General features: G+C 49.5%; 54 protein-coding genes and 1 riboswitch (2 of these 55 running past the window's edge). Of the genes, 27 read left to right on the top strand and 27 right to left on the bottom strand.

The features are described from left to right. Both cpdA and NO559_RS06700 read right to left on the bottom strand, forming a co-directional pair. Positions 1 to 749, bottom strand: the 5' portion of a protein-coding gene (gene cpdA / locus NO559_RS06695) for a 3',5'-cyclic-AMP phosphodiesterase (RefSeq protein WP_258331034.1). Its footprint begins 55 nt before the window's first position; only the first 749 of its 804 coding nucleotides appear in the window; the start codon lies at positions 747 to 749; its stop codon lies beyond the left edge, outside the window. A gap of 145 nt (positions 750 to 894) precedes the next feature. Further along, complete coding sequence (locus NO559_RS06700; protein ID WP_258331035.1) at positions 895 to 1350, bottom strand: DUF1249 domain-containing protein; 456 nt, start codon at positions 1348 to 1350, stop codon at positions 895 to 897. A 161-nt stretch (positions 1351 to 1511) separates the two neighbouring features. Between NO559_RS06700 and NO559_RS06705 the strand changes: the two genes are divergently transcribed. Then, on the top strand, positions 1512 to 2948 hold the full coding sequence (locus NO559_RS06705) for a TolC family outer membrane protein (RefSeq protein ID WP_258331036.1): 1437 nt from the start codon (positions 1512 to 1514) through the stop codon (positions 2946 to 2948). Here NO559_RS06705 and waaA read toward each other — a convergent pair. Continuing rightward, complete coding sequence (waaA, locus tag NO559_RS06710) at positions 2945 to 4213, bottom strand: lipid IV(A) 3-deoxy-D-manno-octulosonic acid transferase (RefSeq protein ID WP_258331037.1); 1269 nt, start codon at positions 4211 to 4213, stop codon at positions 2945 to 2947. The two genes, NO559_RS06705 and waaA, sit on opposite strands and share 4 nt — an antisense overlap. A gap of 142 nt (positions 4214 to 4355) precedes the next feature. Between waaA and NO559_RS06715 the strand changes: the two genes are divergently transcribed. After that, positions 4356 to 5579 (top strand): FAD-dependent oxidoreductase, encoded by a 1224-nt coding sequence (locus NO559_RS06715; protein WP_258331038.1) that lies wholly within the window; start codon positions 4356 to 4358, stop codon positions 5577 to 5579. A gap of 8 nt (positions 5580 to 5587) precedes the next feature. After that, positions 5588 to 6373: an aldo/keto reductase gene (locus NO559_RS06720; protein WP_258331039.1), complete on the top strand. Its 786-nt coding sequence runs from the start codon at positions 5588 to 5590 to the stop codon at positions 6371 to 6373. Between the two features lie 39 nt (positions 6374 to 6412). Here NO559_RS06720 and NO559_RS06725 read toward each other — a convergent pair whose 3' ends face one another. Then, positions 6413 to 7561: a PilT/PilU family type 4a pilus ATPase gene (locus tag NO559_RS06725; RefSeq protein ID WP_258331040.1), complete on the bottom strand. Its 1149-nt coding sequence runs from the start codon at positions 7559 to 7561 to the stop codon at positions 6413 to 6415. 60 nt (positions 7562 to 7621) lie between these two features. Continuing rightward, the gene (locus tag NO559_RS06730) at positions 7622 to 8656 is read right to left on the bottom strand and encodes a type IV pilus twitching motility protein PilT (RefSeq protein ID WP_258331041.1); all 1035 of its coding nucleotides are present in this window, start codon (positions 8654 to 8656) and stop codon (positions 7622 to 7624) included. A gap of 146 nt (positions 8657 to 8802) precedes the next feature. Between NO559_RS06730 and NO559_RS06735 the strand changes: the two genes are divergently transcribed. The 3 genes from NO559_RS06735 to NO559_RS06745 all read left to right on the top strand — a co-directional run bounded on the left by NO559_RS06735 (position 8803) and on the right by NO559_RS06745 (position 11123). Continuing rightward, a complete protein-coding gene (locus tag NO559_RS06735) occupies positions 8803 to 9501 on the top strand; it encodes a YggS family pyridoxal phosphate-dependent enzyme (RefSeq protein WP_258331042.1) in 699 nt (232 codons plus the stop codon). A gap of 73 nt (positions 9502 to 9574) precedes the next feature. Beyond that, complete coding sequence (gene proC, locus NO559_RS06740) at positions 9575 to 10399, top strand: pyrroline-5-carboxylate reductase (RefSeq protein WP_258331043.1); 825 nt, start codon at positions 9575 to 9577, stop codon at positions 10397 to 10399. A 136-nt stretch (positions 10400 to 10535) separates the two neighbouring features. Next, positions 10536 to 11123, top strand: coding sequence for a YggT family protein (locus tag NO559_RS06745; protein ID WP_258331044.1), 588 nt, complete (start codon positions 10536 to 10538; stop codon positions 11121 to 11123). Between the two features lie 85 nt (positions 11124 to 11208). On the opposite strand, the gene NO559_RS06750 is transcribed toward NO559_RS06745, so the two are convergent. Further along, positions 11209 to 12012, bottom strand: a complete 804-nt coding sequence (locus NO559_RS06750) for a tetratricopeptide repeat protein (protein ID WP_258331045.1) — start codon at positions 12010 to 12012, stop codon at positions 11209 to 11211. Positions 12013 to 12513: 501 nt separating this feature from the next. Here NO559_RS06750 and NO559_RS06755 point away from each other — a divergent pair. The 5 genes from NO559_RS06755 (at position 12514) to NO559_RS06775 (ending at position 18260) form a co-directional block, all read left to right on the top strand. Continuing rightward, a complete protein-coding gene (locus NO559_RS06755) occupies positions 12514 to 13863 on the top strand; it encodes a KamA family radical SAM protein (protein ID WP_258331046.1) in 1350 nt (449 codons plus the stop codon). After that, complete coding sequence (locus NO559_RS06760; protein WP_258331047.1) at positions 13848 to 14873, top strand: D-alanine--D-alanine ligase; 1026 nt, start codon at positions 13848 to 13850, stop codon at positions 14871 to 14873. The genes NO559_RS06755 and NO559_RS06760 overlap by 16 nt, the downstream gene beginning before the upstream one ends. After that, entirely contained in the window at positions 14873 to 15889 is a 1017-nt protein-coding gene (locus tag NO559_RS06765) for a hypothetical protein (protein ID WP_258331048.1), read from the top strand. Before NO559_RS06760 ends, NO559_RS06765 begins: the two co-directional genes overlap by 1 nt. 2 nt (positions 15890 to 15891) lie before the next feature. After that, positions 15892 to 17625 carry a histone deacetylase family protein gene (locus NO559_RS06770; RefSeq protein ID WP_258331049.1) on the top strand — a complete coding sequence of 578 codons (1734 nt, stop codon included), beginning with the start codon at positions 15892 to 15894 and terminating at the stop codon, positions 17623 to 17625. A 77-nt stretch (positions 17626 to 17702) separates the two neighbouring features. Further along, on the top strand, positions 17703 to 18260 hold the full coding sequence (locus tag NO559_RS06775) for an N-acetyltransferase (protein ID WP_258331050.1): 558 nt from the start codon (positions 17703 to 17705) through the stop codon (positions 18258 to 18260). On the opposite strand, the gene NO559_RS06780 is transcribed toward NO559_RS06775, so the two are convergent. After that, on the bottom strand, positions 18201 to 19133 hold the full coding sequence (locus NO559_RS06780; RefSeq protein WP_258331051.1) for a LysR substrate-binding domain-containing protein: 933 nt from the start codon (positions 19131 to 19133) through the stop codon (positions 18201 to 18203). The two genes, NO559_RS06775 and NO559_RS06780, sit on opposite strands and share 60 nt — an antisense overlap. A gap of 182 nt (positions 19134 to 19315) precedes the next feature. Between NO559_RS06780 and NO559_RS06785 the strand changes: the two genes are divergently transcribed. The 9 genes from NO559_RS06785 (at position 19316) to NO559_RS06825 (ending at position 28616) form a co-directional block, all read left to right on the top strand. After that, positions 19316 to 20737 carry an aspartate aminotransferase family protein gene (locus NO559_RS06785; protein WP_258331052.1) on the top strand — a complete coding sequence of 474 codons (1422 nt, stop codon included), beginning with the start codon at positions 19316 to 19318 and terminating at the stop codon, positions 20735 to 20737. Positions 20738 to 20930: 193 nt separating this feature from the next. Continuing rightward, a complete protein-coding gene (locus NO559_RS06790; RefSeq protein WP_258331053.1) occupies positions 20931 to 21788 on the top strand; it encodes a hypothetical protein in 858 nt (285 codons plus the stop codon). 192 nt (positions 21789 to 21980) lie between these two features. Further along, positions 21981 to 23129 (top strand): homoserine O-acetyltransferase, encoded by a 1149-nt coding sequence (locus NO559_RS06795; protein ID WP_258331054.1) that lies wholly within the window; start codon positions 21981 to 21983, stop codon positions 23127 to 23129. Next, positions 23120 to 23710, top strand: a complete 591-nt coding sequence (gene metW / locus NO559_RS06800) for a methionine biosynthesis protein MetW (RefSeq protein WP_258331055.1) — start codon at positions 23120 to 23122, stop codon at positions 23708 to 23710. The genes NO559_RS06795 and metW overlap by 10 nt, the downstream gene beginning before the upstream one ends. Positions 23711 to 23725: 15 nt before the next feature. Then, complete coding sequence (locus NO559_RS06805) at positions 23726 to 24169, top strand: DUF4426 domain-containing protein (RefSeq protein ID WP_258331056.1); 444 nt, start codon at positions 23726 to 23728, stop codon at positions 24167 to 24169. A gap of 504 nt (positions 24170 to 24673) precedes the next feature. After that, positions 24674 to 25279: an RdgB/HAM1 family non-canonical purine NTP pyrophosphatase gene (gene rdgB, locus NO559_RS06810; protein WP_258331057.1), complete on the top strand. Its 606-nt coding sequence runs from the start codon at positions 24674 to 24676 to the stop codon at positions 25277 to 25279. 84 nt (positions 25280 to 25363) lie between these two features. After that, positions 25364 to 25870 carry a TIGR03546 family protein gene (locus NO559_RS06815; protein ID WP_258331058.1) on the top strand — a complete coding sequence of 169 codons (507 nt, stop codon included), beginning with the start codon at positions 25364 to 25366 and terminating at the stop codon, positions 25868 to 25870. 9 nt (positions 25871 to 25879) lie between these two features. Further along, positions 25880 to 27547 carry a TIGR03545 family protein gene (locus tag NO559_RS06820; RefSeq protein ID WP_258331059.1) on the top strand — a complete coding sequence of 556 codons (1668 nt, stop codon included), beginning with the start codon at positions 25880 to 25882 and terminating at the stop codon, positions 27545 to 27547. A 127-nt stretch (positions 27548 to 27674) separates the two neighbouring features. Further along, complete coding sequence (locus NO559_RS06825; protein WP_258331060.1) at positions 27675 to 28616, top strand: GGDEF domain-containing protein; 942 nt, start codon at positions 27675 to 27677, stop codon at positions 28614 to 28616. 8 nt (positions 28617 to 28624) lie between these two features. On the opposite strand, the gene NO559_RS06830 is transcribed toward NO559_RS06825, so the two are convergent. The 8 genes from NO559_RS06830 to NO559_RS06865 all read right to left on the bottom strand — a co-directional run bounded on the left by NO559_RS06830 (position 28625) and on the right by NO559_RS06865 (position 37158). Then, complete coding sequence (locus NO559_RS06830; protein ID WP_258331061.1) at positions 28625 to 29620, bottom strand: phospholipase A; 996 nt, start codon at positions 29618 to 29620, stop codon at positions 28625 to 28627. Positions 29621 to 29656: 36 nt separating this feature from the next. After that, complete coding sequence (locus tag NO559_RS06835) at positions 29657 to 30922, bottom strand: flavohemoglobin expression-modulating QEGLA motif protein (protein WP_258331062.1); 1266 nt, start codon at positions 30920 to 30922, stop codon at positions 29657 to 29659. A gap of 25 nt (positions 30923 to 30947) precedes the next feature. Continuing rightward, on the bottom strand, positions 30948 to 32189 hold the full coding sequence (locus NO559_RS06840; protein WP_258331063.1) for a heme biosynthesis HemY N-terminal domain-containing protein: 1242 nt from the start codon (positions 32187 to 32189) through the stop codon (positions 30948 to 30950). Continuing rightward, positions 32186 to 33487: a uroporphyrinogen-III C-methyltransferase gene (locus NO559_RS06845; protein ID WP_258331064.1), complete on the bottom strand. Its 1302-nt coding sequence runs from the start codon at positions 33485 to 33487 to the stop codon at positions 32186 to 32188. Before NO559_RS06845 ends, NO559_RS06840 begins: the two co-directional genes overlap by 4 nt. Positions 33488 to 33504: 17 nt before the next feature. Further along, positions 33505 to 34302 (bottom strand): uroporphyrinogen-III synthase, encoded by a 798-nt coding sequence (locus NO559_RS06850; RefSeq protein WP_258331065.1) that lies wholly within the window; start codon positions 34300 to 34302, stop codon positions 33505 to 33507. Further along, positions 34302 to 35240 (bottom strand): hydroxymethylbilane synthase, encoded by a 939-nt coding sequence (gene hemC, locus NO559_RS06855; protein WP_258331066.1) that lies wholly within the window; start codon positions 35238 to 35240, stop codon positions 34302 to 34304. Before hemC ends, NO559_RS06850 begins: the two co-directional genes overlap by 1 nt. A 95-nt stretch (positions 35241 to 35335) precedes the next feature. After that, a complete protein-coding gene (locus tag NO559_RS06860; RefSeq protein ID WP_258331067.1) occupies positions 35336 to 36085 on the bottom strand; it encodes a LytTR family DNA-binding domain-containing protein in 750 nt (249 codons plus the stop codon). After that, a complete protein-coding gene (locus NO559_RS06865; RefSeq protein ID WP_258331068.1) occupies positions 36082 to 37158 on the bottom strand; it encodes a sensor histidine kinase in 1077 nt (358 codons plus the stop codon). The genes NO559_RS06860 and NO559_RS06865 overlap by 4 nt, the downstream gene beginning before the upstream one ends. A gap of 126 nt (positions 37159 to 37284) precedes the next feature. Between NO559_RS06865 and argH the strand changes: the two genes are divergently transcribed. The 5 genes from argH to NO559_RS06890 all read left to right on the top strand — a co-directional run bounded on the left by argH (position 37285) and on the right by NO559_RS06890 (position 42154). Beyond that, on the top strand, positions 37285 to 38682 hold the full coding sequence (gene argH, locus NO559_RS06870) for an argininosuccinate lyase (RefSeq protein WP_258331069.1): 1398 nt from the start codon (positions 37285 to 37287) through the stop codon (positions 38680 to 38682). A gap of 497 nt (positions 38683 to 39179) precedes the next feature. Further along, entirely contained in the window at positions 39180 to 39695 is a 516-nt protein-coding gene (gene cobU, locus NO559_RS06875; protein ID WP_258331070.1) for a bifunctional adenosylcobinamide kinase/adenosylcobinamide-phosphate guanylyltransferase, read from the top strand. Positions 39696 to 39720: 25 nt separating this feature from the next. After that, positions 39721 to 40755: a nicotinate-nucleotide--dimethylbenzimidazole phosphoribosyltransferase gene (cobT, locus tag NO559_RS06880; RefSeq protein ID WP_258331071.1), complete on the top strand. Its 1035-nt coding sequence runs from the start codon at positions 39721 to 39723 to the stop codon at positions 40753 to 40755. Between the two features lie 2 nt (positions 40756 to 40757). Next, entirely contained in the window at positions 40758 to 41399 is a 642-nt protein-coding gene (locus tag NO559_RS06885; protein WP_258331072.1) for a histidine phosphatase family protein, read from the top strand. Positions 41400 to 41407: 8 nt separating this feature from the next. Next, positions 41408 to 42154, top strand: a complete 747-nt coding sequence (locus NO559_RS06890) for an adenosylcobinamide-GDP ribazoletransferase (protein WP_258331073.1) — start codon at positions 41408 to 41410, stop codon at positions 42152 to 42154. On the opposite strand, the gene NO559_RS06895 is transcribed toward NO559_RS06890, so the two are convergent. The 12 genes from NO559_RS06895 to NO559_RS06950 all read right to left on the bottom strand — a co-directional run bounded on the left by NO559_RS06895 (position 42147) and on the right by NO559_RS06950 (position 54234). Continuing rightward, entirely contained in the window at positions 42147 to 43013 is an 867-nt protein-coding gene (locus tag NO559_RS06895; RefSeq protein WP_258331074.1) for a universal stress protein, read from the bottom strand. The two genes, NO559_RS06890 and NO559_RS06895, sit on opposite strands and share 8 nt — an antisense overlap. A gap of 109 nt (positions 43014 to 43122) precedes the next feature. Continuing rightward, complete coding sequence (locus NO559_RS06900; RefSeq protein WP_258331075.1) at positions 43123 to 44442, bottom strand: cobyrinate a,c-diamide synthase; 1320 nt, start codon at positions 44440 to 44442, stop codon at positions 43123 to 43125. Positions 44443 to 44449: 7 nt separating this feature from the next. Further along, entirely contained in the window at positions 44450 to 45058 is a 609-nt protein-coding gene (gene cobO / locus NO559_RS06905) for a cob(I)yrinic acid a,c-diamide adenosyltransferase (RefSeq protein ID WP_258331076.1), read from the bottom strand. 124 nt (positions 45059 to 45182) lie between these two features. Next, entirely contained in the window at positions 45183 to 45476 is a 294-nt protein-coding gene (locus NO559_RS06910; RefSeq protein WP_258331077.1) for a GIY-YIG nuclease family protein, read from the bottom strand. A 131-nt stretch (positions 45477 to 45607) separates the two neighbouring features. After that, positions 45608 to 47077, bottom strand: a complete 1470-nt coding sequence (locus tag NO559_RS06915; RefSeq protein WP_258331078.1) for a cobyric acid synthase — start codon at positions 47075 to 47077, stop codon at positions 45608 to 45610. Continuing rightward, complete coding sequence (gene bluB / locus NO559_RS06920; RefSeq protein WP_258331079.1) at positions 47064 to 47759, bottom strand: 5,6-dimethylbenzimidazole synthase; 696 nt, start codon at positions 47757 to 47759, stop codon at positions 47064 to 47066. Before bluB ends, NO559_RS06915 begins: the two co-directional genes overlap by 14 nt. 1 nt (position 47760) lies before the next feature. After that, on the bottom strand, positions 47761 to 48633 hold the full coding sequence (locus tag NO559_RS06925) for a cobalamin-binding protein (protein WP_258331080.1): 873 nt from the start codon (positions 48631 to 48633) through the stop codon (positions 47761 to 47763). Next, entirely contained in the window at positions 48630 to 49622 is a 993-nt protein-coding gene (gene cobD, locus NO559_RS06930; protein WP_258331081.1) for a threonine-phosphate decarboxylase CobD, read from the bottom strand. Before cobD ends, NO559_RS06925 begins: the two co-directional genes overlap by 4 nt. Continuing rightward, on the bottom strand, positions 49615 to 50541 hold the full coding sequence (gene cbiB / locus NO559_RS06935) for an adenosylcobinamide-phosphate synthase CbiB (RefSeq protein WP_258331082.1): 927 nt from the start codon (positions 50539 to 50541) through the stop codon (positions 49615 to 49617). Before cbiB ends, cobD begins: the two co-directional genes overlap by 8 nt. Beyond that, on the bottom strand, positions 50541 to 51299 hold the full coding sequence (locus NO559_RS06940; RefSeq protein ID WP_258331083.1) for a heme ABC transporter ATP-binding protein: 759 nt from the start codon (positions 51297 to 51299) through the stop codon (positions 50541 to 50543). The genes cbiB and NO559_RS06940 overlap by 1 nt, the downstream gene beginning before the upstream one ends. Before the next feature lie 2 nt (positions 51300 to 51301). Next, complete coding sequence (locus tag NO559_RS06945; RefSeq protein ID WP_258331084.1) at positions 51302 to 52312, bottom strand: iron ABC transporter permease; 1011 nt, start codon at positions 52310 to 52312, stop codon at positions 51302 to 51304. Between the two features lie 83 nt (positions 52313 to 52395). Continuing rightward, positions 52396 to 54234 (bottom strand): TonB-dependent receptor domain-containing protein, encoded by a 1839-nt coding sequence (locus NO559_RS06950; RefSeq protein ID WP_258331085.1) that lies wholly within the window; start codon positions 54232 to 54234, stop codon positions 52396 to 52398. Between the two features lie 131 nt (positions 54235 to 54365). Further along, a riboswitch (cobalamin riboswitch) is annotated at positions 54366 to 54520 on the bottom strand. Positions 54521 to 54656: 136 nt separating this feature from the next. Between NO559_RS06950 and NO559_RS06955 the strand changes: the two genes are divergently transcribed. Both NO559_RS06955 and NO559_RS06960 read left to right on the top strand, forming a co-directional pair. Then, on the top strand, positions 54657 to 54992 hold the full coding sequence (locus tag NO559_RS06955) for a multidrug efflux SMR transporter (RefSeq protein ID WP_258331086.1): 336 nt from the start codon (positions 54657 to 54659) through the stop codon (positions 54990 to 54992). A gap of 277 nt (positions 54993 to 55269) precedes the next feature. Then, positions 55270 to 57671 carry the 5' portion of a class I adenylate cyclase gene (locus NO559_RS06960; RefSeq protein WP_258331087.1) on the top strand. The gene runs 511 nt beyond the window's last position, so only the first 2402 of its 2913 coding nucleotides appear in the window; its start codon is at positions 55270 to 55272; its stop codon lies beyond the right edge, outside the window.

Raw genomic sequence — 57671 nt, forward strand, 5'->3', positions numbered from 1 at the left:
ATACCAGTGCTGATGCGGCCATCGGCGTGTAAATCCAACCAGCGATAACCGGGGTTTAAGCGATCTAACTTAAAACGCTCGCTGGCGGGGGCAAACTGTACGCAGCTAGAAGGCGTGGACATTAATTGTACACCCTTGCGCTGAGTATCTAATTGCTGGTGCACATGGCCCCAGACTATACCGCGCACCTGTGGGCAACCATCTACTAGCTTAAAAAAATCCGCCGCATTACTTACTCGCTGCTCGTCCAGCCAGGCGCAGCCTATGTCCACTGGGTGGTGGTGCAGGCAAATTAACACGTGATGATCAGCAGCCTCGTTTAGCTGCTGCTGCAAGTAGCTCAGCTCTTGCTCAGTAAAGCTCCCGCCTACCTGACCTCTGGCGGTGGAGTCCAGCATAATAATCAACCAGTTGCCGAATGTAGCCGACTTCACCAAAGGCTGCCCCAAGGCCTGCGCCATTAATTCTGGGTCATCGTGGTTACCGGGCAGCCACAGAGTTTCAGGGGCGATATACTGAGTGAGTTTTTGAAAACGCTGGTAGGCCGCAACACTGGCGTGGTTGGCAATATCACCGGTAGCCAGTAATAGGTCACAACCACTTTGCTCCTGGGCAATAAGATCTATCACCGCCGCCAGACTTTGATCGGTATCTAGGTTAAGCAGGCGCTCGCCGGCCTGTTCGCCTAAATGGCTGTCGGTAATTTGTAGCACGCGTAAAGCTGCTGCTGAGTGAGTCGTCGCTGCCAAACTAGCCTTGCCTTATAAGTGGATTGTTTAATAGCTTACCAATTGAGTGGTTGCTATCAATCGTTTAGTTAATAGCCACTTAACTTTATCCCCTGAGCAGGAAGTTCGTCTAGTAACTATTTTACAAAAACGCTGTTTTTTAAAATTAAACACAGCCCACCGGCTGGTCTACATGGCCAAAATCTAAACAATGCCTTAACCACTGGCCCAATAATTGGTTGAGCTGCGCTTTTTCATCGCGCTGGTACATGGCTTTATTGGGATAGTTGTAATGGGAGCGCAACCTATGGTTACCATGAAAAGCTGATACCTCCGCCATGCGCGCATCGTGGTAGACCCGCAGGGTAAAATGCGGTGCCGGCGCCCAGTCTAACTGGCCAGTAAAATTACTGCCGATTTGGCTGAACTCCATAATCGTGGTGTAGGCGCAACGCTCCAGCACCTTTAAACGAAAGCGCACACTTTGCTCGCCGGGCAGCTGCACCCAAAACTGGCGCTGGTTCTCATCAGCCATTTCGGGCATTAATTTCATCACCCGCGCGTAATTAGCCTCACATTCGGCCATTTGCCCCGCTAAATCAGTTGTTTGTTTTTTTAGCATGTTTACATCTATACCACTTTCTAGGAATATGCTCTTTACGTGAGTTTAGCAGCTCTGGCTATGCAATTCTTATAATCGCAGCTAGTGTTTTTATCTGGGCAAAACTGCCACTAAACTCCAGCTTCACTATTCTCTTTTTCATGCTAAACACAGGACAGTTTATGAAAGCCTATACGCGGCCGCTCACCTCCATCGTTATCGCCCTTAGCGGCATAACGGCCAGCTATGCCGACACCCTGCAAGATGTGTATGAACTAGCGCTTAATAATGACGCCAAACTCAAAGCCGCCGAGGCTAACTACCGCGCCAATATAGAAACCGAAGAGCAGGCTTTTTCACAACTGCTGCCCCAAATAGTTGGCAGCGCCAGCTATACCAAAACCGATAATGATGTACTTAACAAGGGTGCCAACCTAAACCCCGGCGTGCCCAATGCCTTTTTCACGGTTACCGATACCCAAACCGACAGCGAGGATGAAAACTACAGCATTAGCCTGCAGCAAAAAGTCTTTGATTTACCCACCTGGTTTACCTTTAAAGGCGGCAAAGCCATTACCAAACAGGCTGAGGCGCAACTCGCTGCCGACCAACAAGCTTTAATAGTACGTACGGTAGAAGCCTATTTTAATGTGCTGCGTGCCAAAGATAATTTAGAAGCCGCCAAAGCCGAAGAGCAGGCCACCAAGCGCCAGCTGGAGCAAACCCAGCAACGCTATGATGTGGGCCTAATTGCCATTACCGATGTACACGAAGCCCGCGCCGTATACGACAACACCATGGTGCAAAGGCTGAGCTTTGAAGATGAGCTGGGCACCGCCTATGAGGCCATCAGCGTGTTAACCGGCCACAACCACAATAACTTATGGGAGCTGCGGGAAGACTACGCCATTACCGCGCCAGTGCCCGCCGAGCGCGATGAGTGGGTAGAGTTTGCCCTTAACAACAATCATCAACTGGCCGCCGCCCGTGCCGCTACCGAAGCCTCGCACCTTAGCGCTAAATCTAAAAAAATGGAGCATATGCCCAAGGTCACCGCCAGCTACAGCTATAACGACAATAGCCGCGATGGCGACAGCCACAGCCGCACCTATGATGCTGATGATTTTTTTTACAACGATACCGAAGGCAGCACCTGGGGCGTGACCCTCACCATACCTATATACTCAGGTGGCGGTGTTAGCTCGCAGCGCCGTGAAGCCTATGAACGCTATAACGCCACCTTACAAAACGAGATTGATACCCGCCGCACCATTATTCAATCCACCCGCTCGCTGCACTTAAACGTGATGACAGATGTACAAAGGGTGAAAGCACGCGCCAGAAGTATCACCTCTACCCGCAGTGCTCTGGAAGCCACCGAAGCCGGCTATGAAGTAGGCACCCGTAATATTGTTGACGTATTACAAGCCAGACGCAGCCTGTATGCCGCTATACGCGACTACGCTAACTCACGTTACGACTATGTGTTGAATATGCTAAAGCTTAAGCAGCAAGCAGGCACCTTAAGCCCACAGGATGTAATTAACCTCAATAAAGCCTTAGTGACCGCCAGCGACCCTACCGCTAACAGCATTAGCTTTAGCGCATACCAACCCTAAGCAATAAACTTAGCCAATAAAGCTAGCAGCCGAGCCAAGGCACCTTGGTTGGCGGCTAGCATTTGCTGCGCCGCCTGCCCTTGGCATAGCCGCTCACTAGGCTGCTGTAAGCGCAGTAATTCAGCAGCCAAGCCTTCTGCATGCTCTATTTTAGTTAGCGCCTGCGCCTGCATTAAGGCCTGGCTAATCGCTAAAAAATTAAAATCACTGGGCCCGGTTAATACGGGTAAGCCCCAAGCGGCAGGCTCCAACATATTATGGCCACCACTGGCCACTAAGCTGCCGCCCACAAAGGCGATATCTGCTGCCCCTAACAGCAACATCATCTCCCCCATAGTATCGCCCACATAGACCTGCACCGAAGCATTCGGCAGCTCGCCACTGGAGCGCCGCAAACTGCTAAAGCCCTGTGCCTGCACTAACTGCGCTACCGCATTAAAACGCTCAGGGTGGCGCGGCACCAAAATCAGCAGGGCATCGGGACACTCAGCCAATAACTGCCTATGGGCCGCCAACATAATTTCGTCTTCGCCCTTATGGGTGCTGGCCGCTATCCACACCAAGCGCTGGCCCTGCTGGCTGCACTGCGCTTTTAGCTGCTGCGCCTGCTGCTGTAACGCGGGCTCTATGCTGATATCAAACTTAATGCTGCCGGTTACCGCTACTTTATCTGCCGCCATGCCCAGCGCTACAAATCTGGCGGCATCGGCCTCGGTTTGTGCCGCCACTAGGCTGAGGTTTTGCAACATGGGCTTGCTCAGGGCGGCAAAGCGTTGATAACCCGCCGCTGACTTTTGCGACAGCCGCGCATTCACCAAGACCGTGGCTATGCCGCGGCGCTGGCAGGCGGCCAGGGTGTTAGGCCACAACTCGGTTTCCATAATCACCAGCAAGCTGGGTTTAAGCCTCCGTAAAAATCGCTGCAGGCAGCAGGGCAAATCATAGGGTGCGTAAACATGAAATACGCTATCACCCAATAAGGCTTTAACCCGCTCCGAGCCGGTGGGGGTCATGGTGGTCATCACTATGGCTTTGCCGGGGTAGCGCTGCTGTAATTGTTTCACCAAGGGCACCGCGGCTATGGTCTCGCCCATAGACACGGTATGCATCCAAATACAGCCCTCAAGCTCAGGGCTGCTAAAAAAACCAAAGCGCTCTGCTATGCGCTGCCTATAGGCTGGCGCTTTAATGCTGCGCAATAATAGCCGCAGCACTATAAACGGCGAGATCAAATAATAAAAAGCGGTGTATAAAGCCAGGGCCATAATTGAGTTCCAGGTATAGCGCCATAGGGGACTAATGATTTTGGGCTGCAAGCATAACAGCCAGCCGCGCCTCACGGCAAAATACGATATACTGCCCCCCTTTATATACGCCCCCTCTTTTCATCGCAGGACTTAAGCATTAATGAGCCAACATAGCATTGAAGTCGACATAGCTATTATCGGCGGCGGCATAGCCGGCCTGTGGCTATTAAATCGTTTATGCCAGCAAGGCTATAACGCCATTTTATTTGAGCAAGGTGACTTGGGCGGCGCCCAGACCATAGCCTCACAGGGCATGATACACGGCGGTATTAAATACGCATTAAGCGGTGCGCTCAGTGGTTCCTCCGAAGCCATAGCCGATATGCCCGATCACTGGCGGCGCTGTTTAAAGGGCGAAGGCGATGTTGATTTACGCAAGGCCAAAGTGCTTAGCGAGCATTTTTATTTATGGTCTACCGCGTCTATAGCCTCTAAGTTCACTTCTTTTTTTGCCAGCAAACTCACCCGCGGCCGAGTTGATAAAGTCAGCCGCAACGATTACCCCGCCGCCTTTGCCAACCCCAAATTTAAAGGCCGCGTTTATCGGCTAGTCGATTTAGTGTTAGACGTGCCTTCACTATTAAGCACCTTGGCCAATAATTGCGCGGGCCGAATCTTTGCAATAAACAATGAGCACTGCCAATGGCATAGCAACGGCCAAAATATAGAATCACTCAGCCTGCAACAGGGCGAGCAGCACTATCACATAAAAGCCCAGCGCTTTATTTTTAGCGCCGGTAAAGGCAATGGCGATTTAATGCAGCAATTAAATATACAACAACCCGCCATGCAGCTGCGCCCTTTGCAACAGGTGTTAGTAAAACATAGCCACCACCTGCCGCTGTACGCTCACTGCATGGGCAACAACCCTTCACCGCGCCTGACGATTTCTTCCCATCAAACCGAAGACGGCAACACGGTATGGTATTTAGGCGGCGACTTAGCCACCGAACATGCCAACAGCGATAGCGCGGTAGTCATAGCCAAGGCTAAACAAGAGCTGGCTGAGCTGTTCCCCTGGCTAGATTTTAGCGCGGCCCAATGGGCAACTCTGCGCATAGACAGAGCCGAGCCCAAACAAAAAGGGCTAATCAAACCCGATCAGGCTTTTGCTGCAAAAGCGGGCAATCTCGCCAATGCCATTATTGCCTGGCCCACTAAGCTTACCCTCAGCCCTAACTTAGGTGATCAAGTTGATGCCTTACTCAGGGCGGATAATATTGCACCGCAACACAGCGAGCTGCACCCCGCCCTTAAGCAGCTAGCAACACCGCAAGTTGCCCGCCCCTGCTGGGAAACGCTGTTTAACCAAGCCCCCTTATAGAGCAGATTATGCAAACACGATTATTTGGCAGTACCGATATAGCCGTGAGCCCACTGGGGCTAGGCACGGTAAAACTGGGCCGCGACCAAGGGGTAAAATACCCGCAGGCCTTTACCATACCCGACGACCACGCAGCCTCAGAGTTAATTAACCTGGCGAAAGATTTAGGCATTAATCTTATAGACACCGCCCCCGCTTACGGTAATAGCGAGCAACGTTTAGGGCCGCTATTAAAAGGCCAACGCAATGACTGGGTGATTTGTTCAAAAGTAGGTGAGGAATTTGACAACGGAGAATCGCGTTTTGATTTTAGTAGCAAGCACACCCGCTACAGCATAGAGCGCAGCCTCAAACGTTTAAATACCGATTGGATAGATATAGTCTTAGTTCACTCCGACGGCAACGATGAAGATATTATTCAGCACTGCGATGCCCTAGCCGAATTAGAAAAGTTAAAAGACCAAGGCCTGATACGCGCCTTTGGGGTGTCCACCAAAACAGTAAAAGGTGGCTTACTCGCGGCACAAAAAACCGATGCGGTGATGGCCACCTACAATTTAAGCTATCAAGATGAACAACCGGTAATCGATTACTGCCATAGTCAACAAAAAGGCTTATTGATTAAAAAAGCTTTTGCCAGTGGCCATATTTGCAAAGAGGGCGAGGACCCGGTGCAGAAATCTATGGATTTTATTTTTTCGCAGCCGGGGGTAAGCAGTGCCATAGTGGGAACCATTAACCCGCAACATCTAATCGCCAATGTCGCGGCAGTTAACAAGGTGTTAGGTGACTAAAACCTTGTTAACTTAGCAGCTTAAAATTTACAATAACACTCAGCGTTTAAAGCCGCCAAAATCATCCGCACCGTCTTCTTCCAAACTTAACCCGCCGGCTATACTTTCCAGTTTTTCCGGTGAGGCATCATCACCCAGTTTTATCATTAGGCGTAAATCATTGGCCGAGTCAGCATGCGCCAGCGCATCTTCGTAGGTAATTTCACCGGTTTTATACAACTCGTACAAAGCTTGGTCGAAGGTTTGCATGCCCTGCTCGTTAGATTTAGACATCAGCGATTTTAATTCATGCACCTCACCCTTGCGTATCATGTCTTGCGCCAGCGGTGAGTTGATTAACACTTCTACACAGGCGCGGCGGCCTTTGCCATCGGGGGTGGGTATTAATTGCTGCGCCACTATAGCGCGCAGGTTTAGCGATAAGTCCATCCACATTTGCCCGTGCCTGTCGGCGGGGAAAAAGTGCAGTATTCTATCCAAGGCCTGGTTGGCGTTGTTGGCGTGCAAAGTACATAAACACAGGTGACCCGTTTCGGCGAAGGCTATGGCGTGTTCCATGGTTTCGCGGGTACGCACCTCGCCTATCATAATGACATCGGGAGCCTGCCGCAGCATGTTTTTAAGGCCTACTTCAAAGCTGTCGGTGTCTATGCCCACCTCCCGCTGGGTGACTATGCAGCCCTGATGCTGGTGTATATATTCAATGGGATCTTCCACCGAAATAATATGACCCTTAGAATTTTTATTGCGGTGACCTATCATCGCCGCCAGTGAGGTAGATTTACCCGAGCCAGTAGCGCCCACAAAAATAACCAATCCGCGCTTGGTCATGGATAAATCTTTAATCACATCGGGCAAGCCCAAATCATCCACTTTGGGGATATTGGTTTCTATGCGACGCAACACCATACCGGCCAAGTTGCGCTGGTAAAAAGCACTGACCCGAAAACGGCCTATGCCGCGGGCGCTAATGGCAAAGTTACACTCTTTTTCACGCACAAAGTCGCGGCGCTGAGTTTCGTTCATAATGCCCATTACCGTTTCACGGGTTTTCTCTGGGCTTAGTGGAGAAGTAGTAACGGGTACTACTTTGCCATGCACTTTAATTGATGGCGGCACACCGGCAGTAATAAATAAATCCGACGCGCCCTTCTCAACCATAATGGTTAGTAACTTATCAATCTCCACACCACTCTCCTACATAAATCACTAAATCATTGTGAGTGATTTACTTTTGTGTTTTTGCTGTTAAAAATTTTCAGGGAAACGCGCTTTCTCACGCGCCACATCGCGGCTGATTAAACGCTTATCAATTAAGTCAGCCAAGCACTGATCGATAGTCTGCATACCTATGCTGCCGCCGGTTTGTATGGCCGAGTACATTTGCGCCACTTTATCTTCACGGATTAAGTTACGTATGGCCGGTGTGCCTATCATAATTTCGTGTGCGGCTACGCGGCCACCGCCATTCTTTTTCAATAAGGTTTGTGAAATAACCGACTGTAAGGATTCTGACAGCATGGAACGTATCATGGATTTTTCTTCGCCGGGGAATACGTCGATAATACGGTCTATGGTTTTAGCCGCCGAGGTGGTGTGCAAGGTGCCGAATACTAAGTGACCGGTTTCTGCCGCCGTCATCGCTAGGCGTATGGTTTCTAAGTCACGCAATTCGCCCACCAAAATAATATCCGGGTCTTCACGCAGTGCCGAGCGCAGTGCCTCGTTAAAGCCGTGAGTATCTCTGTGTACCTCACGCTGGTTAACTAAGCATTTTTTAGATTCGTGCACAAATTCTATAGGGTCTTCTATGGTTAAAATATGTTCGTACTTATTGTCGTTGATGTAATCCATCATCGCCGCCAAGGTAGTAGACTTACCCGAACCGGTAGGCCCCGTTACCAACACCAAGCCACGCGGCACCATGGCCAAGTCTCTAAATACCTGCCCCATGCCCAGCTCTTCCATAGTTAGCACCTTAGAGGGGATGGTACGAAATACCGCACCGCAACCACGGTTTTGGTTAAAGGCATTTACACGAAAGCGCGCCACACCGGGTACTTCAAACGAGAAATCGGTTTCTAAAAACTCTTCAAAGTCTTTGCGCTGTTTATCATTCATAATTTCATAGATTAAATTATGAACTTCTTTATGCTCCATGGGTGGCAAGTTAATACGGCGCACATCACCATCTACCCGTATCATGGGCGGCAAGCCTGCTGAAAGATGTAAGTCAGACGCGCCCTGTTTGGCACTAAATGCGAGAAGCTCGGTAATATCCATGGACACCCTCAAATATTGTTAATCATATCTACCGCGTGAATTACAACGTGTATACCGTAGATATTGCGTATAATGTTTTTGTTATCGTTTGCGATGACGCCTTTATAACACAGCTACTTGATAAATCAGCACTTTATGGACTCATCATGGCAACCACAATAGCGCAGAATATAGCAAAGCTACAGCAACGTATTAGTGTAGCAGAACAAAAATACCAACGTGATCACGATTCTGTAAAACTCATGGCGGTAAGCAAAACCAAACCCGCCGCCTTAATCCGTGAAGCGGCCGCTGCCGGTGCCTACCATATAGGCGAAAACTACCTGCAAGAAGCGCTGGAAAAAATCATCGAGCTGAAAGATTTAGATCTGTGCTGGCATTTTATAGGCCCCATACAGTCCAATAAAACTCGCCCCATAGCCGAGCACTTTGACTGGGTACACGGGGTAGACCGCCTAAAAATAGCCCGCCGCCTGAGCGAGCAACGCCCGCCCTCGCTGCCCGCGCTCAACATCTGCCTGCAGGTCAACGTCAACGATGAGAGCAGCAAAAGCGGGGTGAGCTTAGCCGAGCTGCCCGAATTGGCGCTGGCGGTAGCCGAATTGCCACAGCTGCAGCTACGCGGGCTAATGGCCATACCCAAGGCCAGCACCGACCAGCAAGAACAACGCCACAACTTCGCCCAAGTCGCCAACGCCTTTAAAGCCCTACAAAGCCAGTTGCCGCAGCTAGATACTTTATCCATGGGCATGTCGGGTGATATGGACGCCGCCATCGCCGAAGGCAGCACCATAGTGCGCATAGGCACCGATATATTTGGTGCCAGAGCCACACCGCCTGCCTAAGGCTAGCTTGATATTGCTATACTCGCCCCCACATAGAATCATTGACGTAGACACTCACTAGGGAGTACTAAACTTGGCCGACCCCATTATCGCCTTTATAGGCGCTGGCAATATGTCATCCACCATTATTGGCGGCTTAGTGGCCAAGGGTTACCCCGCCGCGAACATCATCGCCACCGCCACCCGCCAGGCCAGCTTAGATAAGCTAACCGCCATCGCCCCTGTAACTACCACCTTAGACAACCAAGCCGCCATCGCCCAAGCCGATGTAGTGGTCTTAGGGGTCAAACCCCAGGTAATGAAAAGTGTGTGCCTAACACTGGCCCCAGCCATACAAGCAAAAAAACCTTTAGTAATATCACTGGCCGCAGGCCTCACTTTAAACAGCTTTAGCGAGTGGTTAGGTGAGGGCCTGGCCCTGGTGCGCTGCATGCCTAACACCCCATCATTAGTACAATGCGGTGCCAGCGGTTTATACGGCAATGCCGCCGTTAGCCCAGCGCAACGCGACATGGCCGACAGCATGATGAAAGCGGTAGGCATTAGCCTATGGGTAGAGCAAGAAAGCGATATAGACGCCGTAACCGCGGTATCGGGCAGCGGCCCGGCCTATTATTTTTTAGTGATGGAGGCTATGCAGGCCGCAGGCGTACAACTGGGCTTAAGCCCAGAAGTAGCTAGGCAATTAACCTTGCAAACCGCTTTAGGCGCCGCCACTATGGCCAGCCAAAGCAGTGACGAGGCTGCCGAGCTAAGACGCAAAGTTACCTCGCCCGGCGGTACCACCGAGCAGGCCATACTCAGCCTGCAAGCCGATGGCCTGGAAGCCATGTTTGCCAAAGCCATGACCGCCTGCCGTGATCGCGCCATTGTTATGGCTAAAGAAATGGCCGGTTAATAGCCAAGCGGTGCTTGGCTAGCGGCAAGCTTTAAGCTACTAGCCGTAAGATAAAAACACTGACTTTAATACACTTGCCGCTTACAGCTTGCGGCTTACAACTGGCCGCCACCGGCGGCCTTTACATGGAGCATACATGGGCGCGCTAACCGAAATTGGCAACCTACTGATACACACCGTTTTTAATTTATTTTTAATCGCCGTACTGCTGCGCCTATTACTGCAATTTGCCCGCGCCGATTTTTACAACCCGGTGTCGCAGTTTTTAGTCAAAGTGACCAAGCCTTTTTTACAACCGCTGCGTCGCGTCATCCCCGGCTTTTTGGGCATAGACATGGCCGCAGTCGTGCTGGCTGTACTCGCCCAAATGCTAGCCATCACTTTATTACTGCTTATGCTCGGCTACGGCTTTGCCAACCCGCTGTATTTATTTATGTGGTCCGTGCTGGGCTGCTTGGGCATAGTGCTGAATATTTATTTTTTCGCCATCCTGGCTGTCATTATTTTAAGCTGGGTTAGCCCCGGTAGTTACAACCCCTTTGTGCTGTTGCTCAACCAACTCACCGAACCGGTAATGACCCCCTTTCGAAAAATGCTACCCTCATTGGGCGGCCTAGACCTATCACCCATATTGGTGTTTTTAAGCATCAATGTACTGACGATAATTTTAAAGCACTTAGCTGCCGCGGCGATGATGCCTATGGGAGTGGTAATAGGGATTTAGCTTTTGGGATTTATGCGCGGCTTGGCAGCAAGCTAGTGGCTTGCGAGGCACGCGCGTAACCAAAGTACTTATGGGGCATCCTACCTCAATTAATTGTTTGGGCATGTGTTTTCACCCAATCCTCAGCCTTAGCTTTCATTTCATTTCTTGATGCTTTTGATATGCGCAATTCCATTTCTATCATTCTCATTGACCATTCGTTAACACCAAGCATCTTTGCAACTTGGTACCAAAAATAAGCCTTTTTTGAATCAACGTTATAGAGGCCGGGGTTGGAGTAGATAAACCCTAGATTACCAATGGCATAAATATTTAATTTTTCTGCTGATTTTGTATGCCAAAAAATCGCTTGGTCAAGATCTAAGTCCGAATCTAATTTTGCACCCGGCTCAACACCAGTTTGATACATTAAGCCTAAGTACATCATGGCATTTGAGTTACCTAATGACTTTGCTTGCAGTAAGTAGTCCATTCCAAGCTTACTATCTATCACCTTATCAACAGGGTTTAAGCCAAGATAATAAGCCCCCAATGATGCTTGTGCCTCTGAAACACCCAAGGCTGCCGCTTGCTTTAGTAGATTAATACCTTCTGAAATATCACGATTGTAGCCTCCGCCCGCTAGCTTTCTTTGACCAAGCTCTAAAACAGCTAGGGGATAAACCTGGTCGGCAGATTTCTGTAACCAACGCCTAGCTATTTTTTCATTTTTTGGAACACCCCATGCATTCCAGTATGCATATGACATGTATAGCTGAGCGTGCGGATCACCAGCTTTAGCTGCATCCAAATAATATGTTGCCGCTTGGCTAAGCTCTTCCTCTGTAGGGTTAGTGCTGAAGCTGGGCATTGAAAATATAAGAGCAAAAATCAGAAATACTGTTTTCATCGTCACCTCCTAGTGACCATAACGTTTAGAACAAGTTACGGAGCCTTGTTTGTTACAGATGATAAATCAAGGTAGCTCAACAAATCGTAAAGGGCTAAATGCAGCACACAAGACCTGACTACTTTAGTGTTAGCTCACTAATATTAAAACCCTCTACTACGCGCGATCTCCAAGGCGGCAAGGTGGCTGCTCACTAGACTGTAGTCGGCAAGGACCCAGCGCGTAGCCTAGAGCCAGCCCCACGGATACCACAAATACTTTGGGTACAAGAATGTACTTACGGCGTGCCTAGCAAGCAGCTACCTTTCTATCCCCCAGCTACACCCCCAACAATCCCCCCCTTGCCCCCAATAATTATTTACCCCAACACACAAATAAAGTTTGACAAAGATTTAAGTGAGGAATATATAGTCGCTTCATTACAGGCATACTGTAATACGCCTCGAAGGGCCGAGACGTTTTAGCTTGTGCAGGTCGCCCATCTGCTATTAAAGAGTTGAAATGGACAATATCATCCGCGACGAGGAGCCTCCTAGCCTGGCCACAGCCATGCTAAGCACGCCCTCAGCTATTTCTGTAGTTGACCTTAAACCCAAGGCTTTCCCGCCAGCCACTGTACAACCCATACGCGTTATTCATAACCGCCGCCGCAACAGGTTTCGTTTATCCAAAGCCTCGGCTGAGTTTTTGCGCCGTTTTTACCCGCAGGCTACTGCAGATGACTGGAACGATTGGCGCTGGCAAAACCGCCACCGTGTACGCACGCTGGAAGACTTAGAGCGCATAGTCACTTTATCCGAAGATGAACGCGCCGCTATAGTGCGTCACCAAGGTGCCCTACCCGTAGGCATCACCCCTTACTACGCCTCACTAATAGACAGCGAAAACACCAGCCAAGGTTTGCGCCGCACCGTTATACCTGTGCTCAGCGAATATGAAACCAGCGCCGGTGAAAACGAAGACCCTTTAGGTGAAGACCATCACAGCCCTGTGCCCGGTTTAGTACATCGCTACCCCGACCGCGTTTTATTATTGGTTACCAACTTTTGTTCGGTGTATTGCCGCTACTGTACCCGTGCCCGCATGGTGGGTTCAGCCGGTGAGCGCAGTGTGAAAAAATCCGATATAGAAGCCGCTTTCGATTACATCAGGCAGCATACCGAAATTCGCGACGTGCTGATTTCTGGTGGCGATCCACTGAGCCTGGATGATGAAAAACTGGATTATGTATTACGCAATCTGCGCGCAATACCTCATGTCGAATTTATTCGCATTGGCAGCAAGCAGCCCGTGGTACAACCCATGCGTATTACCAGCGAATTAACCCGCATGCTAAAACGCTACCACCCTTTATGGATGAGTTTGCACTTCACCCACGCCGACGAACTTACCCCCGAGGTGGTCGCCGCCTGTGGTCGCTTGGCAGATGCCGGTATACCACTGGGCAGCCAAACCGTATTGCTAAAAGGTGTTAACGATGATGTAAACACCATGACTACGCTTATGCACGGTTTGTTAAAAGCGCGGGTAAAACCTTATTACCTGTATCAGTGCGATCCTATTTCAGGCTCGGCGCATTTCCGCACCCCGGTCTCTACCGGCGTGGAATTAATTCGCGCCATGCGTGGCCACACCACCGGTTATGCCATACCCACCTTTGTGGTGGATGCGCCCAACGGCGGCGGTAAAATTCCCATCGCTCCCGACTATGTGCAAGGCTACGACGACAATGGCGAGCTGTTATTAAAAAGCTATGACGGTGGCGTTTATCGCTACCCCGATAGCGGTGCCAGGCTGCCTATAGCGCAAGCCAGCAAGCAAGAGGAGGTTATCTCATGGGAGCATCTGTAACACCGCTGCGCCTGGGTTTAACCTACGACCTGCGCGACGATTACCTAGCCATGGGCTATAGCGAAATAGCAACCGCCGAGCTGGATCAAGCCAGCACTATAGAAAGTTTAATCAGCACACTCAGCCAACTGGGTTATGCGGTAGACCCTATAGGCCATGTTAAGCAATTAGCTGCGCGCTTAGTGGCGGGTGAACGCTGGGACTTGGTCTTTAATATCTGCGAAGGCATGCACGGCATAGGCCGCGAGGCACAAGTGCCTGCCTTATTAGACGCCTATCAGATTCCCTATGTGTTTTCTGACACCTTGGTGTGCGCGCTTACTTTGCACAAAGGCATGACCAAAGACGTAGTGCGCGCCGCTGGCGTGCCCACCCCTGACTATGCCGTGGTACACAACTTGGCAGACCTGCAAAACATTACCCTGGCTTACCCGCTGTTTGCCAAACCCATAGCCGAAGGTACGGGCAAAGGCGTTAGCGCCGACTCAAAAATTACTAACGCCAAGCAATTGCAGCGCGTCTGTAAAAAACTATTGCGTGAATTTCAGCAGCCGGTATTAGTCGAACGCTTTTTACCCGGCCGTGAATTTACCGTGGGCATAGTGGGCACCGGTAACGCGGCAGTAGCGGTAGGTGCCATGGAAATTCAATTACAAGCCGGTGCCGATAACGAAGTGTACTCTTTTCACAATAAGGAAAACTGGGAGCAATTGGTGCGCTATCAATTGCTAGAGCCCAGCCCCCTGCGCGAACAAGCCGAAGCCGTTGCCTTAGGAGCTTGGCGGGCGCTGGGTTGCCGCGATGGTGGCCGCATAGATGTGCGCGCCGATCATCTTGGCCAGGTTAATTTTATTGAGGTAAATCCCTTAGCGGGCATACACCCTACTTATTCCGACCTGCCCATTATGAATGCCTTAGCGGGTAATAGTTACCAGCACTTGCTGGGCCGCATTATGCAATCGGCCCTACAACGCTTGCCTAAACCCTCTGCTAAAGCCGTTGCGGCCTAATGAAAACACAGCCCTTATCACTGCTGCTATTGCATCAAGCCATAGCAGCAGATGCCCGCAGTGATGAATTAGACACCCTCAAGCAAGCGGAGCAAATTGCCGCCGCTATCAGCCAACTAGGCTGGCAGCTGCAAATGCTAAGCACCAATTTAAATTTGGAAAATACTGCCGCCCAAATAAAAAAGCAGCAGCCCGACTGCGTGTTTAATTTGGTAGAGTCGCTGGCAGGCCAAGGCAAACTGATACACAGCATACCGGCGCTGCTCAGCCAATTGGCTATACCCTATACCGGGGTTAGTGCCGATGCCATGTATTTAAGCTCACATAAGCGCCTAGCCAAAAAAGTGATGCAATACCATCACATAGACAGCGCCGAAAGCTTTGACTTACACGGCCCCCTACCCGCAAGCAAAGGGCCGTGGATAGTAAAATCACTATGGGAACACGCCTCCTTTGGTATGGACGATGGCTGCGTGGTGAATAACAGTGCCGAAGCTCTGCAACGCATACGCGATAGTCAACAGCGCCTAGGCGGCGAGTGGTTTGCCGAGCGCTATCTCAGCGGCCGGGAATTTAATGTCTCGGTATTAGAGCTTAATGGCCAACCGCAGGTATTACCTATCGCGGAAATGTGTTTTATCGACTACCCGCAAGGTAAACCCAAAATAGTGAGCTATGCCGCAAAATGGGATGAAGACAGCGCAGACTATCACGCCACCCAGCGTCATTTCCCCACCCTAAACCCTGCATTGAGCGCCGCTATACACCGGCAAGTATTGCAGTGCTGGCAGGCCTTTGGCCTTAGCGGTTACGCCCGCGTTGATATACGCTGCGACGAGCATGAACAACCTTCGGTGTTAGAAGTTAACGCCAACCCCTGCTTGACTATGGATGCAGGCTTCGCCGCCGCCGCCGCGCAGGCAGGCATCAGCTACCAACAGGTTATCAAACATATAGTGCTGGCAGCACTGGCTAACAGCGCTGCACCAGCAGCATCAGTTGCGGTGGCTTCATAAGCATGTTTCGCATACACAAAATTTACGATGTCAGCACGGCCAGCAATCAGCAATTGCTCAGCCAAGTGCAGGCCATGCTGCGGGTACAATTTAACGAGCTCAGCGAAAAAGATATAGCCAAGCTGCCAGCGCAATTAGCCAACCCCTTAAAATACCGTTTTCATTCACGCTTATTGGTGGCTGAAGATGGCCATGCCAAAGTGCGCGGCTTTGCTCTGCTATTACACGCCCCCGATTTGCAGTTTTGTTTTTTAGATTATATATGCGCTGGCCGTGGCGAAACCGGTGGCGGCATAGGCGGCGCTTTATATGAGCGGGTGCGCGAAGAAGCTTTTCAACTAAAAGCACTGGGGCTTTTTATGGAATGCCTGCCCGATGACCCCGCACTGTCACCCAATGCCGAAACTCGCAAACAAAATATCGCCCGCCTGCGTTTTTATGAGCGCTATGGTGCCAGGCCCCTAGCTAACACCGCTTACGAAACACCGGTTAACGAAAAAGATACGGACCCGCCCTATTTAGTCTTCGACAATTTAGGCCAACACGAGCAAGTACTGCACCGCGAGCCCACCCAGGCTATAGTGCGCGCTATTTTAGAGCGTAAATACGCCAAGCTATGCCCACCGGCTTACATCGACAAAGTAGTAAACTCCATCAGCGATGAGCCCGTACAATTGCGCCAACCGCGTTATATTAAAAAAGCCGCTAAGGATAATATCCAACCCAAGCTCGATAAAATTGCCTTAATTATTAATCACGACCACGATATACATCATATCAAAGAGCGCGGCTATGTAGAGGCACCTGTACGCATTCAATCCATTAGCAAAGAGCTGGCGCGCACCCAATTATTTGAAACGCTGAATGCCAAAAAATACGGCCTGCATCATATAGAGCAAGTACACAAACCCGAGTTTGTGCATTACCTGCGCAAGGCCTGCGCCGCCATACCTCAGGGGCAATCGGTATACCCCTATGTGTTTCCCATACGCAATCGCGCCCGGCCACCGCAAGAGTTGCCACTGCGGGCGGGCTATTACTGCATAGATACCTTTACCCCCCTCAATAGCAACGCCTACTTAGCGGCGCGGGGCTCGGTGGATTGCGCCATGACGGCCGCCGACTGCTTATTAGATGGCCGCCGCATAGCCTATGCCCTAGTACGCCCGCCCGGCCATCACGCCGAGCACCAAGCCTTTGGCGGCTTTTGTTATTTTAATTCCGCTGCGGTAGCCGCCCATCATCTTAGCCTGCACGGCAAGGTGGCTTTATTCGATATAGACTATCACCACGGCAACGGCAGCCAGGATATTTTTTACCAGCGCCGTGATGTGTACACCCTGTCTATACATGGCCACCCCCGTCACTCCTATCCTTATTTTTCAGGTTTTGACGATGAAAAAGGTGAGGCCGAAGGCAAAGGTTATAACCGCAACTACCCCTTGGCCGAAAATATTAATGGCGAGCAATATAGGCTAGTGCTTAATAAAGCCTTGCAACGCATAGCCAATTATCAGCCCAGTTTTTTAGTGCTGGCGCTGGGTTTGGATACAGCCAAGGGCGACCCTACCGGCTCTTTTCAATTAATGGCAGAAGATTTTTACCGCAATGGCGAGCTGATAGGCGCACTAAAACTGCCCACCTTGGTCATACAGGAGGGTGGTTACAAAACCCAAACGCTGGGCATTAATGCTCGGCATTTTTTTAATGGCTTATGGCAGGGCATGTCAGCCTAAGGTAGTACTGTATCAACACTCGTATATCTTCTAACAACTGCTGGCGCAGCACTGCGCAAGCCAGCGATATTTTAGCGGTGCAGCAATTAGTCACAGACACAGGATTTTTTTCGCCACAGGAAGTGGCCATTGCGGTAGAACTGGTAGAGCAGCACTTACAACAAGGCAGTGCCAGCGGCTACTTTTTTTTATTCGCTGACGATCACGCGCAGCCCCAACAACTGCGCGGCTATAGTTGCTATGGCCCCATACCACAAATAGACAATAGCTTTGATTTGTATTGGCTGGCGGTAGCCCCCAGCCAACAAGGCCTGGGTTTGGGCAAGCAGTTGTTGCAAAGCACAGAGTCCTTAGTACAGGCTGCGGCGGGGCAAAGCTTAATTATAGAAACCTCTGGCCGCGAGCAATATTTACCCACCCGCCGCTTTTATGAGGCTATGGCTTATCGAATCAGCGAACAGATCAGAGATTTTTATGGCCCTGGTGATGACAAAATTATTTACCGCAAAGATTTTTTTGCAATGGAGCGCGCCACCGACGCACACGATAGGGCCATAAATAATAGCGCCATCGCTTTAAATATTAAGGCTTGCTATAAACTGCTGCATTTCACTGCGCAGCCATTCACAAAATAAAGTCACTTCGGCACTGTCATGGGCATGCTCTTTTTTCAAAATACTTACCCAATCATTGGTAACCATACCTGCGGCCACCGGCTTAATTAATTCGCCGCTGCGCAAATAAGGTGCGGTAGAAATCGCATCGCCCAAGGCTATACCCTCACCGGCTACTGCCAGTTTTACACACAGGGTTTCATCGTGTATTACCGGCCCCGCACCCTGACCTTTTTCGCTGCAGCCTACCGCCTCAAACCAGCGCGGCCACCAGTGATTAGAGCTTTCGTGCAGCAAGGTATAATTGTGCAGCTCAGCCACTTCGTTTAAAGGCTCATCAATTAAGCGCGGGCTGCATACCGGGTAGTCCACGATTTGAAACAATGGCTCGCGACTATAGCCCTCAAATATTTTGGGGCCAGTATAAATCTCCACATCTACATCATTTAACGGTGCAGCAACCCGCAGATTTTGATTGATGTGTATTTCTAATTTTATTTGCGGATACTTATCCCTAAACAAACCTATGCGGCCAGTTAACCAATACTCGGCAAAGGCAGGCCCCACGCCAATTTTTAAACTGCGCTGGAAATGTTTATGCACTTTGCTGGGGAACAAGGCCGCCGTACTATCACTAATACCCTTAAAAGCCGCAGTCAGTGCTGCCAAATAGCTTTGCCCTATATCGGTAAGCTGGGTTTTGCGATTATTGCGCTCCAGCAACTTCACCCCTAAATAATCCTCTAACAAACTAATTTGTCGGCTCACCGCTGATTGAGTAACGCATAGTTCTACAGTCGCTTTTTTAAAACTCTGATGCCGCCCCACCGCCTCAAAAGCCTTTAAGGCGTTTAAGGGCGGTAATTGATAGGCGCTGTGATTTTCGTCAGCCATAGGGTGGCTCTCATAACAGTAACAATATTGAATTATGGCAGCATAAGCTGAAACGCACTGTGCTTCAATTGGGCCTTAACAGTGCTGCAAAAAACGCAAACGATAGTTAACCATAAGTCATTTTACGCCTGCTATATCTAGCTCTACAGTTAAGGCATCACTATATTAAGCGCGAGGCCAATATGACTTACTCCCTACCCAGCCCCAAAGCCGAAGCTATATTAGCCAAGGGCAACCGTTACTTTCGCAACGGCGCCAATTATGAAAAGCGGCGGGCAGCGGCCCAGCAAGCGGGGCTAAACAACAAACCACCACAGGTAATTTTTGCCAAGGCCGAAGGCGACTACCTCTATGATGTAGACGGCAACCGCTATATAGACTTTCAGTGTGGCTGGGCCTCTAACCCCTGCGGCAACGCCAACCCCGAAATTATTGAGGCGGTCACCGCCGCCATGCGCCAATACGGTTTTATTTACGAGCACCCATTGCGCTACGAGCTGGCCGAAAAGCTTTTACCTCTCACCCCCTACGGTCACCACAGCCGCTTAAACTACGAGGTATCGGGCACCGAGGCCGCCGAAGCCGCTATACATATGGCCCTATGCGCCAAACAGGCGCGCTTTATTATCTCCTTCGATAAGTGTTTTCACGGCTTAGGGTTGGGCACTAAATTGGTCAATGGCTACGATGCCGAGTCCACCCGCTATATGGAAGCCTGGAAAGGCGGCGTGATTAAAGCTCCCTTCCCCTCAGCCTATGATGCCCCTGCCGGTATGGATATAGAGCAATACATAGATTACTGCCTATGGCATTTAGAGACACGTATACCCAGCTACGAAGTACCGGCCGATTTAATTGCCGGGGTTATTATAGAGCCAGGCTTAGCCGAGGGCGGCAACTGGCTACCCCCCAAACGCTTTATGCAGGGCGTTAAGCGCATCTGCGAAAAGCACGGCTGGTTATTTATCTGCGATGAAGTCTTAACCGGCCTGGGCCGCACCGGCAAAACCTGGGCGATAGAACACTTTGATATCAAGCCCGATATTTTGGTGATAGGCAAAAACATCACCGGCGGGGTAGAACCCATAGCTGTGGTTACCGCCACCGAAGAAGTGCTGGCCAATAACAAACAGTCCAGCTCGGGTAGCACCTATGCTGGCACCCCCGCCGGTTGTGCGGCGGCGCTAAAGACCTTGGAAATTTATGAGCGCGACAATGTCGTAGAGCGCGGCCGCCGCCTGGGCGAACTAGCCGCTAAGCGCATGGCCAAATGGCAGGATAACTACGCCATTGTTGGCGAGGTACGTAGCCTGGGGGCATTAATGGCCGCTCATATTGTAGACCCAGAAACCGGCCTAGCCAGCATGAACTGGGGCATGAGCGTAGGCGACGAAGCCCTGCGCCGCGGTGCCTTTGTGGTAAACGACCACGAAAACACCGTGCGCCTATACCCAGCGCTGACCATGAGCGAAGCCGCCCTCAACGAGGGGCTAGATATAGTAGAAGAAGCTATCGCCCATGTGGAAAAACACGGGCCTATGGGCAAAGGCATAGATAATGATGTGTATTATCCCCACTACTACACCGGTTTTACCGGTTATTAAGCGCTCTGCTAGCAGCAGCTCCAGGTTAGGACGGTAGATTTTTAGTGTCGCCCTAACCTGTTTAGCATTACTATTAGCGGGCTAGACGATAGCACTGTGACATATCCTGACAATTTAGCTCACAGCAAACACTTTTCTTATGTGCTGCCGTCAGTACAATGCCAAGATAACAAAATAAGAGCCTCTGCCCCCTATGAAGCATTATGTATTGCAATACCTGGCCCCTGAGCGGCTAATCACCCTATTCAAATGTTTTATTTACACCGGCCTGTGCATTAACGGCTATCAGTTTATCTCCGATGACCTCGCCGCAGCCGACCAACTACTAAGCGGCGCCTCCAGCCTTTCGGATATCGTCAACACCTTTGCCGTCACCATGGATACCCTGGCTTGGATTTCCCTATTAGTGGTCTTTGAGCTGGAAACCTGGGTGCTGGATGATAAAACCATAAAGCTCAAGCGGGTCAAATGGTCACTCAATTTTTTCACTGCCATCTGCTATATGTTTATCATATATGCCTTTGTCGGTTATGCCGGCAAATTGATTATGCTGTTGGACTCAGTACCTTTTGTGGGCAACCCCTGCGACCTGGTCAACACCAGCAGTGTGATTATCACCACCTTAGATGAATACCACCCCATTACCGCCGAAAGCTGCCAGCTACTCAACCCCGCCACTATGGGGCAAATTGCCAACCAGCCTATAGTGTTTGAAAACAGCGCCTACGGCGAAATTAAAATTTTAGCTTGGATAGACCTGATTAACTCCGCCACCTGGCTGTTAATTGTGGTGTTATTACAAGTGGATATTATGTTGCAGCTGCGCGGCATACTGAATAAACATATTATGCGGGTCACTGGGGTGTTTAAAGCCATACTCTACAGCACCCTCTTTATCATGGCGGTATTCTGGGGTATTTATGGCAGCTTCACTGACTTCTTTGATGCGGTGTTATGGTTATTGGGCTTCCTAATTATCGAACTCAACATCTTTAACTGGAATCAAGAAGTGGCCGAAGAGCAAGCCCAAGCGGCCAGCCAAGCAAGTTAAAACAGCGCCTGCTGTTACCTAAGCACAAAAAGGGCTGGCTTATGCTAGCCCTTTTTTATTGCGCTCTTGTTATAGCTATCCTCACTGCCAGTAGGCTTTCTCCCACCCAGCTATAGAACCCCCGGCCTAAAAACACTAAACTTGGCGACATAATTTTTTGCGTAAACCGTAAAATCCCAAAAGTAGATAAGTATGTCATCAGTAGGAATAGTTAGCCCACAAAGCCATTATTTTGATCAGCCCATAGACTTAGCCTGCGGCCGCACGCTGCCCGCTTATGAGCTAGTGTATGAAACCTATGGCCAGCTCAACGCTGACGCCAGTAATGCCGTGCTTATATGCCACGCGCTATCCGGCCACCACCACGCTGCTGGCCGCCACCACCCCGACGACAAACACCCAGGCTGGTGGGACGCCTATATAGGCCCCGGCAAACCCATTGATACTAACAAGTTCTTTGTCGTCAGCCTTAACAATATAGGCGGCTGCCACGGTTCTACCGGCCCCACCAGCATTAACCCCGACACCGGCAAACCCTGGGGCGCAGACTTCCCGCCGCTGCGCTGTCGCGACTGGGTCAACACCCAATATCGATTAATGCAGTTGCTACATATAGAACAATGGGCCGCCGTCATAGGCGGCAGTTTGGGTGGCATGCAAGCCATGCGCTGGTCGCTGATGTACCCCGAATGTGTGCGCCACTGTGTGGTCATCGCCTCGGCCATGAAACTCAGCACCCAAAACATCGCCTTTAACGAGGTGGCCAGGCAAGCCATATTATCTGATCCCGAATTTCACGATGGCCACTACCTGGAACACAATACCCTGCCCAAACAGGGCTTGCGTTTGGCGCGCATGGTAGGCCATATCACCTACCTTTCTGAAGACGGCATGAAAGAAAAGTTTGGCCGCGAGCTTAAAACCGGCAGCCTGGATTTAGGCCACAGCGACGAGGCCGAGTTTCAAATAGAAAGCTATTTACGTTACCAAGGTGATTCTTTTTCCACCGCCTTCGATGCTAATAGCTATATATTGATGACCAAAGCACTGGACATGTTTGACCTGGCCAATGACTATGGCGACGATCCGGTGGCCGCCTTTAAGGGCGCGCTGTGCGATTACCTCATAGTATCGTTCACCACCGACTGGCGCTTTTCTCCTCAGCGCTCACGCGAAATAGTTAACGCCATGATAGCCGCCCACAAACCGGTGAGCTATGCCGAGATAGACGCCAACTTTGGCCACGATGCGTTTTTAATCCCCCACAGCCGCTACGAAACCGTATTGCGTAATTACCTGCAACGCATAGTTAAAGAAAACGAGGATAAGTCATGCGCTTAGATTTACAGCTTATCCCCCAGTGGATAAAACAAAACACCAATGTATTAGATTTGGGTTGCGGTGATGGCAAGCTGCTAAGCGTACTCACCCGCACAAAAAATGTTTACGGCCTAGGGGTAGAGATAGACAGCGAACAAATCAGCCTCTGCATAGCCGAAGGCTTAAACGTGGTAGAGCAGGATTTAAACGACGGCCTCAGCAATTTTGAAAACGACAGCTTTGACACCGTAGTCATGACCCACGCCCTGCAAACCCTGCGAAACCCACACCTGGTGCTGGACGAAATGCTGCGCATAGGCAAAGAGTGCATAGTCACCTTCCCCAACTTTGGCCACTGGCGCTGCCGCTTATACCTAATGCTAAAAGGCCGCATGCCAGTATCTAAGTTTTTACCCTATAGCTGGTACGACACCCCCAATATACATTTTTGTACCATTCGCGATTTTGATGCGCTATGCCATGAAAAAAACATCAAAATCAAACACCGTGTAGTGGTCGCCGGCGAAAGCACCGACGGCCTGCTCACCCGCTTATGCCCCAACCTATTCGGCCTAACCGCGGTATACCACATCAGCAAATAACTGGCAGGCTTAACTATGAAAACTCTATTGCAACACAGCCTAATTATCACCTTAGCCCTGTTAGCACTCAGCGCCCAAGCCGAACAAAAAAAACGCTTTGGCGATTACGAAGTACATTACAGCGTAGTTAACAGCACCTTTATCAGCCCCGAAGTGGCCGCCGCCTACCAGATTACCCGCGGCAAAAAACGCGCCTTTGTAAACATCAGCATACGCAAACTGTTAAAAGACGGCAGCGACACAGCCAAGCGCGCCCTAGTCAGCGGCAAAACCTCAGACATGATACATAGCATCCCGCTGAACTTTAAAGAAATCATAGAACAAGGCGCCATCTACTACATTGCCGAATTCAGTTTTAACGACAAAGACACTAGGCGCTTTGATATACAAATACAGCCAGACCCGAACATAGAGCCGTATACCCTGACTTTTTCGCAGAAGGTTTATGTAGAGCTGTGATCGGGTTTAGGGTTTAGGGTTTAGGGTTTAGGGTTTAGGGTTTAGGGTTTTATAAATTTTAATTAGCTATTGTATTGAAAGTTTTATTTCGCTCTGCTGAGCGAGTTACTTTCATTCACTAAGACGCTAGGCAAGCACTATACTACGTAGCACCCGAAGCCCCTTGGGAGTCGCCGAGCAACGCAAGAAAGTAGCGGCGCGAAGCAGCGAGGACTGTTTGAGCAAAATAAAAATTAAGTATTTTTATTTTGTGAGTTCCGCAGCGGCCGCTAGTTTCTGAGTAGCGCAGGGTATCGGCGCAGCCGACGACGACAAATTGGCAGGATAGCCAATTTGCACAGCACGCAGTGCTGCCTTTAGGAGAGGCACATGGATGTGCCGAATGAAGTAGGGGGCCCTTTCTTTTGGTTCTGTTTTCTTTGGGCAAGCAAAAGAAAGTAACTCGCCCAGCAAGGCGAAACAGCAGCCATCAACCCAACAATTCACTAAAAAATAATTAAACTCATGCAAGCAAAAAACAAACAAATCGTACTCGCCAGCGGCAACCCCAAAAAAATCAACGAACTACAAAACCTGCTAGGCGACAGTGGCTACCAAATACTGCCGCAATCCGACTTTAACACCCCCGAAGCCATAGAAGACGGCCTCAGCTTTGTAGAAAACGCCATTATCAAAGCCCGCAATGCCTGCCTGCACTCAGGCCTACCGGCCATAGCCGATGATTCGGGCTTAGAGGTAGATGCCCTGCAAGGCAAACCCGGTATTTATTCCGCGCGCTATGCCGGTGATAACGCCACCGACGCCAGCAATAATGAAAAACTACTAGCGGATATGGCCGGTGTAGAAGAAGCCCAGCGCAGCGCCCGTTTTCAATGTGTATTGGTGTATATGCGTCACGCCCAGGATCCCACCCCGCTGATTTGCCAAGGCAGCTGGGAAGGCCGCATACTGACCGCGCCACAAGGCGACAATGGTTTTGGTTACGACCCGCTATTTTGGGTGCCCAGCCAGCAGTGCAGCTCGGCGCAATTAAGCCCCGAACTAAAAAACAGCCTTAGCCACCGCGGCTTGGCTATGCGTCAGCTCAGCCACTACTTAACAAGCCTATAAGTTTGACAAGCAACTAAATCATTGTTTGCATGACTAAGGCTATACTAAAAAGTACAGCGTTATACATCACATAGGACGGATACCGTGTTAACGATTATTGCCAAGCTATTAAAACTACTCAATTCTAATGTCAGCCCCTCGCAACTGGCCTTGGCAGTGTGCTTTGCCGCGGCTTTGGGCTTAACCCCTTTGAGCTCGCCCCATAATATTTTGCTGGTTTTTCTGCTACTGCTATTGCGCATTAACCTCAGTTTATTTTTGCTGAGCTGGGGCTTTTTTACTCTTATTGCCTACGCCTTTGACCCGGTTAGCCACAGCATAGGGCTGGCACTATTACAGGCCGACGCCCTGCAAGGTTTATGGCAGTCACTATACAACAATAATTTTTGGCGTTTTCTGGGTTTTAACAACACGCTTATTCTAGGCAGCACTGTGGTTAGCTTGATATTAGCCATACCGCTGTTTTTTATTAGTCGCCTGCTCATTATTAAATACCGCAGCCATTTATTTAAATGGGTGAGCCAAAGCCGCTTGGGGTTATGGGTAAAAGGCGGCAAAATCTTTAACACATATCAAGCCTTTAACGGTTAGGAGCCACAGATGACTCAATGGATACGTTGGTGGGGGCTAGGTGTTTTTGTGGCCCTGGTATTACTTTGGTGGTTGTGCATAGACAGCATAATTAGTTACAGCATAGAGAGCTTTGGCAGTAAGGCCGTGGGCGCTAAAGTGGAAGTGGCCAGTAGCGAGCTAAAGTTAGCCCCCCTAAGTTTAAGCATTAAAGGTTTGGCCATCACCAACCCCGACCGTCCCATGGAAAACCTATGGTATAGCGATGACATACAACTACAGCTAGACAGTAGTTTTTTATTGCGCCGCCAAGTTATCGTCGAGCAGGCCAATGTTAGCGGCCTGCAATTTAATAGCCCGCGCCGCAGCAGCGGTGCGCTGAGCAAAAGCAAGGCTAAAGCCAGCAGCAGCCCCGGTTTAGGCGAGCAAATCAAAACCGGCGCTAAAGATATGTTGCCTGACCCTAAGCAAGTGATAGCGAATGAAAAAGCCGCTATCAAAGCCAAGGTCGACGATATAGAGCAGCGTATTAAAACCCTTGAGCAGCAATGGCAACAACGCATAGATGAATTACCCAATAAAGAAGATATAGCCGCATATAAACAGCGCTGGAAAGCCTTGAAGAAAAAGAACTGGCTAGAAAAAATAGCTGATACCAAAGCGCTGCAAAAAGATATAAACCAAGACATAGACCAACTTAACGACTTAGAAAAACAGCTAGACAAAGACAAAGCTAAACTGAAAGGATTAATCCAAGAGGCTAAAGAGCTACCCGAAAAAGAAGCCGACCGCTTGCTGGCCAAGGCAGGTTATAGCGGTGGCAGTGCCCAGCTAGCACAAAGCCTGTTTGGTGACCAAGCCAAGCAGTGGCTAAACCAACTCACCGGTCTGTTTAAAAATGTCGCCAGCAGCAAGCCTGCAGAAGCCGTTAAACCAGCACGTGGTGAAGGCCAGTGGATAACATTTACTGAACAACAACCTCACCCCGACTTTTTAATCAAACAGGCTAAACTCAGCGGCAACTTTAAACTACTGGGTGATAGCATAGATTTTACCGGCCACGCCCAAGACATCACCCACCAGGCTAAGCGCTGGCCACAGCCCACTCGCTTCAGCTTACAGGGCAATTCCACCCAGGGTGCCAGTTTTAACAGCCAGGGCAGCATAGATTTGCGTAACAAGCCCACTAGCGAAATGAGCTTAAACGTTAAGCAACTGAGCATTAACGAGCTGATATTATCGGCCAGTGATAGCATGCCCATAAAACTCAACAGTGCCCGTTTACAGGGTGATGCGCAAATGGCCATTAGCGCAGACAATTTAGCGTTTAATGGCAAGGGGCTGTTTACTCAAACCCAGTTTAAAGTAGCCAACACAGACTCTAACAGCCAACAAATTATTGCCGGGCTGCTACAAGATATAGACAGCTTTGATTTGCAGCTGGGCTTAAAGGGCGATATAGAACAGCCCGAACTCAGTCTTAAATCCAATTTAGATAAGGCCTTAAGCAAAGCCTTTGGCCAGCAGGCTTCGAAAAAAATGGATCAATATAAACAAGATTTACGCGCCCAGCTCAGTGCCGAGTTAGCACCACAGTTACAGGGTTTAACTCAAGATGCTGACTTTATTACAGCTATTAAAGAACAACTGGCCAACAAACAAAATGAGCTTAAAGTATTTTCAAAGGGCTTGTTATAACAGTTTGTATTAGCCGCCTTGTTGTAATTTAGTGCGGGCCAGCTAGTATGTAAGTTCGGCTCACACTACAGAATAGCAAAGCCGATCATAGGCTCTGCTCAATTTAATAATAACAAAAGGGGGGACCATGCTAGAGCGACTTCTTGATGGCAGTCTAATGCCACATGGCCACTGCCTGCTATGGCGTGAAGATTTACTGTTTTTACATTTAAGCGGCGACATATTAACTTTTGTTGCTTATGCCTCTATTCCCGCCGCTTTAATATATATGGTTCGCAAACGAGCCGACCTGCACATCAATAGCTTTTTCATTTTATTTGCGGCCTTTATCGCTTTTTGTGGTATTACGCATGCCATTAGCATGCTCAATATTTGGTACGGCTATTATTTTATAGAGGGCCTGGCCAAATTTTTTACCGGTATTATCTCTATACTCACCGCCATCATGTTTTGGCGGTTAATGCCTACTATCATGGCTATACCCAGTAGTAAAATATTAGCCCAGCGCAATGACGAACTTCTACAAATGCAGCGCCAGCTGCGCCAGGCAAATAATGAACTGGAAAAAAATGCCGTCGAGCTGCGCAATCTTGCCAGCACCGACACCTTAACAGGGCTGCATAACCGCCGCTTAATTCTCAAACTTTTAAGCAAAGATTTAGAAATAAGCACACGCTATAATCGTGAGCTGTCTTTGCTTATGGTGGACATAGATCATTTCAAAAATATTAATGATAAATACGGCCACCAAATGGGCGACCACGTTTTGTCGCTAATCGCAAAAAAATTAGAGGATGAATGCAGGCAAACCGACTTGGTAGGCCGTTACGGCGGCGAAGAGTTTCTCATTATACTGCCCGAAACCAATCAACAAGCGGCCATAGAGTTGGCTGAACGGGTACGCAATGAAGTAAATGGATTAGATATAGGCTTAAGCATAGCCATTAGCTGCAGCATAGGCGTAACAAGCTTGATCAAAGGTGACAGTATCACTACCTTGATAAAACGAGCCGATGATGCCCTATACCAAGCCAAGGACCAAGGTAGAAACCGTGTAGTATCTGCCTAGGCTGTTAGCTATAGCCAGTCATTTAGCAACACCCCAAAGCCTATGCGATTAATATTTTTATCGTAATCAATTAGGCTCTCACCATAGCCATTGTAATACTGAATATAGCCCTTAAAGCGCTCGGTTAAGGGAAAGGTCCAATCCAACTGCAAACCGCTTTTATTATCGCTGCGCAAATTATTGGTAAACGTTAAGCCAAAGGTATGGCGCTGCATTTTGTACAGCAGGTTTAAATCACCATAGCCCATATAACGCTCTATATTAGGGTTGTCATCGTCGCGCTCACTTTCGTGTATGCGATACCAAGCTCTGCCCACAATTACCAAGTTTTCTTTTTCTAAAGTAGTGGTGGCAATAATTCGGTTCCAGCTTCTGGATAGCACTTCGCCACGGCCATTGGACTCGTGGTTAAATGACAAGCTAAGTACGCGATTTTTAAAACCTAGTATGTGATTATTAACCTCCCAGCGCAGCATGACTTCAGGTTCGTAATTAGTCTCCCTAAAAGGCGCCGACTCATCTGAGTTAAAAACCTGCCACCAGGATTGCTGCGTATATGCGCCCCACAACTCGCCTCCCAACACCCCTTTGGCCATGCGTGCTTTAAAGCTTAATTGAAACTTCGCCTCGCCATGATCTAAATGCGCATCGGGGTAAGCCTGCTGCCATGGTTCGCTATTGGGGTTTTCATTATAAGTAGCAAACAATAGATAGTTGGGTTTATAAGCCGTCAACATAAAGGGGTTAGACTCAGCCTGATCTTCAGAGGCCATGCGCAAGGTGACTGTCTCTTCCGCATCTAGATTTTCATCCACTACCTCAGTAGCTGGCACAGCCTCTTGCTGCAGGCCGTTTTTTTCTCTGCAAAAAGCTTTGATATCGCTAACGGTTCTTTTGTCTACAGCTTTACTAATTGCATCTAGTAGGCAAGCGTCCATAGTATTGGCTTGCGCCAAACTACTGCCCGCTAGCCACACAATGATTAGTAGGGGTACAAATTGCATGGGTAAACTCATTGTTTTACTGTTGCTGATAGGGCGTTATTCAAACTTGGGCACTTTTTCTAACAGCACATTGTAGTGTTGTTTTATTTGGCTTAAATCTATGCCATTCAAAAAAGATGAATAGGCCAACTGGCAGAGCAAAAAGCGCATATCGCTGGCCCAGGGGGGTAAATATTTAGGGGCTTTACAAAGGCCTCGCTCTTTCAGCTCATAGATAATAGGTATATCTTCTATGTCTAGCTTGCCGCAAAATAATAAGCGCAGGCAATCACCTCTGCCGGTAGTTACCAAGGTGCGCAAAAAATTATGCACCCGCAACAGGCCATCCAAATAAACCACATCTTTGGTAAACGGTGCGCCGCCGGTAAGCACTCCTCCTCTAAAAACACGCCTGGCGTTTTCAAAGGCCTGCTCTTCCTTGCCTGTGCGAGAGAGAAAATATTGGTACACCTGTAAAAAATCGGCGCCCTCTATGGCCATTTGTATAGCTAGAATTCTATCTGCCAGCCTGCGCATGCGGTCTATATCCATAGAGCCGGTAATAAACTCGGCAAACACCGCCAAGCCCTCTTGGGTTTTAGTGGTACCGGGGTGGCTGGCACCCAAAATCTTTAAATCGTTTTGCGCTAAACCATTTAGCGAGGTGGCCACATGTATATAGGCCTCGTGTTGTATAAGCTGATTAATATCCTTATCGGTAAAGCAGGCATTGCGACGTATGCGTATGCGATCAGAACCGGCCAAGGCATTGGCCGACAACTCATCGACAATTTCTATTTTAGGGGCCTCTTCTTTAAACATGGCCTGTACTGCCACTGTCATTTCATCGGCAACGGTCTGTGCCAAGTGACAGGCCGGTGGTGGCGAGCCCATGTCAATACGAGTAAAGCTTTGTATCAAGCTATCAAACTGTTTGGCCAAGGCATAGGAGGTAGTAGATTCATCGGGCAGTGAGCTTAGCGGCGAGCCATACAGTTCGCTGGAGTATTTGAAAAAGTCTTTGCTGCCACAGGCCGATAACATACGGGCACTGTTTTCTATGGTGTGGCAATGACGGTTTAGCCATTTATCTATGCTGGAGTCTTTAATATAACGCCTAGCCTCAGCCACTATAGCCAAGGTTTTTTGAGCATCAAAGGCAGGGTAGCTTACCTGCGGTAATTCCTTTGCACCCTGAGCAAAAAATTGCTCACGCACAGAGCTATCCCAACTAACATGGGTCAATATGCGTATGGGAACTAAGGCGCTATGCAATAAATTACAAACATGGGTAATTCTTTTATTTTCAGATTCTAAAGACATTTAGCTGCTCTAAAGGCTACTGAGCTTATGCCTTGATGCTGGGCATAGGTAACTCAGGCAAGCCATGGGTGCTCATTAATAAACCTTGGTGAAAATAACTATTGCTCAACTCGTGCTTACCCAAGCGGGCCAATAAACGCCCCAGCTCAGCGCAGGCTTCACTATTAGCAGATAATTTATTACTGCTTTCAAAGTACTCACGGGCCTTGCCCCATAATTCATTGCGCAACGACAAACGTCCCAGGCACAATAATAAGCGGGCATCATTGGTGCGTTCTTTCAGCCAGTTTTCGGCATGCAGTAATTGCTTATTACTATCCGCTCCCTTAACCACACCATACAAATCTATTAATGCTGGCTGCCAATCGCGATTAAGCTGATCACGCACCACCTTTTCGGCCAGTGCTTCATCGGCCACTCGCACTAAACATTGGGCATAGCATAAAACACTGGCGCTATCACGGCTCACCATTTTATTTTGCCGCTTCCACAGTGCTATTAAAGCCTCCTTGGCATTATTAACATTTGCATCGGTATTGGCCGCCACTATGGCCAATAACTGCTGCTGGCAACATTGCTGGCTAAGCGCCTGCAGCTCGTCCTTATCAATAATTTTATGCTTACTAAGCTCAGGTAATAAATTAGCAAGGCCATCCCAATCTTTTAGACCGGTATAAACCTGCTGTAGTAATTTATATACATAGGGGTATTTACTGGCTTCGTTTTTGGCACGGGTAAGTGTCGCCAAGCTGCGCTCTAAATAGCCTCTATCAATTTGCATTTCTGCCTGTGCAATCTCTACCGCTATAGCCGCCCCGCTATTACTCGCACTGGCCTTGGCCAGTAACTCGCGGGTTTTTTCATCATCGCGCAACTCATTGCTAGCCCAAGCGGCAAATAAATAATTAATTAAGGGGGTGTCCGATTTTTCAGCCGCGCCGGTTAATAAACGCCGTGACTTTTCCCACTTGCCCTCTATAAAAGCAATAATGCCTTGGGCAGTTTTTTCACGGCTGCGCTTATGCCCGCGGCCAGAAAACCAACGGTTAAAGGCCAGGCTTTGGTTCACTAACCTATACGCCAACCACAGCACAAAACTAATTAACAACATCACTGCCAGCAAAGCGATAACGGCAACTGTGAGTGAGCTTTCTACGGTATACAAACCATAACTAATCAACACATAGCCAGGATCATGCTTGACCAAGCCAACAAAAGCTACCGCAGCAATTAATATTAATAGACAGACTAAAAATATTCGTTTCATGCTGCATTGCCTTCTACCGACTCGCCGCTTTGCTGTTGCGACTGGGGCGCGCTTTTCTTCTTGGGCAGCTCATGGCGGGTTTCTATATAGGTTTTTAAGGCACGTGATGACGCCGATATATCGGGCAGTTCTACGGTGACTGCCTGTTGTTTTAAATTCTCTAGTATTTGATTAACCGCTGCCACCTGATCGGGATTAATCGCGAAATAATCATTCAACCACTGCTGTGATTTAATCAGGCTTTGATCGTAAAGCTTTTGCTTGCCGGCTAAGAGTGCCAGTTGCGCTTGCTCAAACATCAAGCGTAAGTTATGTCGTATGGCAGCCTCTTGTTCGGGCGCCAATATAGGTTTGTAGACCTGCTCGCGGCGATTAATTTGTATGTACTGGCTGAGTTTATGCTTGGCCTGCTCTATGGCGCTGTTCATTCTTTGTTGCCAAGTTTTTTGCTCGCCAGACTTTTGCTCTTGTGTGTTTATGTTTAGCTGCGGCGCTTTAAATAAATCTATTTGCTCTACTTGCTGCGCCAGTGCACCTATACGCAAATATAGGCCTTCTAAATCGAAACGGGCCGCTGATTTTAAGGCGGTGATTTCCTGCGCTAAAATTTTGCGCACCGCATGCAAGGCGGCATCATCAAAGTCACGCAGTATGTCATCGGCCGCCGCTAATAACTCTGCCGCGCCCTCTAGCTCTTTGCCCATTAATAAGCGCTGGTTGGCCAGCTTCATTAAATATTCAGCTTCGGCTAGTAACCAATCCTCTCTATCGGTACTAGACATGGACTGCAAGCGTTGCTGCTGGCCTTTTACGGTTAAATCCAGACTATTTAATTGCTCCTGCAATTGCAGTTGTTGTTGCTGGCTCACGCGTAACTGTGCGTCTAATTGTTCGCGCAGCGTGGCCTCTTTTTGTTGCTGCAGTTGTGTTTGTTGCTGCAGCTGTTGTTGTAACTGGCTGAGTTCATCAACCAGTTCACTCTGCTGCTGTTGGCTTAATTGGCTTTGCTGCCACACATAGCCACTGGCTAAAGCGGCAGCAAGAGCTAATAGCACTGCAACTAGCGCTATGGCCTTGCTAGCACCGGCTTTATTAGCCGCGGTAGGGGCGACGCTATGTGTATGGCTATCCGTGTTAGCACTGCTGTTTTTGGCGGCAGCATTTTTTGCTGTCGACGAGCTGTCTGCGCTGCCACTGCCTTTCATAGCGGACGCTTTTTGTTTGACTAAGTCTTGATTATCCTTAGCCGTATCATCCTGCTCTTTAGGCGTAGGCTGTTCCGTTTCTTTGTCGCTCACTAGACTCTCTCTTTGCTTTAGTTAGCTGTTGAGTTTTTTGCAAACTGCTGCAGTGCCGCCACACAGGCATCATCGCTGGCATTGTCGGCCACTATAATATTTTTAGCTCCGGCTTGCTGGGCCAAGCCCGCCACTCGCTGGCCCGGCACTAACACGGTAAGTTGAGCCAGGCTTTCGGCCCCTGCCAGGGCAATAAAATTTGCCAAGCTCTCACCGCTATTAACACATAGGGTATTAATATTCTGCGTTTCAATAATAGCAGCTAGCTCGCCTTTAGGCCTGCTAGGTAAATGACGCTGGTAGCACTCAGCATAATCCACTAACGCACCTCTGGCTTGTAGTTGCTCTGCCAAATATTCGCGGCCGCCTACGCCACGCACGATTAACACTTTTTGCTGCTCTATATGCTGTAAATCCATCAGCTGTAACAGCGCTTCGCTGTTCATGGCTACCGTAGGCGCACTGGCATCCAGGTCGTAACGCAGCATGGCATTGGCGGTGGCCACACCTATAGCATGCCACTGTATGCCCAGCGGCCACTGCGGCCAAAATTCTTGCATCCACTCAGCGCCATAATGCACAGCATTGGTGCTAATAAAAATCACATGATGATAATTATCAAGGTTGAGTAGCAATTGCTTAGTGACTGCGCGCGCGGGGTCATCCAGCGTTAAAGGCTGTAACTCCAATACGGGGTAATGGACTACATGGGCACCTAGCTGGCTTAGCTTTTTAACTAAGGCGCTGCCCTGTTGTTCGGGGCGGGTAATTAAAATACCCTGCCCCGCTAAAGTGTGTGGGGCTGGCGCGTTCATTAACTGCCGTATACGGCGCTGAGTATCTCGGCCGCACCTTGGCGTAGTAGGTCTTCGGCTACACTAATGCCCAGCGCTTCGGGGTCAGCCTTGGGGCCGCATTGTTCGCTAGTAAGCATCACGCTGCCATCGGGCTTGCCCACTAAGCCGCGCAACCAAAGTTGCTCGCTGTTATTTGGGTCGGTGATGGCGAAACAGGCGATGGGCACCTGGCAGCCGCCTTCTAAGCGTTTATTCAGCGCGCGCTCGGCCAGCACACACTCGGCAGTCGCAGGGTCGTGCAAGGGGGCCAGTAAGGCATGCAGGCGAGTATCATCACTGCGGCACTCTACCCCCACGGCACCTTGGCCACCGGCGGGCAGCATTTGGGTATCGCTAATCATCTTGCGTATACGCTCATGCATTTCTAGGCGCAGTAAACCGGCGGTGGCGAGTATGATGGCCTCGTATTGGCCTTCATCCAGTTTGCGCAGGCGGGTGTTAACGTTGCCGCGCAAATCTAAAATTTCTAGGTCGGGGCGCTGCTGGCGCAGCTGACACTGCCTGCGCAAGCTGGAGGTGCCTACGCGCGCGCCCTGGGGTAAGTCCTCTATGCTGGCGTAGTCATTAGAAACAAAGGCATCGCTGGGGTCTTCTCTGGGGCAAATAATCGACAGCCCTAAGCCTTCGGGGAAGTCCATAGGTACGTCTTTCATGGAGTGCACGGCGATATCGGCGCGGCCATCTAGCAGAGCAGCTTCCAGCTCTTTAACAAACAGCCCCTTGCCGCCAATTTTAGACAGCGGCGAATCCAGCAATACATCGCCCTTAGTCGTCATACCCAACAACTCCACCACTATGCCGGGGTGATGTTTTTCCAGCTCGGCTTTAATGTATTCCGCCTGCCATAGGGCGAGAGGGCTTTCACGGGTGGCGATAACAACTTTTTCTGGGGACATAACAACTCTTTACTGGTAATGAAATAACAAGGGCCAGTTTAACGCTTATTGGACGGGGAGTCGCTAGCAAACCTCTAGAGACTATGTACTAGCGACTAGAGACTGTTAAGAAACTTGCGTAATTCCGGCATATGGCGGCGGCTAACCTGCGGGCCTTGCTCCACCCCCGCTAGGCGCACATAAAAATTAGAGCCACTGCGATCCACGCCGGTAATATGCTGTACGGCTACCAAGGCATTGCGGTGCAGGCGTATAAATTGCTGGCTGAATTCTTCTTCTAACTCTTTGAGGGTGTCATCTATCAGGATTTCGGCCAAGCGGCCTTCGCGCTGGTAGATAATGCTGACGTATTTTTGATCTGCTAAAAAATAACGTATATCGGCCACCGGCACTAACTCTATGCCGCGGCTGGACTTGGCGCTGATATAGTGGCGCTGCTCGCCTGGGTCGCCGCTATCGCTCTCGGCCAAGCTGGCTAGTTGCAGCTTGTTGAGCTTTTGCGCCTTGGCCAAGGCCTGGGCCAGCTTGTCGCGATTCACCGGTTTAAGCAGATAGCCCACCGCATTGGTGTCGAAGGCCTCTAGGGCGTAATCGTTATAGGCGGTGCAAAAAATCACTGCCGGCGGCTCATCCATGGCCATTAGCGCACGCGCCGCCTCTAGGCCATCCATTACCGGCATGCGTATGTCCATTAATAAGATATCGGGCTTATGCTTGTTAACCTGCTCTATAGCTTGCTGGCCATTGTCGGCTTCGGCCACCACTTGGTAGCCCTCGCTTTCCAGTACCAATCTCGCCAAGCGCTGCCTAGCCAAGGGTTCATCATCAACAATTAATACCTTCATTCCTGATCTCCCAAGCTAACTGGGTAGCTGAGCTGCACGCTGTAGCGGCCAGCATCCTGCTCGGTTGTTAAACTAGCGCGCTCACCAAATAAAGCCTTAAGCCGGTGCTCTATATTGGGCAAGGCGATTCTATTGCCATGCCTATGAGGCAAGTCGGGATTATAGGGGTTGCTAATGCTCAGCCGCAGTATGCCCTGTTCATAACTGGCAGCCACGGTTACCTTGCCGCCCTGGGCGAGGTTTTGAATGCCGTGGTAGATGGCGTTCTCTAATAAAGGCTGCAATACCAAGCTGGGCATGGCCAAGCTCATAGGCACCCCTGCCAGCTGCCACTCTACCTGTAGGCGCTCGCCCAGGCGGTTTTGCTCTATGCGTACATAGCTTTGGCATAGCTCTATTTCATCGGCCAAGGTCATGGGGCTATTGCTGTCGTTGAGGCTGGCTCTAAACAGGGCCGATAAATCCTCCACCGCCCGCTCAGCTGCCTGCGGCTTTACGGCAATAAGGCTGGCAATAATATTCATACTATTAAACAGAAAGTGGGGCCGTATACGCGACTGCAAGGCCTGTATGCGCGCCTGCAACTCGGCCTGCTGGCGCTGCTGTAATTGCTGAGCCAAATAAAAGTAACGCAGTGCTATGCCTGCTAATACTGCGGCAATTAAGGTAGTGGCCAGCAGCTGATCACCGTTGGGGGACCAGCGACCATCCAGCGCCGCCCCTGCCATTAGCCACTGCCCCAGCAGCGCTAACGCTGCCACCAATAATAAGATCAAGCCATAACTGCTGGCTGCCCCCCAAGCCAAGGGCATACGGCTTAAGCTGGGCCTAAGCTGGCACAGACAGGCGGCGCTGGCCAAAAAAGCCCACTGGCAAAACAAGGATTTTAGCGCAAAGCCCTGCCAGCTAAAGTGGCTGACACCGCTATCATCTAAGGTGAGCACTAGCGCAAGCAACTCAGCCAACAATACCAAAAACAGCACCGCCTTAACCTGACATAAATCGGGCAGAAAAAAGCCCTGTGGCTGATCCCTGAGGCTGCTTGCGCTATTGTTATGCTTATTATCGTCCATGGGCCATATCATAGCAGAGGCTTTTCAACGGCACACCGCCCCAATAGCAGCATCATGCGGCGCATGCTGTTATAATTCGCGGCTGCGATTAACCTAATAGTATTTTTAACGTGGTAAGTGACTGACATGAGTGAACAAGATCCAACAATCAAACCCTGGGGTGGCCGTTTTAGTGAGCCCACCGATGCCTTTGTAGAGCGTTTTACCGCCTCTGTTGATTTTGATCAGCGCCTGTACCACCACGATATTAATGGCTCTTTAGCCCACGCCAAGATGCTAGCCAAAGTGGGCGTGCTCAGCGATGAGGAATACCTAGCCATACAAACCGGCCTGGAAGAAATACGTGCCGATATCGCCGCCGGCAAATTTAACTGGTCGGTCACGCTGGAAGATGTGCACATGAACATCGAAGCCGCGCTTACCGACAAAATAGGCATTACCGGTAAAAAACTACACACCGGCCGCTCGCGCAACGACCAAATTGCCACCGATATACGCCTATACCTGCGCGACGAAATCGATAGTATCGCTACCGAGCTATCACGCTTACAACTGGGCCTAATCGAGGTAGCCCAGCGCGAAGCCAGCACCATAATGCCCGGCTTTACCCATTTGCAAACCGCCCAGCCGGTCACCTTTGGCCACCATCTATTAGCTTGGAACGAAATGCTACAGCGCGACTACAGCCGCCTGATGGACTGCCGCAAGCGCGTTAACCAAAGCCCCTTAGGCGCAGCGGCCTTAGCTGGCACCACCTACCCTATAGACCGCCACTACACGGCCGAGCTATTAGGCTTTGAAGCCCCCACCGAAAACTCTTTAGACTCAGTGAGCGACCGCGACTTCGCCATAGAGTTTGGTGCCTTCGCCAGCTTGCTAATGACCCATATGTCACGCTTTAGCGATGAGTTGGTACTGTGGACCTCGGCACAGTTTAACTTTATAGAACTGCCCGACCGCTTCTGCACCGGCTCGTCCATCATGCCGCAAAAGAAAAACCCCGACGTACCGGAATTAGTGCGCGGCAAATCTGGCCGTGTTACCGGACATTTAATCAGCTTATTAATGTTGATGAAGTCACAGCCACTGGCTTACAACAAAGACAACCAAGAAGATAAAGAGCCACTGTTCGACACCATAGATACCGTCAAAGATTGCTTAAAAGCCTATGCCGATATGGTGCCTGCAATTAAGGCGCGTAAAGAATATATGGAAGAAGCAGCCCTACGCGGTTTCTCTACCGCCACCGACTTGGCCGACTACCTGGTACGCAAAGGCATGCCCTTCCGCGATGCCCACGAAGTGGTAGGCAAATCGGTAGCCTATGGCGTAGCACAAAATAAAGACTTGTCAGAAATGACCCTGCAAGAGCTGCAACAGTTTAGCGACACCATAGAGCAAGATGTATTTGAAGTATTAACGCTGATTGGTTCTGTTAGTGCTCGCGATCATATAGGTGGCACTGCGCCCAAGCAGGTAAAGGCGGCGGCGGAAAGGGCTAAAGCGCTGGTCGCGCAGCGATAACAATTTACTATCAAGCACCCTCGCATCTGAATTAGCTACGGAGTACCCATAGCCCCTTGGGAGTCGCCGAGCAACGGAGAAAATTAACGGTACGCCGTAGCGAGCACTGTTTGAGTATTTTTTGATTGAATATCAAAAAATGCGAGTTGCGCAGCGGCCGTTAATTTTGATTCAAAAACACTGAAGTGTTTTTTCACCCTGCGGGCGACCTAAAGGTCGTCCAAATTGTTTTACAATTTGTTAGAGTAGCACAGGGCACCCGCAGGGCGACGGACTAGGGGTGCCCTTTCTTTTGGTTCTGTTTTCTTTGGGCAAGCAAAGAAAATGAACTCGCCCAGCAGGGCGAAACAAAAGCTTAAAATTGGCACAAAAAACAAAGCGGAATTAAAGCACTGGATACCGGCCTGCGCCGGTATGACAAGAGCGATGACATAGCAAATTCGTCCTCATGCAAATAATTTTACCGCTTAAGACTTTTAATTTTTCAAGAAAATTCTATGAAGCAATTTGTTATAGGTGGTGCCCGCTCTGGCAAAAGCAGCTTGGCCGAAACCTTAGCCAGCGCTTGCGGTGATAACATTGCCTACATAGCCACCGCCAATGTCGCGTTTAACGATGGCGAAATGGATGCCCGCATTGCCAAGCATCAACAACAGCGACCCAGCCACTGGCGCACGGTAGAAGCCCCCATAGCGCTAGCTGATGCCCTGACTCAATTGCAAAACCACGATGCGGTGATGATAGACTGCCTCACCTTGTGGTTAAGTAATTGTTTACACGAAGGCAACTGGCCGCAACAACGGCAAGATTTTTTAAAGGCCTTAGAAAATTTTAACGGCGAGCTGATTATCGTCAGTAATGAAGTGGGCATGGGCATAGTGCCTTTAGGTGAACTGTCACGTAGCTTTGTCGATGAGAGTGGTTTTTTACATCAAGCCGTAGCCGCCCGCTGCGAGCGCGTTATTTTTACCGCCGCCGGTTTACCCTTAGTAATGAAAGGCCCAGCACTCTAACGGCAACTCAAGCCTAGGAATAAAAATGGATTGGTTTTTACAGCAAGCAAAAGTTCCCTCGGATATACATCGCGCTGCCGCAACTCAGCACCAAAGCCAACTCACTAAACCGGCGGGCTCACTAGGGCAATTGGAAACCTTGGCCATTACCCTAGCCAGCCTGCAAGGTAGCCACCACCCACAATTAAAAAATATACATATACATATTTTTGCCGCCGATCACGGCATAGCGGCTGAAAATGTCTCGGCCTTTCCGCAGGCGGTGACCGCACAAATGGTGCAAAACTTTTCCAGCGGTGGCGCTGCTATTGCTGTTATCGCACAAACACTGAACGCCGATTTAGCCATTAGTAATGTAGGCACAGTACAAGCGCTACCCGAATTGCCCAAAGTATTGGACCAGCGCATAGCCGCAGGCACCGCCAACTTTGCGCACGGCCCCGCCATGCAATCAGCGCAATTATTAGCGGCACTGGAAGTGGGCAGAAACAGCGTAAGCCGCCAGCAAGACCTGTGGCTGGGTGGTGAAATGGGCATAGCCAACACCAGCTCGGCCACCGCTTTGGCCTGCGCGCTATTACAAGTTAATGCCCAGCAATTAGTGGGGCCGGGCACCGGCATAGACGCAGCAGCGCAACAACATAAGGCACAAGTGATTAATGCCGCCTTAGCTCTGCATAAAGCCAACAGCAACAGCCCCTTAAATAATTTACAAAACTTAGGCGGCTTAGAAATTGCCGCCTTAGTGGGCGGCTATATACGCGCCGCGCAACTAGGCGTGCCTGCTTTGGTAGACGGCTTTATCTGCACCGTAGCCGCCGCCTATGCCATAGCGATTAATCCCAGTGTTAAGCCTTGGCTGCTACTCAGCCATCAATCAGCGGAACCCGGCCAGCAAGCTTTATTTGAAGGCTTTGCCTACCCGCCCCTAATCAATATGGGCATGCGTTTAGGTGAAGGCAGCGGCGCGGCAGTGTGCCTGCCCCTGCTAAAACTGGCCTGTGACTTACACAATAATATGGCCACCTTTGCCGACGCTGGCGTGGCCAATAAAGACTAGCCATGACCCAAACTTGCGTCACCACTATAGATTTATTGCGTCACGGCGAGTGTGAGGGCGGCTTGATTTTTCGCGGCCATACCGACTCGCCTTTAAGCGACTTAGGCTGGCAGCAAATGCAGCAGGCCATAGCGGCCTACCCCCAGCCAGCAACACACTGGCAACAGATTATTAGCTCACCCTTACAGCGTTGCAGCGCCTTTGCCCTACAGCTTAGCCAAAACCATAACGCCGCTTTATTACTAAAGCCGGGCTTGCAAGAAATCAGTTTTGGCGACTGGGACGGCTGTTTAACCGAGCAAGTACAGCAACAACAGCCCACAGCCGTGAGCAACTTTTGGCAAAACCCCGCTAAACATACCCCACCCAATGGCGAGCCATTAACCGCCTTTCAACAACGGGTAGTGCATAGCTGGCAGAAATTAGTGGAACAACATCGCGGTGAGCATAGCTTAGTGGTTAGCCACGGCGGGGTGATACGTATAATCCTGGCGCATATCTTACAAATGCCGCTGCGGCCGCTGTCGTATTTGTCGGTGCCCCATGCCTGCCTTAGCCAGATAAAAATTTTTCAGCAAGCGGGCTCGCCCGACTGGCCGCAATTAATTTTTCATCAACCGCTTGCTCAACAACATAATAGTTGAAAAACCCCATGCCTAAATTATCACTGCGCCCACTAATTACCGCCTTTATGTTTTTAACCCGGCTACCCATGCCGGTGTTAAAAGATTTTCAGCCGCAGGATTCTGGCCGTGCCTTAGCCTATTTTCCGGTAGTGGGTTTAGCCATAGGCTTGCTGATGCTATTAATCGCGCAGCTTATCCCTATGCCGCCCCTAGTATTAGCGGCGGTGCTGTTAACGTTTTGGGTTTTTATTACTGGTGGTTTGCATATAGATGGCTTGGCCGACAGCGCCGATGGTTGGCTGGGTGGCACCGGCGACAAAGAGCGCAGCCTGGAAATCATGAAAGACCCACGCTGCGGCAGTGCCGCGCTAATGGCGGTAGGCTGCCTACTCATCATTAAATTTTCCGCCCTAGCCAGTTTGCTAGAGCAAGGCCAGCTTGTCGCACTACTACTGGCACCACTGATAGGCCGCTGCGTGCCGTTGATTTTATTTTTAACTACACCCTATGTACGCAAAGATGGCCTAGCGCAGCACTTTATTACTTACTCTTCAAAACCAGCTATCGCTGCGGTGCTGCTTGCTATGTTATTACTGTGCTTTATTAGTTTAAGCCTAACTACGGCGCTGATTGTGTTAAGCAGCTGCGCTATTGTTTTGCTAGGTTTACGCTATTTAATGATGGATAGACTGCAGGGCAATACCGGCGACACCACCGGTGCCGCGGTAGAAATTATTGAAGCCACCGTACTAATGGCCTTGTGTATTAGTTAATTGTGAGCACATCTTGAAACTGTAGATTATTCAACACTCGCTCTGAGGTATGGCCACGTATACTGTCCATCACCCCTTTTCTGGCCATAGTGCCTATCACCACAACATCGGCCGCTATGGCGGCAGCAGTCTCGGCGATAACTGATTCAGGCGAGCCTTTTTTGACATGCACATTGGCGGTATCCACACCGGCCTCACGCACTAGCTCACCTCTATCGGGATAATGCATGGAGTCTTGATAGGCATTAACCACATGAAACTCTGCTTTATATTGCTTAGCCATTTGTTTACCTACGGCCAGTATGCGACGGTTTAAAATTTTATGCTGTTCATCTGTAGCTTGCATATTTACGGCTGCCAATATACTTTCGCGCCTGCCCGAAGCGCCGCCGCGCACTAGCATTACGGGCCGCTTAGCCTGTCGCAATAACTGCCATTTAGAGTCTGCTAAAAAAATATTGCGCGACACATTGCTGTGATCCGTCATTACAATTAAATCAGCCTTAATACGTTTGGCGGCATCTAACATACCCTGTTGCCATTGCTCAGCCCAGTACAATTCCGTTTCGCAGTGTAGGCCTTGCGCCTCCACCGATTGCACTAGTTTATTTAACGAGGCTAAGGAGGGGTAAATATTGTCATTAGCCGGATTAATTTTGCTGGCATTAACATCTACCGCAATAAATAAATGCAGGCGTGGTTTTTTATTGCGCAGGCTAGCATTGACTATCACCCGCTCTAACGCAGGGTGAAAATTTCGGCTGGGGTCAACCGCCACTAATATCACTTCACTTACTTTTACGGCGGTATTTATCACTGCGCTAGCCATAGGGGCATTGTCTATCACTGTAGTATCCATAACTTTTCCATCCATCACTGCTTAGGTTCATAGGCAAAGCTTTTAGTAAGCCTGCCAATTAATTTCTGCAGTGATAATAAGAAAGTTTTATGTCAGTTTTATGAATACACTAGCCAACGGGCTTAAATAAGCGCGCAATCGCCGTGGGGTTAGAGGGGAAAAATAAATGCAGGTAACTGGCAGTTAAACTGCCCTCTCTATAAATCGCCTCACCCGGTGCTGGGTGGTTAGCACGGCGGCCAAAGCTCATAGCCTCAGGGGTGCCCTGGCTGGCCGAACGATGATGCGCGTGGCCGCGCAACTCACCTTCTGGCAAAGCGGCCGTTTGCATACCCTGGCAACCGCCTCTTGCTTTCATTACGCCCTGCCCTGCCAACAAACCCGCCATGTTATAGCTTTCGCCCGCCAAGGTTTGTAAAGACTGCAACACATACAGCAGGCCACCGCATTCGGCTAAGATAGGTTTATGCTGGCGGTGAAAATCATTAACAGACTGCAATAAGCTATGATTATCCGCTAAAGTTTGCGCGTGCAACTCGGGATAGCCGCCGGGCAACCACAGCGCATCAGCGGCAGGTATGACGCTATCACTCAGCGGCGAGAAATAACGCAACTCAGCACCCATATCGATGAGCAACTGTATATTGGCTTGGTAGATAAAACTAAACGCCACATCTTTTGCTACTGCTATGCGCAGGTTTTTAAGTAAGGCTGGTAACGGTGCTAGTGGCTGCTCAAAAAAAGTAACCGGCGCTAAGCCCGCAATAAAATCTGCTATGCCTGTTGCGACTAACACATCGGCGCCAGCCTCTAATAAGCCTTCAAGCTCGGTGTTTATTTCCTGCGCCTGCACTAAGCCCAAATGCCTTTCCGGTAGTTTTATCTGCTCGCTGTTAGCCAGGCAAGCCACTAAAGGTAAGTCATTCGGCAAGGTTTGCTCAATTAATTCTCTGTGGCGGTTAGAGGCACAGTGATTGGCCATTAAGCCCACTACCTGTACATCGTCGCGGTAATTGGCCAAGCCCATAGCCAGCACCGCAGCGGTTTGTGCTTTGGCTTTAACATCCATTACTATCACCATGGGTATATTAAAGCGTGCTGCCAAATCGGCACTGCTGGGCTGGCCATCAAACATGCCCATGGCCCCTTCAATAATAATTAAATCGGCAGTTTGTGCTGCCAAAAATAATTGCTGCTGACACCAGTCCTCCCCCGCCATCCACATATCCAGTTGTACTACCGGTTGCCTTGAGGCTAGCTGTAATATTTGTGGATCTAGATAATCGGGGCCGGTTTTAAATACGCGTACTCTTTTGCCTTGGCGGCTTAATAAACGTGCCAAGGCTGCAGTGATAGTCGTCTTACCCTCGCCCGAAGCGGGTGCGGTAATAAACAGGGCGGGGCATAGTGCACTTGCTGGCGATAACATAAGGGCTTTAGTAATCCACACCCTGACGCGCTTTGATACCTGCCTTGAAAGCGTGTTTGATTTCTTTAACTTCCGATACGGTATCCATTGCCTCTTGCAATTTAGCACCGCCACCGCGGCCACTTACTACCACGCTCTGTTCTACCGGGCGGTTTTTAATGGCGTTAATCACCATATCCTCGTCCAAGTATTTATAGGCGATCATATAGGTAAGCTCATCTAACACCACTAAATCGTAGCTGGGGTCTTTTAACATGGGCTCTACTACCGCCCAGGTTTTTTCTGCAGCTTCTATATCGGCGGTTCTGTCTTGGGTATTCCAAGTAAAGCCGGTGCCCATTTGGTAAAAATCCACTTGCGGGCAGTGTTCTTTTAAATACATTTCTTCGCCGGACAGCTGCTGGCCTTTGATAAATTGCACCACACCAATTTTATGGCCATAACCCAGGGCGCGCATAATCATGCCAAAAGAGGAGCTGGATTTACCCTTGCCATTACCGGTTAATAAAATGGCAACACCACGCTCTGTAGAGGCCTGCTCTATACGGGCATCGACTTTTTCTTTTTGCTTTTCCATAGAGGCTTTGTGTTTTTGGTTTTTCTTGTCGTCACTCATATTTTTCTCCTGTTGTACTGTTATGGATACCGGCGTGCCCCAGGGCACCCTCTCTTTCTGTGCAATTCACCTTGCACCCCAGTGTGGCATGCTGTCATGCCGGGCCACGACCCGGCATCCACCATCACTCTATAATTTCATACCAAAGATCATTCCACTCTGGATTATTTTTTTCTATTAACTCTATCTTCCAACTGCGACGCCAATTCTTTAATTGTTTCTCTCTAGCTATCGCAGCGGTAATGCAATCCGTCAGTTCAAAATACACCAGCTTATGCACTTGGTATTTTTTAGTAAAGCCATCCGCCTCATTATTGCGGTGTTGCAAAATGCGCTGTATTAAGTGACCGGTTACACCTATATATAAAGTACCATTCCTTTTGCTGGCCAGTATGTAAACTGCTGCTTGCTTAGCCATCCTTGGCTCCTTGCTATTTCTATTCATGTGCTCTGTATGGATACCGGCATACGCCGGTATGACGTAGCGTCAGTGTCATGCCGGGCCACGACCCGGCATCCATTCCTTTTCTAGAGACTAACCACTAGCAACTAGAGACTGTATCCCAAGCCCTTATACAACTTATCCCAATCCATACTCTCATCTACCGCATCGGCTAAGCGATTTATTTCTCGCTCTTTTAAGGCGGCATAATCAAACTGTTCAACCTGCGCTAAACCCGCCCATTGCAATAAATCCTGCAGTGCAGCCTCGCTATCAAACAGGCCATGTAAATAAGTGCCCAGCACTTGTTCAGTGCGCACGCCCTCGGGGCGGCCATTTATGCTTAGCATGGGTTCACCGGTCAGCTTGCTAACCCCTGCATGAATTTCGTAACCCTGCACTTGGGCACCGGTCCATAGTTTCGCCTGCACATTCACCAACTGTTTTTCAGGGTATAAGCGAGTGCTAACAGCTAAATAATCAAAGCCCTGCACTGAATCTATATTGCCTTCTATACCGTCGGGGTCTTCTATGGTTTTACCCAGCATTTGAAAACCGCCGCATATGCCTATGACCTTGCCACCGTAGCGCAGGTGTTTTTGTAAGGCCTGCTCCCAGCCGTTATCCCGCAGCCATTGCAAATCGGCGCATACGCTTTTTGAACCGGGCAGCACAATTAAATCGGCAGCGGGTATGTTTTGATTCGGCCCTATAAACTCAAATTCAACCTGCGGGTGCAAGCGCAGGGCGTCAAAGTCGGTGTGATTACTAATACGTGGCAGGGCGGGTACGATGACCTTAATGCTATTGTCTAACTCGGCTGGCATATTGGCCGTAAGCGCATCTTCGGCCTCTAAATGAAAACCCTGCAGGTAAGGCACCACCGCCAACACCGGCTTGCCGGTGCGCTGCTCTAACCAATCCAAGCCCGATTGTAATAAAGCGATATCGCCGCGAAAGCGATTAATCACAAAGCCCACCACGCGCTGCTGTTCGGACTCGCTTAATAATTCCAAAGTGCCTACTAGGTGAGCAAACACACCGCCTTTATCGATATCGGCAATAATAATAACGGGGCAATCTACCGCTTCGGCAAAACCCATATTGGCTATATCTCTATCGCGCAAATTTATTTCGGCGGGGCTGCCGGCACCTTCAACCACTATCAACTCATACGCTTTACTGAGGCGCAGATGCGATTCTAATACTGCCGCCATCGCCGTAGTTTTATAGTGATGATATTGCTGGGCCTGCATTTGTGATATGGCTTTGCCGTGGATAATGACTTGCGCGCCTATATCGGTAGTGGGTTTTAATAATACCGGGTTCAAGTCGGTATGGGGTGCCACCCCTGCCGCCTGCGCCTGCACCGCTTGCGCGCGGCCTATTTCGCCACCATCTTCGGTAACGGCAGAATTTAAGGCCATGTTTTGCGGTTTAAAAGGCGCAACTTTTTTGCCGCGGCGTTTAAAAATACGGCATAGTGCTGCCACCATTACGCTCTTGCCAGCATCAGAGGTAGTACCTTGCACCATTAAAGTGTTGGCGGCCCTAAAAGACTTTTTAGTTGCGCTCATTGTCACCCCACTGCTGTTGCGCCTGCTGCGCTTTTTGCTCATCCCAACCGTTGTTCATAATATAGTGATTGAGATCGCCGCGCTGTGCCCACTGCTCTTGTTGCAACATGGGCTGCTGATAAAACTCATCAACAGGACCTATGCATAAGATGGCTATGGCGGTGGCTTGCTCTGGTATTTGCAATAACTCGCTTACTTGCTGCGGCTCAAATAATGACACCCACCCCAAGCCTATGCCCTCGGCTCTGGCAGCCAGCCACATATTTTGTATAGCGCAGGCCGCCGAAGCCACATCCATTTCGGGTAGGGTTCTTCTGCCAAACACATGTTGCTCGCGTTTATCCATTAAGGTGACAACCACCACCTCGGAGCAATCTAATATGCCCTGCACTTTTAATTGTAAAAACGCCTGCTTCTTTTCACCTAATTGCTCAGCGGTGGTTAGGGTTTCCTGCTGTACTAGCTGATGCAATTGCTGACGCAGCTCTGGCTTTTGCACCCGTATAAAACGCCAGGGCTGCATAAAGCCCACACTGGGGGCCGCATGGGCCACGGTAAACAGGCGCTGCATTATGGCTTCGTCCATTGGTTGGCCATTAAAGTGGCGCATATCGCGGCGCTCAAAAATAGCTTTGTATACCGACTCGCGCATGGCCTCGGTAAAGGCTAAGGGCTGGCTCATCTTATTGATAAACCTCTCTGGCCAACTCTAACTTTTGGCACATTATTTCTGCACCTTGCAAAATTCTAGGGGTATGGCGCTGCAAAATATCGGGGGGGATAAAATATAATTGTTTGTTAACTACGGCTTGTAACTGCGGCCATTCCAACCAAACATCTAACCACTCGGGGCGCTCTACCCCCATGCCGCTGGCAATAATGACTTGCGGGTTGGCATGCAATACTGATTCTACACTGAGCTTAGGTGCCAAGGCTGGCTCATCGGCAAAAACATTATGGCCGCCACATAGCGATATCACATCACTGAGTAAGCTGTCGCCATTTAGCGTTTGTAAGGGTTCATTCCACACTTGGTAAAAAACGCTAACTGGATTTTTGTGCTGGTACTGCTGTCGCAGGGCGCTGAGTTTTTCGTTAAAGTGTTTAGCCGCCGCGCCGGAGTCTTGTTCACCCAACAGCAGCCCAACTTTACGCAAAGATTCCCCTACCGACTCCAATGTTTGAGGTTCACCCCAATACACTTTAATACCTAGCTCTTCGATTTTTTTGATGCGTTCGGCGCCATTGCCCGAGTGCCAAGCCAATATTAAGTCGGGCTGCAAACGCAAAATCGCTTCAGCGCTAAAGTTTTTGTAATTACCTACCCTAGGTACTTTTTTAGCGGCCTCAGGATAATCACTGTAACTCACCGCCCCCACTAATTTATCGCCTGCACCCACCGCATAAACCAGCTCGACTATATGCGGCGCCAAGGCCACTACCCGGCTGGCGGGTTTGTCTAGCTGTATAACTTGGCCGCTGTCATCGGTGACTTGTATGGCTAGAGCAGGCACTAGGTTAAACAAACCTATACATAAGACTAATAATTTCATCATAAATTTATACTTTTTAATGCTTGTAAGCAGCGCTCGGTATCGGCGGGTATGCCAAAGCGCAGTAAACCTTCGCCCTGAGGCTCTATTGGTGAAAATATGCGCAGCCATATCCCCTGCTGGGCAAACTGCTGTTTTATGGCCGCTAATATTTCATGGGGGCCGCTTACAGAAATAAATAATGGCCCGGGCTTAAGCTGTAAACCCGGCAAATAAGTCGCTAATAATACCAACATACTTTGCTGCATTTGTTTGATGCGCTCGCGTTGTTGCTGCTGCCAAGTTTTATCGCTTAACGCTAGTTCTGCTATATACAGGCTGGGGGCCGTCACCCCCCATAATAATAAGCGCTGTTCAAAGTTGGTTTTTAATTCGTGTGGTAAATAAATAAAACCTAGCCGTATGCCCGCCAGGCCAAAAAATTTACCCATAGAACGCAGCACGATTAATGAGCCCTTGCTGACATGCTGCAACATACTGGGCTGCGGGCAACTGTCTATAAAAGCCTCATCTACCACTAAATAGCCACTGACTTGTTGCTGTATTTTTTGCAAGGCCTCGCAGCTCCACAACTCACCCGTGGGGTTGTTGGGGTTAATCACCAGCACATGCTCTACTTGCTCAAGTAAGTTTTGCAGTTGTTGGTAGCTGTTATAGCTCAGCACTTGATGACCCGCTTTTTGCCAAGCCTGGCTGTGTTCGCTGTAGCCCCATATGGGCATAGCAACGCGGGCAGCGGGTAATAATTGCGGCAATAATTCTATAGCCTGCTGCGAACCCGCCACGGGCACTAAGCCTTGCACGCCGTAATAATCTGCCACCGCTATATTAAAACTCTCACTTATTTCAGGTAAACGTTGCCAACAAGTTTCGGGGATGGTGGGTACCGGCCAAGACCAAGGGCTAATGCCGGTGGACAAGTCTATCCACGGCTGCTGCGCCTCAGGATATTGCTGTTGCGCCAGTAGTAAATTGCCACCGTGCTCAAGCATAGTTGGCCCAGCCCTGAATCATTAATAGCGCGCTTAGCAATGCTAGCCAGCCATAAACGGTGCGATCTAATAAAGCTATAGCCCGTGCTATGTCGGCTCGTTGCGGCTGGGCACCGCAGCCCATAATGGGTTTATGCATCCACTCACCGTGGTACTGAGCAGGGCCACCTAACAAGATGGCTAAGCTACCGGCACCTGCACACATCACCGGGCCACCATTGGGGCTCGCACAGTGCGGGGCCTGTTCACGCCAGCAGCGCAGTGCTGCACGAGTATTGCCTAACAGGGCGTAACTTAGGGCGGTTAAACGCGCGGGTATATAATTTAAAACATCATCCATTTTGGCACTAAACCAACCAAAGTTTTGCCAACGGGCGCTGCGATAGCCCCACATAGCATCCAAGGTATTGGCTAGGCGATACACCACTACCCCTACCGGGCCGGCTAACACAAACCAAAAAATTGCAGCAAAAATCGCATCGGCACCGTTTTCTAAAAGGGACTCTAACACGCCGCGCAGTACGGCGGGCTCATCCATATTTTCGGTATTGCGGCTCACTATACGAGCTACGGCCGCCCGCCCCTCAGCCAAACTGTTTTGCAAAGCATGGGCCACGGCTAAGCCATGCTCGCGCAAACTCTGCCAACCTATGGCCAGATATAAACAGCCAGCCGATGCCAACTGATATAACCAGTCCATTTCTAGCGCGCGTAAATAATGGAATAAGCCTGCAATCAGCGCAGCCGGTAATAGCACTGCTAACAACCACGCCAACACACCCTGCCAGCGTTTATCGCCATTGCAGCAACGCTCAATAAAACTGGCGTAATGGCTCCAGCCTACTAAGGGGTGAAAACGTTTGGGCTCACCCAATACTCGATCGGCCAATAGCGCCACTGCTAGGTTAAGTAATAGCATCAGCTTACAAATAAATGCTTGCCGCTGGTGGGGTGTACCACGCGGTGAAACTTTAACTTAAATACGTCCTGCAACAAGGGCTCTTGCAAGACTTGCTCAGGGGTACCCATGGCCTTGATCTCACCCCCAGCCATTAGGATTATTTTATCGGCAAAGCTGGCGGCTAAATTTAAATCGTGTAATACCATTAGCACGGCACTACCGGCCATGGCTTTGCGTTTAAATATATTCATCACCTGTTGTTGGTGAGAAAAATCCAAGGCGGCGGTAGGCTCATCTAATAGCAATAAGCAATCACCCTGCCACACCTGCGCCAACACCCTGGCCAATTGCACGCGCTGTTTTTCACCGCCCGAGAGCTGGGTGTATAAATGATCGCGCAAATGCCCCACATCCATTAAGGCTAGTGCCTCATCGATAATGCGCTTATCTGACTGCAGGCCGGTGTCGTGCGGGGTACGACCCAAAGCCACCACTTCACTGGCGCTAAAGGGAAAATCTAACAGCTGATGCTGCGCCAGCACCGCGCACTGTTTGGCTTTTTCTAATAAGGGCCAGGTGTGCATAGGCTGCGACCAGTAATACACCTCGCCACTGTCGGGGCTAAGCTCGCCGCAGGCTACTTTTAATAGCGAAGATTTACCCGCGCCATTAGGGCCTAATACCACCACCAACTCACCGGCATTAATTTCGGCCTGTACGTCTTTTAAAATCGTGGCCTGATCTAGCTGTAATTGTAAGTGTTTGAGCTGCAGCATACTTACCTCGCAATTAAGCTGGTATTACGCTGCTGGCGCAATAAAGATAAAAAGAAAGGCGCACCCAATATTGCCGTCACCACCCCTATGGGTAATTCGCTGGGGGCTATGGCTATGCGCGAAACCGCATCGGCCAAGACTAATAAAATTGCCCCCGCCAAGGCTGAGCCGGGAATTAAATAGCGGTGATCTGGCCCTATTAATAGGCGAATAATATGGGGGGTGATTAAACCTACAAAGGCAATAGTGCCGCTAAGGGCAACTGCCACCCCCACCGCTAGCGCAACCAAAATAATAATTTGCCGCTTTACTCTATCCACATAAATACCTAAGTGGCGCGCCTCGGATTCGCCCAACAACATAGCATTAAGCGCGCGGCTATAACGCGGCAGCCAACACAGCAGTAAGCCCAACACCCCATAGGCCATAGCCAGGCGCTGCCAGTTGCTGCCATTAAGTGAGCCCATTTGCCACAGGCTGATTTGACGCAACATGTGATTGTCGGCTATGTATTGGAAAAAACTGTTAAACGCGCCCGCCAAGGCGCTAATAGCTATGCCCGCTAATAACATGGTGGCCACCGAAGTACCGCTGCTACTAGAGGCCAGCTTATAAACAATGGTGGTGGCTATCACCGCACCGGCAAATGCCCCTAAGGCGATAAAGCTAACGCCCCCTATGGCACTGCCCGCACCTAATACGATCATTAAACTGGCACCAGCGGAAGCACCGCTGGTTACACCAATTAAAGAGGGATCCGCCAAGGGGTTGCGAAACAAACCCTGCATCATCACCCCGGCTACCGCTAAGGTGGCACCGATAATGGCAGCCATTAGGGCGCGGGGTAGGCGGATTTTTTCTAGTATGAGTTGATTGGCCGGTTGCCCGGCATCCCCCGTCAACAAGGTGATGGGGTTGATGATTTCGGGGCCGAGAGTAAGCGCTATCACTAATGACAGGGGTAATAGCAATAAAGTTATGGCTAGCAAATGCTGCGGGTTTAACCTTTTCATACTCTCTACATAGAAGTTGCTGGGGCCGTACTCTCAATAGCATAACGCTTAGCATTGAGAGTACGCCCTTTACAGCAAGGGTTTTATAGCTCTGGGGTGTAAACCACCGAGAATAATAACTCCAGGCCCGATGATAGATAGTTGCCTGAGCTAAAGCCGCGCGCGAGCACATAATCTTTTTCAAACAGATTATCGACCTTTAGTTGCAACTTCCACTCTGGGTCTATGGTATAGGCGCCACGTAGGGCCACGGTACCATAACCATTGAGCTTGCTGCTATTGGCAGCATCATTATAACGGCTGCTAGCACCATAGATGCTGGCACCGACTGACCACTGATCAAAGCTTCTATCTATATCAATATTGATAACTTGCTCAGGGCGGCGCGCCAGTTCATTACCGGTAGCATCGTCCTGGGTATCCAATAAGGTTAAAGCCGTGTTAACCGTCCAACCCATAAGCTCGGTTTCAAAAGAAGCATCTATACCTTTAATGGTTGCCGTCGCAATTTGATCATTGGCAAAAATAGCTGAGTTGTATTGGATTAAATTTTCCACATCGTTTTGATAAGCACTAACAGCCCAGCTGTAATTATCAGCAAAGCCTTTAAAGGCTAACTCATAACTCTCACTTTCTTCAGGCACCATAGTGGGGTTGCCAAAAAAGGGATAGTAAAGGTCGTTAAAGGTAGGCGCTTTAAAGGCCTGGCCGTAACTGGCTACCACTTTTAAGTCAGCGGCAATATCGTAGCCCAGTGACGCGTTAAACGTATCGTGGCTACCAAATTGTTCATTGTCGTCATTTCTTGCGCCCAGGTTAGCCGATACCGCACCTTGCACAAATTGCAGCTGGGCATAAACAGCATGGTTGTCGCGCTCGTCTTCATCGTAGTTTGTGGAGCCATCGACTTTTTCATTTAAATAGTCATAGCCCAAGGTCAATAAAGCGTTGTCGCTAACACGTATATCGTTCTGCCAGTCTATATTAGTTTTTTCGGTTTCAAACACGCCGCCACTAAAACCATACTCATCGTAAAGTGTTTCTGTTTCATCTTTAGACGAGCCCACACTTAAAGAGCTATTAAAAGCAGTGTGTAGCTGCCAGCTGCCGCTAACATTTAAAGACTCGGTTTTACTATCGGTATAAGGCGAGCAACTAAAGCCAAAGCAATTGGTATCGTATTCGGACTCAGCCTCATTAAATTGATAACTTAAGCCCAGGGTTAGCGTATCAATAGGTGTGTAGCTACCATTAAAACCTAAAGACCGCTGCCTATAAGCGTCGTCATCATCACTGGGCGCGGTTTTATCTTCGGTAAAATCATAGCCACCGGTATAAACATAGGAGGCCGTTAAATTAGCCTGATAGTTTTCGCCTTTATGCCCCAGGCTGGCCGAAGCTTCGCTGGTATTGTGATTACCCACTGCCGCCTTAATTAATAAAGGCTGATTAGCATTGGCTTGGCGGGTAATAATATTTATCACACCACCCAAAGCATCAGAGCCATACAGGCTGGATTTGGGGCCGCGCACAATTTCAATGCGCTCTATTAGTTCGGGGTCTAGGTACTCCACCGCCGTGCTACCCAAAGTGGCACTACCTACCCGTACGCCATCTATTAAAAACAGGGTGTGGTCGGACTGATTGCCTCTTAAGCTAATACCGGTAGAGGCGCCACGGCCACCATTGCTAGTGATGCTTAAGCCCGGTGCCTTGGCCAGTAGCTCGGCTACGCTTTGCGCTTGAAATTTTTCTATATCTTCACGGCTAATGACCGTAACCGATGCCAACGTTTCGGCATAGCTTTGCTGGGTGCGGGTAGCCGTCACGATAATATCGTCAGCTTTATTGTGATTTTGCTCAGCCGCAACTACCGCGCCTGAGGCTATGGCTGAAACAGCCAAAGATAATAATGTTTTCATTGGATCCCCAATCTTTTCCATAAGCAACATAGGCTTATAGTGATAAGTAAAGTGATTGAGGGAGGGTAAGAGTGAAGTGCTAGAGCAAACGGGCTGCTGTAAGAATCCACTGATAAAGCCCTCCGCTTCATCGAGTTAATGCAGTTGTTGGCTGGTATCGGACTTTGCATGCGAGCATGCATTTACCGTTGCGGGGGCAGCGATGGAATAGCCGCTAAGCGGTGCACCATCTTCCCATTTAACCGACTTGTAACAACAAAGTCGGACCAAAAACTGAGCGGCATCCTACACCTATACAACGAGGTGGGCAAGCCATACAGTGTTTCTCGCCTGATATTGAATTCACCGCTGGCAGGCTTTAGCATGGCTAGCACTGTAAAAACGACTATTACTCACCCCTGCGGATTAGTTAGCAAAACACTATGAAAAACTGGATCTTTCTATCCCTAGCCATACTATCCGAAGTGATAGCCACCTCAGCCCTAAAACACAGCGATGGCTTTACTAAGCTATGGCCCACCCTGGTGGTAGCCGTAGGCTATATGATCGCCTTTTATTTTTTGTCGCTAACCTTGCGTACCATTCCGGTAGGCATCGCTTATGCGCTGTGGTCTGGGGTGGGCATAGTGCTAATTTCACTGCTGGGCTGGTTTGCCTTTGGCCAAAAGCTGGATGCGGCCGCGCTTATAGGTATGGGCTTTATTATTACCGGCGTGATCATTATGAATGGTTTTTCCAGCACTATGGGCCATAGCTAAGCTGAGCTAAACCACAGCCAAAAAATAAGCGTTTTATAAAAAGCTATTAGCCCTTAAGCTATTGCCGTCAACTTTCTAACGCTGCGCCACCTCAAAGACAGCAACTGTTTATGCCCTGCGCTGATAGCAATTAATACAAGATTTTTTATTCATATCTCCTATAATAAGCCTCAGCACCTTGCGTGCTTATTGCCGCTGCGGCTATAGCCTTTATTACTGGCAGCGCCAAAACACAAATAATAATTATATTCCCCCTGCTCAGCTACAATGGGTCAGCATGTCTACACACAAAAACGCCAGCAGCGATGCGGCTCAACCCAGCATTGATTACGGCATAGATAGAAAACAGTTAAAAACCGTTAAAGAGCGCTTTTTACAGGTTAATGCTGTGCGCCTAGAGCGTACCCAACAGGCGCTAAGTGACAGGCAGCAGGTATTTTTGCAGCTACTGCCGCTGCTGTTTCATGTTAACCACCCCATGCTGCCAGGTTATGTATCACACCAGACTCCCTTTGGTGTTAGCCACTACACCCCCAGCAAAGAGCAGCAATTAGCCGCCACCAAGCTGGCCCGCAGCTTTACTTATCGCTTTCAACCCCCCGTAGGCCAGCAAATTCACGGCCTGTTTTTAATGGGCTCCTGCGGTACCGTGGCACAGTCCGATCGCTCTGATATCGATATATGGGTATGCCATAGCAGCGATGTAGACCAAGAGGGCTTACTACAGCTGCGCCAAAAGTGCGACAAGATTAGCGCCTGGGCTATGAGCATAGGGGTAGAAGCCCATTGTTTTTTAATGGACAGCGAAAAATTCAAACAAGGTGAGCGCGCCAACCTATCCGGCGAAGACTGTGGCAGCAGCCAGCACTTTTTATTATTGGATGAGTTTTACCGCACCGGCTTATTACTAGCTGGCCGTATTCCTATTTGGTGGCTGTGCCCCCCCGAGCAAGAGTCACGCTATCAAGACTATGTGGACACACTGATAAAAAAACGGTTTATCCCCGCTGATGACAGTTTAGATTTTGGCAACGTAGGCCAAATACCGGCGGGCGAGTTTGTAGGCGCGGGCATTTGGCAGCTGTATAAAGGTATAGACTCACCCTATAAATCCACGCTTAAAATTTTGCTCTCGGAAGTTTATGCCGATCAATACCCCAATATAGAACCCTTAAGCACGGGCTTTAAACGCGCCATTTACAATAAGCAACTAGATGTTAATGAACTAGATCCTTACGTGATGGTATTTAGAAAACTAGAGCAGTATTTAATCGGCCGTAATGAGCTAGCGCGCCTAGAGCTGATACGACGTTGTTTTTATTTTAAAGTGGGCAAGGCCCTAAGCCGGCCACAAACTCATAACGTAAAATCCTGGCAGCGCCAGCTACTGGAAAAACTCACCAGCGAGTGGCAGTGGCCGCGCGAACATATACACAGCCTAGACGCCAAAGATAAATGGAAAGTAGCCCGCGTTATCGCCGAGCAAAAAGACATAGTGCGCGAACTTACCAACAGCTACCGTTTTTTATTAGACTTTGCCCGCCGCACCCAGGCCACCGCGCTTATCAACTCTGCTGATATGACTTTATTAGGCCGCAAACTGTATGCCGCCTTTGAACGCAAGGCCGGCAAGGTAGAGTGGATCAACCCCGGCATATCCAATAGCCTGGCCGAAGACAGACTCAATTTTTACTATGTAGACAGCCCTGCTAGTGGCAACAGCTACTGGGGCGTTAGCACTGAGCCTTTACTAGCCAAAGATACCGAACAACATGACCCCCTTAAGCGCGGCGACCATTTAATTGGCTTGCTGGTCTGGTGCCATTTTAACGGCTTACTCAGCAGCCACACCCGCTGCAATATCGTCAATGGCGCCCATGATGTGGGTGAGTTTGAACTACTCAATCTAATCCGCGCCCTGCAAAAAACCTTGCCCATTGCCAGCCAATATACCGATCACGGCGATCAAGCCGATACTCAGTTCTCGCGCCCTATGCGCCCCACCCTGTTACAACTGTTTATCAACATCAGCACCGACCCGCTATCGTCTATGCGCAATCAGGGGATAGAAAGGCTTAGCGACCAAACCGATAGCCTAAGCTACAGCGGCATGCGTGAAAACTTAGTACTCAACATAGAGCAAGTACTGGTAAACAGCTGGGGTGAATTAATCACCCGCCGCTATGATGGCGAAAGCGCCTTGCTGCGCTGCCTGCGCGACTACTTGCAAATGATTCCACCCGGCAGTAACAAGGCCTTGCCAACATTAGAGATACACTGCTTTTGCGCCAGCCGCGCTGCCGCCATCAGCCATAGAGTAGAAGAATTATTCAGCGATATCGCTGCCTGCTATCACGGCGGCAACAAACCCGCCAACAGCCGCTACGTATTAAAAGTGCAGCACGATTACTACATACTGCAATTCAACGAGCAGCAGCCCACTATAGAAAACATGGGCGAATATAGCGATATGCTGGATTATTTAGCGGGCAACATTAGTGGCAAGCAAACACAATTTAGCCCCTTGGTGTTTGACCGTCACTGCCAAAGCAATAACCCAGTGGCTGCCTTAAGCCCCTATATGCAAGCGGGCAACATACAGGTTTTTTATTTATGCCAGCAACACAAAGCTGACATTTATATTATTGATGAGCTAGGCGTGCTCAATCACTTTAGCGC

It is taken from the genome of Dasania sp. GY-MA-18 (assembly GCF_024734385.1).
GTDB classification, from domain to species: domain Bacteria; phylum Pseudomonadota; class Gammaproteobacteria; order Pseudomonadales; family Dasaniaceae; genus Dasania; species Dasania phycosphaerae.

Bases quoted from the DNA above. Each gene is read 5' to 3' on its own strand.
- cobO (WP_258331076.1), bottom strand. From the start codon at position 45,058: ATGAGTGACGACAAGAAAAACCAAAAACACAAAGCCTCTATGGAAAAG.
- NO559_RS06835 (WP_258331062.1), bottom strand. From the start codon at position 30,922: ATGTCTTTAGAATCTGAAAATAAAAGAATTACCCATGTTTGTAATTTA.
- cobT (WP_258331071.1), top strand. From the start codon at position 39,721: ATGGATTGGTTTTTACAGCAAGCAAAAGTTCCCTCGGATATACATCGC.
- NO559_RS06795 (WP_258331054.1), top strand. From the start codon at position 21,981: ATGTCATCAGTAGGAATAGTTAGCCCACAAAGCCATTATTTTGATCAG.
- NO559_RS06860 (WP_258331067.1), bottom strand. From the start codon at position 36,085: ATGAAGGTATTAATTGTTGATGATGAACCCTTGGCTAGGCAGCGCTTG.
- NO559_RS06915 (WP_258331078.1), bottom strand. From the start codon at position 47,077: ATGAGCGCAACTAAAAAGTCTTTTAGGGCCGCCAACACTTTAATGGTG.
- metW (WP_258331055.1), top strand. From the start codon at position 23,120: ATGCGCTTAGATTTACAGCTTATCCCCCAGTGGATAAAACAAAACACC.
- NO559_RS06825 (WP_258331060.1), top strand. From the start codon at position 27,675: ATGCTAGAGCGACTTCTTGATGGCAGTCTAATGCCACATGGCCACTGC.
- NO559_RS06940 (WP_258331083.1), bottom strand. From the start codon at position 51,299: ATGCTGCAGCTCAAACACTTACAATTACAGCTAGATCAGGCCACGATT.
- NO559_RS06735 (WP_258331042.1), top strand. From the start codon at position 8,803: ATGGCAACCACAATAGCGCAGAATATAGCAAAGCTACAGCAACGTATT.
- NO559_RS06840 (WP_258331063.1), bottom strand. From the start codon at position 32,189: ATGAAACGAATATTTTTAGTCTGTCTATTAATATTAATTGCTGCGGTA.
- NO559_RS06765 (WP_258331048.1), top strand. From the start codon at position 14,873: ATGAAAACACAGCCCTTATCACTGCTGCTATTGCATCAAGCCATAGCA.
- NO559_RS06770 (WP_258331049.1), top strand. From the start codon at position 15,892: ATGTTTCGCATACACAAAATTTACGATGTCAGCACGGCCAGCAATCAG.
- NO559_RS06705 (WP_258331036.1), top strand. From the start codon at position 1,512: ATGAAAGCCTATACGCGGCCGCTCACCTCCATCGTTATCGCCCTTAGC.
- NO559_RS06750 (WP_258331045.1), bottom strand. From the start codon at position 12,012: ATGAAAACAGTATTTCTGATTTTTGCTCTTATATTTTCAATGCCCAGC.
- rdgB (WP_258331057.1), top strand. From the start codon at position 24,674: ATGCAAGCAAAAAACAAACAAATCGTACTCGCCAGCGGCAACCCCAAA.
- NO559_RS06945 (WP_258331084.1), bottom strand. From the start codon at position 52,312: ATGAAAAGGTTAAACCCGCAGCATTTGCTAGCCATAACTTTATTGCTA.
- bluB (WP_258331079.1), bottom strand. From the start codon at position 47,759: ATGAGCCAGCCCTTAGCCTTTACCGAGGCCATGCGCGAGTCGGTATAC.
- NO559_RS06715 (WP_258331038.1), top strand. From the start codon at position 4,356: ATGAGCCAACATAGCATTGAAGTCGACATAGCTATTATCGGCGGCGGC.
- cbiB (WP_258331082.1), bottom strand. From the start codon at position 50,541: ATGCTATTACTTAACCTAGCAGTGGCGCTATTGGCCGATCGAGTATTG.
- cobD (WP_258331081.1), bottom strand. From the start codon at position 49,622: ATGCTTGAGCACGGTGGCAATTTACTACTGGCGCAACAGCAATATCCT.
- NO559_RS06785 (WP_258331052.1), top strand. From the start codon at position 19,316: ATGACTTACTCCCTACCCAGCCCCAAAGCCGAAGCTATATTAGCCAAG.
- NO559_RS06790 (WP_258331053.1), top strand. From the start codon at position 20,931: ATGAAGCATTATGTATTGCAATACCTGGCCCCTGAGCGGCTAATCACC.
- NO559_RS06730 (WP_258331041.1), bottom strand. From the start codon at position 8,656: ATGGATATTACCGAGCTTCTCGCATTTAGTGCCAAACAGGGCGCGTCT.
- NO559_RS06885 (WP_258331072.1), top strand. From the start codon at position 40,758: ATGACCCAAACTTGCGTCACCACTATAGATTTATTGCGTCACGGCGAG.
- NO559_RS06895 (WP_258331074.1), bottom strand. From the start codon at position 43,013: ATGGATACTACAGTGATAGACAATGCCCCTATGGCTAGCGCAGTGATA.
- NO559_RS06745 (WP_258331044.1), top strand. From the start codon at position 10,536: ATGGGCGCGCTAACCGAAATTGGCAACCTACTGATACACACCGTTTTT.
- waaA (WP_258331037.1), bottom strand. From the start codon at position 4,213: ATGGCCCTGGCTTTATACACCGCTTTTTATTATTTGATCTCGCCGTTT.
- hemC (WP_258331066.1), bottom strand. From the start codon at position 35,240: ATGTCCCCAGAAAAAGTTGTTATCGCCACCCGTGAAAGCCCTCTCGCC.
- NO559_RS06830 (WP_258331061.1), bottom strand. From the start codon at position 29,620: ATGCAATTTGTACCCCTACTAATCATTGTGTGGCTAGCGGGCAGTAGT.
- NO559_RS06720 (WP_258331039.1), top strand. From the start codon at position 5,588: ATGCAAACACGATTATTTGGCAGTACCGATATAGCCGTGAGCCCACTG.
- NO559_RS06760 (WP_258331047.1), top strand. From the start codon at position 13,848: ATGGGAGCATCTGTAACACCGCTGCGCCTGGGTTTAACCTACGACCTG.
- argH (WP_258331069.1), top strand. From the start codon at position 37,285: ATGAGTGAACAAGATCCAACAATCAAACCCTGGGGTGGCCGTTTTAGT.
- NO559_RS06890 (WP_258331073.1), top strand. From the start codon at position 41,408: ATGCCTAAATTATCACTGCGCCCACTAATTACCGCCTTTATGTTTTTA.
- NO559_RS06865 (WP_258331068.1), bottom strand. From the start codon at position 37,158: ATGGACGATAATAAGCATAACAATAGCGCAAGCAGCCTCAGGGATCAG.
- NO559_RS06700 (WP_258331035.1), bottom strand. From the start codon at position 1,350: ATGCTAAAAAAACAAACAACTGATTTAGCGGGGCAAATGGCCGAATGT.
- cobU (WP_258331070.1), top strand. From the start codon at position 39,180: ATGAAGCAATTTGTTATAGGTGGTGCCCGCTCTGGCAAAAGCAGCTTG.
- NO559_RS06950 (WP_258331085.1), bottom strand. From the start codon at position 54,234: ATGAAAACATTATTATCTTTGGCTGTTTCAGCCATAGCCTCAGGCGCG.
- NO559_RS06900 (WP_258331075.1), bottom strand. From the start codon at position 44,442: ATGTTATCGCCAGCAAGTGCACTATGCCCCGCCCTGTTTATTACCGCA.
- NO559_RS06780 (WP_258331051.1), bottom strand. From the start codon at position 19,133: ATGGCTGACGAAAATCACAGCGCCTATCAATTACCGCCCTTAAACGCC.
- NO559_RS06820 (WP_258331059.1), top strand. From the start codon at position 25,880: ATGACTCAATGGATACGTTGGTGGGGGCTAGGTGTTTTTGTGGCCCTG.
- NO559_RS06955 (WP_258331086.1), top strand. From the start codon at position 54,657: ATGAAAAACTGGATCTTTCTATCCCTAGCCATACTATCCGAAGTGATA.
- NO559_RS06805 (WP_258331056.1), top strand. From the start codon at position 23,726: ATGAAAACTCTATTGCAACACAGCCTAATTATCACCTTAGCCCTGTTA.
- NO559_RS06925 (WP_258331080.1), bottom strand. From the start codon at position 48,633: ATGATGAAATTATTAGTCTTATGTATAGGTTTGTTTAACCTAGTGCCT.
- NO559_RS06910 (WP_258331077.1), bottom strand. From the start codon at position 45,476: ATGGCTAAGCAAGCAGCAGTTTACATACTGGCCAGCAAAAGGAATGGT.
- NO559_RS06850 (WP_258331065.1), bottom strand. From the start codon at position 34,302: ATGAACGCGCCAGCCCCACACACTTTAGCGGGGCAGGGTATTTTAATT.
- NO559_RS06755 (WP_258331046.1), top strand. From the start codon at position 12,514: ATGGACAATATCATCCGCGACGAGGAGCCTCCTAGCCTGGCCACAGCC.